The organism is Nocardia cyriacigeorgica (assembly GCF_029868385.1).
GTDB lineage: Bacteria > Actinomycetota > Actinomycetes > Mycobacteriales > Mycobacteriaceae > Nocardia > Nocardia cyriacigeorgica_F.
The window spans coordinates 1-45,334 of the sequence record NZ_JARWNX010000049.1; the positions used below are offsets into that span (position 1 = coordinate 1).

Annotated in this window: 33 protein-coding genes and 3 pseudogenes; 7 read left to right on the top strand and 29 right to left on the bottom strand. The window is 68.6% G+C overall.

What is annotated here, in order from left to right:
* Both QH168_RS15220 and QH168_RS15225 read left to right on the top strand, forming a co-directional pair.
* A partial coding sequence (locus tag QH168_RS15220; RefSeq protein ID WP_280235306.1) for an AMP-binding protein occupies window positions 1-1,066 on the top strand: 1,066 nt, incomplete at its 5' end.
* Between the two features lie 138 nt (window positions 1,067-1,204).
* Window positions 1,205-2,029 carry a PhzF family phenazine biosynthesis protein gene (locus QH168_RS15225; RefSeq protein WP_280235307.1) on the top strand — a complete coding sequence of 275 codons (825 nt, stop codon included), beginning with the start codon at window positions 1,205-1,207 and terminating at the stop codon, window positions 2,027-2,029.
* A gap of 257 nt (window positions 2,030-2,286) precedes the next feature.
* Here QH168_RS15225 and QH168_RS15230 read toward each other — a convergent pair whose 3' ends face one another.
* The 3 genes and pseudogenes from QH168_RS15230 to lspA form a co-directional block, all read right to left on the bottom strand.
* On the bottom strand, window positions 2,287-3,024 hold the full coding sequence (locus QH168_RS15230; RefSeq protein WP_280235308.1) for a hypothetical protein: 738 nt from the start codon (window positions 3,022-3,024) through the stop codon (window positions 2,287-2,289).
* Between the two features lie 51 nt (window positions 3,025-3,075).
* On the bottom strand, window positions 3,076-4,002 hold the full coding sequence (locus tag QH168_RS15235; protein WP_280235309.1) for an RluA family pseudouridine synthase: 927 nt from the start codon (window positions 4,000-4,002) through the stop codon (window positions 3,076-3,078).
* Window positions 4,003-4,346: 344 nt separating this feature from the next.
* Window positions 4,347-4,916, bottom strand: a pseudogene (lspA, locus tag QH168_RS15240) (signal peptidase II); the annotation flags it as partial.
* A gap of 207 nt (window positions 4,917-5,123) precedes the next feature.
* On the opposite strand from lspA, the gene QH168_RS15245 reads away from it, so the two are divergent.
* Window positions 5,124-6,014, top strand: coding sequence for a hypothetical protein (locus QH168_RS15245; RefSeq protein WP_432421103.1), 891 nt, complete (start codon window positions 5,124-5,126; stop codon window positions 6,012-6,014).
* Window positions 6,015-6,107: 93 nt separating this feature from the next.
* Window positions 6,108-6,575: a VOC family protein gene (locus QH168_RS15250; RefSeq protein WP_280235310.1), complete on the top strand. Its 468-nt coding sequence runs from the start codon at window positions 6,108-6,110 to the stop codon at window positions 6,573-6,575.
* A gap of 42 nt (window positions 6,576-6,617) precedes the next feature.
* Here QH168_RS15250 and QH168_RS15255 read toward each other — a convergent pair whose 3' ends face one another.
* Window positions 6,618-9,041, bottom strand: coding sequence for a cation-translocating P-type ATPase (locus QH168_RS15255; RefSeq protein WP_280235311.1), 2,424 nt, complete (start codon window positions 9,039-9,041; stop codon window positions 6,618-6,620).
* Between the two features lie 77 nt (window positions 9,042-9,118).
* Here QH168_RS15255 and rarD point away from each other — a divergent pair, with 77 nt between their 5' ends.
* Together rarD and QH168_RS15265 are read left to right on the top strand one after the other, a co-directional pair.
* Entirely contained in the window at window positions 9,119-10,060 is a 942-nt protein-coding gene (gene rarD, locus QH168_RS15260; RefSeq protein WP_280235312.1) for an EamA family transporter RarD, read from the top strand.
* Window positions 10,061-10,222: 162 nt separating this feature from the next.
* Entirely contained in the window at window positions 10,223-11,146 is a 924-nt protein-coding gene (locus tag QH168_RS15265) for an ADP-ribosylglycohydrolase family protein (RefSeq protein WP_280235313.1), read from the top strand.
* Window positions 11,147-11,201: 55 nt separating this feature from the next.
* Here the strand turns inward: QH168_RS15265 and QH168_RS15270 are convergent, their stop codons facing one another.
* From QH168_RS15270 to QH168_RS27585, 4 genes and pseudogenes are all read right to left on the bottom strand, one after another.
* Window positions 11,202-14,477, bottom strand: a complete 3,276-nt coding sequence (locus QH168_RS15270; RefSeq protein WP_280235332.1) for an arabinosyltransferase domain-containing protein — start codon at window positions 14,475-14,477, stop codon at window positions 11,202-11,204.
* A gap of 118 nt (window positions 14,478-14,595) precedes the next feature.
* Entirely contained in the window at window positions 14,596-15,096 is a 501-nt protein-coding gene (locus QH168_RS15275) for a hypothetical protein (RefSeq protein WP_280235314.1), read from the bottom strand.
* 117 nt (window positions 15,097-15,213) lie between these two features.
* A pseudogene (locus tag QH168_RS27580) lies at window positions 15,214-15,387 on the bottom strand (DUF3553 domain-containing protein); the annotation flags it as partial.
* Window positions 15,388-15,939: 552 nt separating this feature from the next.
* Window positions 15,940-16,980 (bottom strand): annotated as a pseudogene (locus tag QH168_RS27585) (DNA polymerase IV); the annotation flags it as partial.
* A gap of 844 nt (window positions 16,981-17,824) precedes the next feature.
* Here QH168_RS27585 and QH168_RS15285 point away from each other — a divergent pair.
* Window positions 17,825-18,700 (top strand): UTP--glucose-1-phosphate uridylyltransferase, encoded by an 876-nt coding sequence (locus QH168_RS15285; RefSeq protein ID WP_280235316.1) that lies wholly within the window; start codon window positions 17,825-17,827, stop codon window positions 18,698-18,700.
* A 1-nt stretch (window position 18,701) separates the two neighbouring features.
* Here QH168_RS15285 and QH168_RS15290 read toward each other — a convergent pair whose 3' ends face one another.
* From QH168_RS15290 to mraZ, 21 genes are all read right to left on the bottom strand, one after another.
* On the bottom strand, window positions 18,702-19,241 hold the full coding sequence (locus tag QH168_RS15290) for a C40 family peptidase (RefSeq protein ID WP_432421101.1): 540 nt from the start codon (window positions 19,239-19,241) through the stop codon (window positions 18,702-18,704).
* 416 nt (window positions 19,242-19,657) lie between these two features.
* A complete protein-coding gene (gene ileS / locus QH168_RS15295) occupies window positions 19,658-22,813 on the bottom strand; it encodes an isoleucine--tRNA ligase (RefSeq protein ID WP_280235317.1) in 3,156 nt (1,051 codons plus the stop codon).
* A 331-nt stretch (window positions 22,814-23,144) separates the two neighbouring features.
* The gene (locus tag QH168_RS15300; protein ID WP_280235318.1) at window positions 23,145-23,345 is read right to left on the bottom strand and encodes a hypothetical protein; all 201 of its coding nucleotides are present in this window, start codon (window positions 23,343-23,345) and stop codon (window positions 23,145-23,147) included.
* A 48-nt stretch (window positions 23,346-23,393) separates the two neighbouring features.
* Window positions 23,394-24,242, bottom strand: a complete 849-nt coding sequence (wag31, locus tag QH168_RS15305) for a DivIVA-like cell division protein Wag31 (RefSeq protein ID WP_280235319.1) — start codon at window positions 24,240-24,242, stop codon at window positions 23,394-23,396.
* A gap of 69 nt (window positions 24,243-24,311) precedes the next feature.
* Entirely contained in the window at window positions 24,312-24,614 is a 303-nt protein-coding gene (locus tag QH168_RS15310; protein WP_163825257.1) for a YggT family protein, read from the bottom strand.
* Window positions 24,615-24,703: 89 nt separating this feature from the next.
* The gene (locus QH168_RS15315; RefSeq protein WP_280235320.1) at window positions 24,704-25,468 is read right to left on the bottom strand and encodes a cell division protein SepF; all 765 of its coding nucleotides are present in this window, start codon (window positions 25,466-25,468) and stop codon (window positions 24,704-24,706) included.
* Between the two features lie 254 nt (window positions 25,469-25,722).
* Entirely contained in the window at window positions 25,723-26,460 is a 738-nt protein-coding gene (locus QH168_RS15320) for a YggS family pyridoxal phosphate-dependent enzyme (protein WP_280235321.1), read from the bottom strand.
* A 5-nt stretch (window positions 26,461-26,465) separates the two neighbouring features.
* Window positions 26,466-27,203, bottom strand: a complete 738-nt coding sequence (gene pgeF, locus QH168_RS15325) for a peptidoglycan editing factor PgeF (protein WP_280235322.1) — start codon at window positions 27,201-27,203, stop codon at window positions 26,466-26,468.
* Between the two features lie 58 nt (window positions 27,204-27,261).
* The gene (gene ftsZ, locus QH168_RS15330) at window positions 27,262-28,506 is read right to left on the bottom strand and encodes a cell division protein FtsZ (protein WP_280235323.1); all 1,245 of its coding nucleotides are present in this window, start codon (window positions 28,504-28,506) and stop codon (window positions 27,262-27,264) included.
* Window positions 28,507-28,870: 364 nt separating this feature from the next.
* Entirely contained in the window at window positions 28,871-29,563 is a 693-nt protein-coding gene (locus QH168_RS15335; protein WP_280235324.1) for a cell division protein FtsQ/DivIB, read from the bottom strand.
* Window positions 29,564-29,569: 6 nt separating this feature from the next.
* Window positions 29,570-31,072: a UDP-N-acetylmuramate--L-alanine ligase gene (gene murC, locus QH168_RS15340; protein WP_280235325.1), complete on the bottom strand. Its 1,503-nt coding sequence runs from the start codon at window positions 31,070-31,072 to the stop codon at window positions 29,570-29,572.
* Window positions 31,069-32,208, bottom strand: a complete 1,140-nt coding sequence (gene murG, locus QH168_RS15345) for an undecaprenyldiphospho-muramoylpentapeptide beta-N-acetylglucosaminyltransferase (RefSeq protein ID WP_280235334.1) — start codon at window positions 32,206-32,208, stop codon at window positions 31,069-31,071. The genes murC and murG overlap by 4 nt, the downstream gene beginning before the upstream one ends.
* Before the next feature lie 32 nt (window positions 32,209-32,240).
* Complete coding sequence (ftsW, locus tag QH168_RS15350) at window positions 32,241-33,686, bottom strand: putative lipid II flippase FtsW (RefSeq protein WP_280235326.1); 1,446 nt, start codon at window positions 33,684-33,686, stop codon at window positions 32,241-32,243.
* On the bottom strand, window positions 33,683-35,125 hold the full coding sequence (gene murD, locus QH168_RS15355; protein WP_280235335.1) for a UDP-N-acetylmuramoyl-L-alanine--D-glutamate ligase: 1,443 nt from the start codon (window positions 35,123-35,125) through the stop codon (window positions 33,683-33,685). The genes ftsW and murD overlap by 4 nt, the downstream gene beginning before the upstream one ends.
* 49 nt (window positions 35,126-35,174) lie before the next feature.
* Entirely contained in the window at window positions 35,175-36,251 is a 1,077-nt protein-coding gene (gene mraY, locus QH168_RS15360) for a phospho-N-acetylmuramoyl-pentapeptide-transferase (RefSeq protein ID WP_280235327.1), read from the bottom strand.
* Window positions 36,248-37,762, bottom strand: a complete 1,515-nt coding sequence (locus tag QH168_RS15365) for a UDP-N-acetylmuramoyl-tripeptide--D-alanyl-D-alanine ligase (RefSeq protein WP_280235328.1) — start codon at window positions 37,760-37,762, stop codon at window positions 36,248-36,250. The genes mraY and QH168_RS15365 overlap by 4 nt, the downstream gene beginning before the upstream one ends.
* The gene (locus tag QH168_RS15370; protein WP_280235329.1) at window positions 37,759-39,345 is read right to left on the bottom strand and encodes a UDP-N-acetylmuramoyl-L-alanyl-D-glutamate--2,6-diaminopimelate ligase; all 1,587 of its coding nucleotides are present in this window, start codon (window positions 39,343-39,345) and stop codon (window positions 37,759-37,761) included. Before QH168_RS15370 ends, QH168_RS15365 begins: the two co-directional genes overlap by 4 nt.
* 167 nt (window positions 39,346-39,512) lie before the next feature.
* Entirely contained in the window at window positions 39,513-41,387 is a 1,875-nt protein-coding gene (locus QH168_RS15375; protein WP_432421102.1) for a peptidoglycan D,D-transpeptidase FtsI family protein, read from the bottom strand.
* Window positions 41,384-42,844: a hypothetical protein gene (locus tag QH168_RS15380; protein WP_280235330.1), complete on the bottom strand. Its 1,461-nt coding sequence runs from the start codon at window positions 42,842-42,844 to the stop codon at window positions 41,384-41,386. The genes QH168_RS15375 and QH168_RS15380 overlap by 4 nt, the downstream gene beginning before the upstream one ends.
* Window positions 42,845-43,124: 280 nt before the next feature.
* Window positions 43,125-44,099, bottom strand: coding sequence for a 16S rRNA (cytosine(1402)-N(4))-methyltransferase RsmH (rsmH, locus tag QH168_RS15385; RefSeq protein ID WP_280235337.1), 975 nt, complete (start codon window positions 44,097-44,099; stop codon window positions 43,125-43,127).
* A gap of 266 nt (window positions 44,100-44,365) precedes the next feature.
* The gene (gene mraZ / locus QH168_RS15390; RefSeq protein WP_036535307.1) at window positions 44,366-44,797 is read right to left on the bottom strand and encodes a division/cell wall cluster transcriptional repressor MraZ; all 432 of its coding nucleotides are present in this window, start codon (window positions 44,795-44,797) and stop codon (window positions 44,366-44,368) included.
* Window positions 44,798-45,334: the final 537 nt, after the last annotated feature.

Here is a 45,334-nt window from a genome sequence, read left to right on the forward strand (position 1 = left end):
CAAACCCGACACCGACATCTACTGGTGCACCGCCGACATCGGCTGGGTCACCGGACACAGCTACATCGTCTACGGACCCCTCGCCAACCGCACCACCCAAATCGTCTACGAAGGCACCCCCAACCACCCCGACGAACACCGCCACTGGCAAATCATCGAAAAATACGGCGTCACCATCTACTACACCGCCCCCACCCTGATCCGCACCTTCATGAAATGGGGCCGCGACATCCCCGACGCCCACGACCTGTCCTCACTGCGCGTACTCGGCTCGGTCGGCGAACCCATCAACCCCGAAGCCTGGCGCTGGTACCGCGAGGTGATCGGGGCCGATTCGGCGCCGATCGTCGACACCTGGTGGCAAACCGAAACCGGCGCCATCATGATCTCCCCGCTACCGGGTGTCACCACCGCCAAACCCGGTGCGGCCATGACCCCACTGCCCGGCATCTCCGCACAGGTGGTCGACGACGACGGCGCCGAACTCGGGCACGGCGCATCGGGACTACTGGTGCTGGATCAACCGTGGCCGTCCATGCTGCGCGGCATCTGGAACGATCCACAGCGATTCCAGGAGACCTACTGGGACCGGTTCGGTGCGTCCGGATGGTATTTCGCGGGCGATGGCGCCCGGCTCGATGCCGACGGTGATCTCTGGGTGCTCGGCCGGGTCGACGACGTCATGAACGTCTCCGGGCACCGCATCTCCACCGCCGAAGTCGAATCCGCCCTGGTTACCCATAGCGCCGTGGCCGAAGCCGCCGTGGTGGGCGCGACCGATGCCACCACCGGTCAGGCCATCGTCGCCTTCGCCATTCTCACCGCCGAAGCTGCTGCGGCGGAGGAGGACCGAACCGCTCTGATCACCCGACTCAAAGCCGAAGTCGCCCAGCAGATCAGCCCGATCGCCCGCCCCCGCGATATCCATATCGTCCCGGAGCTGCCCAAGACCCGCAGCGGCAAGATCATGCGCAGGCTGCTGCGTGACGTCGCCGAAGGCCGCGAACTCGGCGACACCTCCACCCTGGTCGACCCGGCAGTGTTCGAGTCCATAACCCGCGGGTAACCCCCGAATAGGCGGCGAACCCGATCCGTGAGGGGGATCGGGTCCGCCGCCAGGTCACCCAAGTGGACGCATGACCTGGCGCACCTCCGAGATACCTTGCGCGAAGCGGTTATTCAGAGTTGGAGTAACTTCTTGCCCATGGAGGTTCTGCTGCATCAGATCGACGCGTTCGCCGACGCACCGTTCTCCGGCAACCCGGCCGCGGTGATGCCATTGCCGTCGTGGCTGCCCGATGCGCTGCTGCAACAACTGGCCGAGGAGAACAACCTCGCCGAAACGGCCTTCTACACTCCCGAGTTACCCGCGGAGGCCGGGCCGCCGCCCGGCGATCGGCCTGCCTTTCATCTGCGCTGGTTCACCCCTCGGGTGGAGGTGGAGATGTGCGGGCACGCGACGCTGGCGTGCGCGGCGCAGATCCTCACCGATATCCAGCCCGGCGCCGACCGGGTCTCCTTCTACACCCGCAGCGGATGGTTGCACGTCGACCGGACCGATGACGACGAGTATGTGCTCGACCTACCCGTGGTGCCGTCCATCGAGACCGACCCCGATCCGACGCTGGTCGCGGCACTGGGCGTGCGACCCGTGCGCGCCTACACCGGCGCCGACGCGGTGATCGTGGTGGCCACCGAACAGGAGGTGCGCGCCGCGCGGCCCGCACTGGACCGCTTCCCGCCGCTGCCCCGCGGCGCCGTGGTGACCGCGCGCGGCGACGAGGTGGACTTCGTATCCCGATTCTTCGGTCCCGGTGTCGGTGTCCCCGAAGATCCGGTGACCGGGTCGGCGCACGCCCAGTTGGTGCCGCTGTGGAGCCGCGAACTGGGCCGCAACCGACTCACGGCTCGTCAGCTGTCGCGGCGCGGCGGGCTGCTGCGCACCGAACTGATCGATGACCGGGTGCTGCTGATCGGACGGTGCCGTCGATATCTGGACGGTGTGGTCACGCTGCCGGACCAGCTGTGAGCAGGCGCCGGACTGCCGACGCGGCCATGGGTGCGCGCCACGCACTCTGACGTTCGGCTGCGTGTCGTCCCGCCGATCCGAGCCCCACACCAGAGGCAATGACCTGGTGTTCTACCGCGGCGGCGCGCGGGGATTCGGATTTCGCCATCCACCAACGCAGCCCGGACCGAGTGCACATGCTCACCGCGGGCGGTCGTCACACCGGACGACCGCCGCTGCGGCGTGGCTATCACCGTCGGCTGGCCCGATGATCCGGCTCAGAAATCAGGGACCGGGCCGTCGTCAGGACTCGGCGCCACGGTGCCGGTGGCGTCGGGCAGCAGTGGCACGATCGCGAATCCGCCCGCCACGGCGTCGGCCGGTAGGGCCTCGACGGCCCGGATCCCGTTCTGGGTGGCGAGGTTTCGCAGTTGGTCCGAGTTTCCGCGGACGATGAGGCCCACCGCGCACGCACATCCGGCGCGCAGACGGTCGACCGAGACGGTGGTGACCTTCTCGGTGCGTTCGTCGACATACACCGACCGGCTCAGCTGGTCCCGCAACTGCCACGCGGCGTCCTCGGCCGACCGCAGCACCACCTCGTCACCGGCCGGGACCTGCACCGTCACCAGTTGGGTCTGCACACGGGGCAGCGGCACCTGATACAGCACCCGGCCCACCCGGAGCCCACCCGCACGTCCGGGAAGTTGTTGCGGAGTCTGATATTCGGTGAACGACACCAGCGCCCACCGCTCGCCGGTATCGGTGCCGGTCAGCGAATCCCGCGCCCGCACCAGATAATCCGGGACCGTCTCGCCCTGCTCCGGGCCCAGCCGATCGGTGGACACACCATCCGAGCGCGGAGGTTGTCCCGCACCCACCACGATCAGGACGACCACGACCACCGCGACAGTCGCCGCGAATGCCGCACGCATGGCGCGCGTCGTCCGGAAACCGGACGGCGCGTCGTCCTCGGTTCGGGGGTCGAGCCGGACGGGCTCCGCCTCCTCGGGCACCGTCAGCACCCGCTCCGCGAAGACCGGGCGCCTCGGGTACCGAAGCGCCGCTCACGCATTGCGCAGAACGTCCAGCGCATTGGTCAGGTCCGCCGGGTACTCGCTGGTGATCTCCAGGTACCTGCCGTCGGCCGGATGCTGGAAGCCGAGTGAACGCGCGTGCAACCACTGCCGCTGCAAGCCGAGGCGTTCGGCCAGGCGCGGGTCGGCGCCGTAGGTGAGGTCACCGCAGCAGGGGTGTCGGATCGCGGAGAAGTGCACCCGGATCTGATGGGTGCGGCCGGTTTCCAGATGGATATCGAGCAGGCTCGCCGCCTGGAACGCCTCCACGGTGTCGTAATGGGTCACGCTCGGCCGTCCGTCGGCGGTCACCGCGAACTTCCAATCGTTGCCACGGGCCCGGCCGATCGGTGCGTCGATGGTGCCGCTGCTCGGATCGGGATGCCCCTGCACCAGTGCGTGATACCGCTTGTCGACGGTGCGTTGTTTGAACGCGCGTTTGAGCATCGTGTAGGCGTGCTCGGACTGCGCGACCACCATCACCCCTGAGGTGCCGACGTCGAGCCGGTGCACGATTCCCTGCCGTTCATGCGCACCGGAGGTGGAGATGCGGTAACCGGCCGCGGCCAGCCCGCCGACCACCGTCGGCCCGGACCAGCCGACACCGGTATGCGCGGCGACGCCGACCGGTTTGTCGACCGCGACGATATCGTCGTCGGCGTAGAGGATCTTCATGCCCTCCACCGGTTCGGCCTCGATGGTGAGTTCGCGCTTCGGTTCGGGGAACACCACCTCGAGCCAGGCGCCCGCGGTGAGCCGATCCGATTTACCGGCGGCCACACCGTCGAGCTGCACCGAGCCCTCTTCGGCCAGCGCCGCGACAGCCGTCCGCGACAGCCCGAGCAGCCGCGACAGACCCGCGTCGACCCGCATGCCGTCGAGCCCATCGGGCACCGGCATGGTCCTGGTTTCCCTCACGCCGCGCTCCCCTCGTCGGCCTTGGCCGAGGCATTGTCGGTGGTGGCGGGGTCGACTACATCGGTCGCGCCCGCCTGCTGCGCGGCGTCGCCGGACAGTCCCTGCACGCCCGCATTCGAATCTGCCTCACGATCCGGGCCGCTCGCGACCGCCCTCGAACCTGCGTCGCCGGACAACCCGTTCCGGCCCGCTTTCGCGGCTGTGTCACCGGCCGGACCGTTCGCATCCGCCTTCGGACCGGCGCCACCGTTCGGACCGCCAGCATCCGAATCGTCCTCGGGATCGCCATCGGCGGCCTCGGATTCGGCCGATCCGTTCCCGGCGCCCGCAGTCTCGGTCTCGGTCTCATCGTCACCACGCCCGATGCGATTGCCGTTCGGTTCGAATCCGAACACCGTCAGCACCACGAGCAGGATCGCACCGCACACGATGGCCGAATCGGCCACATTGAACACCGGCCACCAGCCGACGGCGACGAAATCGACCACATGTCCCTGGAGCGGGCCCGGCGAACGGAACAACCGGTCCACCAGGTTGCCGAGCGCGCCGCCGAGCACCATGCCGAGTCCGATGGCCCACCACGTCGACCGCAGCGTGCGCCCGATCCTGATGACACCGATCACCACGGCGGCCGCGACCAGCGTCAACAGCCAGGTCATCCCGGTCGCCATGGAGAACGCGGCGCCCGGATTGCGCACCAGGCTCAGCCGCGCGACATCGCCGATGAGATACACCGGCTCACCGGGGGTCAGCGTGGCGACCACGATGACCTTGGTGAGCAGGTCGAGCGCGAACAACACCGCCGCGATCACCAGCAACAGCCGCAGTCGCTGCGGTGGGCGTGCCGGACCCTCGGGGGACTGGTCGGCGGTGCTTGGCTCGGGTGGCCGGTCGTCACTCACGCCGACCATCATCTCTCGAGGCGCGAACGGCACTGTGCTGCGGTCTCCGCATGTCCCGGCCGATCCGCACCATGCGGACACCCGGATGTCGCGGCGGACACTCAGGAAGCGGGCGGCAGATGTCCCAGCTGACACTCAGGAATCGGTCGTACTCTGTTGCTCGTGACGGTGTTGTCTTCTCCCCACGCACCCCGGATCGCTCGTTCCGGCGTGCTGATCATGGTGCTCGCGGTCGGGTTGTCGGCGTTCGGTGTCGGTTGCAGCGACGGGGCCGAGCCGTCGTCGGAGTCGGAGGGCACCGAGCCGCTCGGCATCGGGCGTGAGGTGACGGTGCCGATCGCCGCGGCGGTGGCGACCGTCGACCAGCCGGGCAGCGAACCACGCGGCACATTGCGGGCCGGTTTCCCGGACGGCACCGTGCAGGAGGTGACGCTGCGCACCGATCACCGCATCCAGCAGCAGATCAACGATCAACCGCCACGCGATTTCTCCCATCCGGCGCTGACCATCCCGTTGACCGCGCGCACAAGTACCGCGGGCGTCGACCTCACCCTCGGCGCCGTCACCACCCCCGATCCGTCGTTATCGCAGGCGCTGACCGCCGCCGACGGTTCGCACGCGGGTCTGGACATGAGCGAGTTCGGCGCGATCACCGCCTTACGGCTCGCGCCCTCACCGGACACCTCCAATCCCGCGCGCGCGGCGATCGAGCAGGCGTTCTATCAGGCGGTGTACCAGTCGATCACGTTCCCGGACGAGCCGGTGGGCGTCGGCGCGGTGTGGAGCGTACGGCAGGAGGTGAGCGGCGGGGTGGCACTCGACCAGGTGACCACGGCGACCTTGACCGCACGCGAAGGCGACCGGCTGACCATTGATCTGACCGTCGCCCAGACGCCGAAATCGCGGACCTGGAATCTGCCCAACGACGCGGGCACCCTCCGGATCGAGGACTATGCGATGACGGGGGCGGGCACCATCATCGTCGATCTGGGTCTGCCACTGCCGGTGTCAGGGGCGATCGACCTCGGCGGGCAACAATCCTATGTGGACCCGCGTACCGACACGCTGCTGCGGCAGACGATCAGCACCAGGGTGTCCTGGGGCGAATAGGGCCGCCGGTTCGCGGGATCGGTGTCGATGTGTCGGTGCCCGGGCCTAGGCTCGGGACTGTCCGACAACCGATCGAGACCAGGAGGTCTTGCGATGTCCGATGTCTCCCCGATTCCCGAGGGCTATCCGAGTATCAGTCCCGGCCTCGCCGTGGACGGCGCCGCCGAGGCGATCGAGTTCTACAAACAGATCTTCGGCGCCACCGAACGTATGCGGATGCCGCGCCCCGACGGCAAGGTCGCCCACTGCGAGCTGCTGGTCGGCGACTGCGTGCTCATGCTCGGCGATCCCGCACCGGAGATGAACTTCCGCGATCCGAAGACGGTCGGCGGCACACCGGTCAACTTCAATATCTACGTACCCGACGCCGATGCCACCTACAACGCCGCCATCGCCGCGGGCGCCACGGCGATCACACCGGTGGAAACCCAGTTCTACGGTGACCGCTCGGGCAGTTTCACCGACCCGTGGGGCCATCAGTGGACCGTCGCCACCCACGTCGAGGACGTCGCACCCGACGAGATGCAACGGCGGATGGCGCAGTTCACCGGCACCTCCTGACGGCTACCGGCCCCGGCCGCGCCCCACCGCGGCCGGGGTCACTCAGGCCGCACCGCCGGGCGAGGCCGGGATGAGCTTGTGTTCCTCATGGCGCAGCGAGGCGGTGATCCACCAGGCCGCCTCGACCAGGACGATACCCACCGCACCGCAGATCAGCGCGGCCGTGGTGAGCGAGACATTGGAGGGATCGAGTTTGAAGAACTCCCGGGTGAACGGGAAGCTGAACAACAGCAGATAGGCCAGCACCGACCCTGCCAGCAGCACCACCTTCCACCACACGTACGGCCGCGCCACGATGGCCAGCACCCACACCGCGATCATGATCAGGGTGATGAGCGCGGTGGTGCCCGCCTGCACGGTCTGCTCGTCGGTGGCCTCCGGGCCCGCGTAGGCGATCAGGTAGGCGACGAAGGTGGCCACCCCGATCACCACACCGGACGGGATCGCCAGCCGCATCACCCGGCCCACGAAACCCGAGCGCGCCCGTTCGTTGTTCGGCGCCAGCGACAGGATGAACGCCGGGATGCCGATGGTGAACCAGGCCGCGATGGTGACATGGCGCGGCAGGAACGGATACCCGATCGGCTCGTAATCGAAGATCTGCGAACCCACACCCGCCAGACCGACCAGGAACGCCAGCAGCACCGAATACACGGTCTTGGTGAGGAACAGATTCGAGACCCGCTCGATATTGCCGATCACCCGGCGACCCTCCCCCACCACATACGGCAGGGTTGCGAACTTGTTGTCCAACAGCACGATCTGGGCCACCGCACGGGTCGCGGGACTGCCCGAACCCATGGCGACACCGATATCGGCGTCCTTGAGCGCGAGAACATCGTTCACCCCGTCACCGGTCATGGCGACGGTGTGTCCACGCGACTGCAACGCACCGACCATGGCGCGCTTCTGATCGGGCCGCACCCGACCGAAGGTGGTTTCCCGGTCGAGCACATCCGCTAGTTCGTCGCGCTGCTCGGGAAGCTCGCGCGCGTCGACGGCGTGATCGCCGCCGGGCAGCTCGAGCGAAGAGGCCACCGCACCGACCGACACCGCGTTATCGCCGGAGATGACCTTGATCGACACGTCCTGGCTGGCGAAATAGTCCAGGGTCTCGCGGGCGTCCGGGCGCACCTTCTGCTCCAGCACCACCAGCGCCGCCGGGGTCACCGTGCCGGGAGCGTCGGGCGCGTCGACCGGGCGGTCACCGCGGGCGAGCAACAGGATGCGCAATCCGGAGGACCCGAGTTCCTCGGCCATCCGCGCATCCGCCGAGCCCGGATCCAGCAGGACATCCGGCGCGCCGAGCAGCCAGTCGCCGTGCTCACCGTAGGAGAACCCGCTCCACTTCTTCGCCGAGGAGAACGGTGCGACCGCGGTGTAGCGCCAGTCGGGGCGCTCGGGCAGCCCCTCGGCGATGGCCTGCACGCTGGCATTGGGTCGTGGATCGTCACCGGCCATGGCGGCCAGCACCCGGCGTACCTCGGCGTCGTCGGCCGAACCGAGCACCTTGATATCGGCGAGCCGCATCCCGTTCTCGGTGAGGGTTCCGGTCTTGTCCGCGCACACCACATCGACGCGGGCCAGGCCCTCGATCGCGGGCAGCTCCTGCACCAGGCATTTGCGCCGCCCCAGCCGCACCACACCGACGGCGAACGCGATCGAGGTCATCAGCACCAGACCCTCGGGGACCATCGGCACCAGCGCCGCCACCATGCCGGTGACCGCGGGCCGCCAGGACTGGCCGCTGGAGAACAACTGGTTGTAGATGATCAACGCACCCGCCGGGATCAACAGGTAGGTGATGACCTTGAGAATGGTGTCGATGCCATTGCGCAGTTCGGAATTGACCAGCGTGAACTTACTGGCCTCTTCGGCCAGCTTGGCCGCATAGGCGTCGCGGCCCACCTTGGTGGCGCTGTAGGCGCCCGACCCCGACACCACATAGCTGCCCGAGAGCACCTGCGCACCCAGCTCCTTGTGCACCGGATCGGCTTCACCGGTGAGCAGCGATTCGTCGACTTCGAGCAGTTCGGATTCGACGACCTCGCCGTCGACCACGATCTGATCGCCAGGCCCCAGCTCGATCAGCTCGTCGAGCACCACATCCTTCGGCGCGATCTGCTCGGACCGGCCGTCGCGGCGCACGGTCGGCTTGGCCTGGCTGACGATGGCCAGCTGATCGAGGGTGCGTTTGGCGCGAATCTCCTGGATGATGCCGACCGCGCTGTTGGCGACGATGAGCAGCCCGAACATGCCATCGATCACCGACCCGGTGGCCATCACCAGGACGAACAGCACACCGAGGATGGCGTTGATCCTGGTGAAGACATTGGCGCGGACGATATCGCGCACCGAACGGCTGGCGCGGTCCGGCACATCGTTGGTGCGACCGTCCCGATGGCGATCGGCCACCTCGGCAGCGGTCAGCCCGGTCGAACGCGGCGCCTGCACGGATATCGACATGGCTGTCAGCCTAAGCGACGCCGTGCGGTGAAGCCGGTCTCCTGCCACCCGTGGGTGGTGCGAATGCGGCCACGCACATGATCGAGAAGTACCGTCGCCGAGTGCGGAGAACCGAATCGATCCCAGGTGTCGGCTTCGGTATCGGGGCGTATGCGGCGTGGGGCTCGTTCCCCGCGTTCTTCGGCCTGCTGGCCTTCGCCCCCGCCACCGAGGTGCTCGCGCAACGCATCCTGTGGACGTTGGTGGTGGTGCTGATCGTGCTGATCGCGGTGGGCAGGCTCGGTGAGCTGCGGCAGATCTCGGCGAGTACCTGGCGCTACGCGGCCGCGGCGTCGGCGGCGATCTCACTGAACTGGGGTGTCTACGTCTACGGGGTCACCTCCGAGCAGGTCGTGCAATGTGCGCTCGGATACTTCATCAATCCGCTGGTGACGGTGGCGTTCGGGGTGATCATCTTCCGGGAACGACTGGCCGTGGCGCAGTGGGTGGCGCTCGGGCTCGGCGCGTTCGCGGTCGTGGTGCTCACCATCGATTACGGCAGCCCGCCGCTCATCGCGATCACGCTCGCGTGTTCGTTCGCCGTCTACGGTCTGGTCAAGAAGGTGATCCCGTTGGACGCGCTGCGCGGGGTGGCCGCGGAGGGCCTGATCGCGGCGCCGTTCGCGCTGGCGTTCGTGATCGTGCTCGCCGTCACCGGACAGGGCACCTTCGGCGCCGACCCCGCCCATACCGCGCTGCTGATGTCGACCGGGCCGGTCACCCTGGTCCCGCTGCTGCTGTTCGCGGTTGCCGCACAACGGGTCCCGCTGTCGACGATGGGCATCCTGCAATACCTCACCCCCGCCCTCCAACTGGCGTGGGGTGTCGCGGTGGCCGGTGAACCGATGCCCGCCTCGCGGTGGGCCGGTTTCGCGCTCATCTGGGCGGCGCTGGCGGTGTTCACCGTGCACGCGCTGGCCCGCGGACGCGGACGAGCCGCCGAACCGGTCGATACCGACCTGGGCGAGAAGCCACGCTGAGGTCCGCACAGGGTAAGGATCGACCCGTCCGCGCGGCGCGCTGTGAAACCACACAGAAAAGGGGCGCGACAAACTCGTTTCGGTTAGATTCTGCGCGATTCGTTCCCGGCATCGACGGCGGGATCACCATGGAGCGCACTGATATCGGAGGTCGAGACGCCTGTGAACGACGAGATCCTGGACCGGGCCGCGGGAGCACTAGTGGGCAGCGCCGCCGGTGACGCGCTGGGTGCGGGCTACGAATTCACCCACCCCGGCCCGGACTCGGTGATCGGCATGGTCGGCGGCGGCGTCTTCGATTGGGCGCCGGGCCAATGGACCGACGACACCTCGATGGCCATGGCGATCGCGCTCGCGGCCGACACCTGTGCGGGCGGTATCGATCTGGACGAGGTGGCGGCGGGGTTCATGCGGTGGTGGGATTCGCAGCCGCCGGATGTGGGGGTGCAGACCTCGAAGGTGCTCGGCGCGGCACCGCGATCGGCGCGCGATATGCAGGCGGTCGCCATGTCCCTGCCCGGCCTGACCGGCGGTAACGGCTCCCTCATGCGCACCGGACCGGTCGCGCTCGCCTTCCTCACCCGACCGGACGAATGCATCCGGGTGGCCGGTGCCATCGGTCTGCTCACCCATCACGACCAGCAGGCCATCGAGGCCTGCAAGATGTGGAGCCACGCCATCCGGCACGCCATTCTGGAGGCGAACTTCGACGGTGTCCGCGATTACGCCGCCGCCTGCGCCGCCGCCGACTATTGGATACCGCTGCTCGATCAGGCCGAATCCGGTGCACCGCAGGACTTCCCGAAGAACGGCTGGGTGGTGCACGCCTTGCAGACCGCGTGGTGGGCGATCACCACCACTGAACAGTCGGGACCCGAACACCTGCCACGCGCGCTGGAACAGTGTGTGCGCGCCGGTGGCGATACCGATACCACCGCCGCCATCGCGGGCGCCCTGCTCGGTGCGCGCTGGGGCGCGTCGGCGGTGCCGTCCGGATGGCGCGAGATCCTGCACGGCTACCCGGGGTTGACCGGCGACGATCTGATCCCGCTCGCCCACCGGATCGTCGAGAAGAACACGGGATAGCCGACCGGTTCGACTGTGTCCGAGGTGGGCGGTGACGCACCCACCTCGGACGACCTCAGTACGACGTGATGATGTGCCCCGGTGTCCACATGCCCGAACGCCGGACCTGTTCGACGGAGACCCGCGCGGCTTCGGCCTCCGGGTCGATCGGGATGAACTGTTCGATCGACCCCCAGTCCTTGTCCCAGTCGTGGTTCAGATAGGCGGGCAGGGTGCGGGCGGTGAACAGCAGCTGGGTCCAACCGAGCGGACCACCACCGTCGTGGGCCTGCCACATATTGGTGATGGAGGCACCGCCGCGGTCGGGCAGGATCCGGTACCGCGGCAGTTCGGCGACGCCGTAACGGGTGGGCATATGGTTCTGGCAGGGGAAGTTCAGCCCGACCAACCAATCGAGCAGCACCGGCGTCTGTGTACCGAGCAGTTCGTTGAGCGTCGTCGTCTGCGGCACCCGCGGTGGGGTGACGGCCAGCCACTGGTCGCCGCCGAGATCCTTGTCCTCGGCGACCAGACGCACCACATCGGCCTCGCCGGGCAGTTGGTCCAGCGGGACGCGCACATTGCGCCACACCGGCGCCGGGCCGATATCCAGCGGAAGGATCGTGCCCAGCGGCGCGACACTGCCGTCGGGCCCGGTGGTGCCGTATTCGACCTCGAGTCGCTGCCCCTGGCGCTCCACACCATCGGCATCCACCGAACGGATCCGGCCCGCGACCGCGATGGCGATGATGTCGCCGCGGTTGCCGTCGACCGCCTCCGGCAGCTGATACCAGCCGGTGGTCAGCGTGGCCGGAGCCTGGTCGCCGGGACTGTAGGTGCCGAGCACCGGGGTGGTGGCCGGTTCGAGTCCGAACGGCAACGGCACGCTGCTGCCGTTCACGCCGCTACCGGACGAGGTGTCCGAGGTCGAACCCGCCGACGCTTCCGCATCACGGATCTCATCGGGATCCGATGAGACCGTATTGGCTCGGCCGGTATCGGTTTCGACCTCGTCGGACACCAGCACCGGGGCGACACCGTTCGGGGTGAATCCGACCGATTCCGTACCGGCGAGGGCGGCGGCGGGATCACCGGACAGCGGAGGCAGCATCGATGCGTTCGGGTTCGGCTCCACGAGCACATCGTCGGCGAGCCCGCAGCCATCGGAGAACGTCGCGGCCAGATTCGATTTCGCCAGCGAGTACGCCGGGTACTGGGATACTGCCGCCTTGGCGAAGGAGGCCACCTCGAACACCACCATGGCGGCGGCCACGATCATCAGCACCGGTACCCGGGCGACACGTCCGGTCACCGAACCGGGCTCCGGTTCGGCGCCCGGTCGGATGTGGAACCAGGCGGCCACGGCCAGCGCGAGCACCGTCAGACCCATCAGGAACGTCGAGAAACCGAAGCCGGCGACCGAAGGCGGTTTGTCCCACCACGGGACACCCCAGGACGACACGTACCAGTAGCCGTTGGCGGCGACGAAACTCATGGCGAGGGTGAACAAGACCGCGGCCGCGAACAGCGCCCGATTGCGCACCGGGCGCATCACCTGCGCACTCACCGCCACGGCGGCGAGCGCGGCGGCGCAGGTCGCCAGCCCGGCGAACACACCGAACTGGTGATTCCACTTCGTCGGCGCGAACATCATCAGCAGCATGGCCCCGAAGGTGATGCCGATGATGCGACGCGACGGCCCGGCCGCGGTGCCGGGGATGTGCCCGCCACGGCGCAGCATGGTGACCACACAGACCAGCAGACACAACAGCATCAGGAACATGCCGAAGCGGCGCGTCAGCCAGCCGTCACCGCTGGGCTGGATCAGGTACTGGTAACGCAGATATTCGAAGAACCAGGATTCGCCGGGACCGATCCGATCGTGCACGTACAGCATCTCGGTGAACGCGGTGAAGGTCCGGTCGGCGAAGATCACCGGCAGCACCACCACACCCACCGCGAGCAATGGCAGCAGCTGCGCCAGATAGCCGACGGTCTGCGCGCGGTGCACGATCACCGCTGTCATCGCGCGCGCACCGGCGATCAGCGCGGCCACACAGATCACACCGGAGGGGGCGGCGGTCAAGGTCATCGCGGCGATGAGAATCGCCAGCGCCGCGGGCAGCAGCCGCCGGGTGGCGATGGCGCGTTCGACCGACACCCAGGTGAGGATCACCCCGGTCGCCACCACGAACTCCGCGCGCAGACCGTTGTTGTAGGGCAGCCAGAAGGCGAGGAACACCAGCGCCGCGGTCCACACCGCGATCTTGCTGCCCCGCACCGCGACGCCGAGCCGCGGCAGCACCTCACGGCTGATCACCCACCAGCACACCAGTGCCGACAACAGCACCGGCAGCCGCACCCAGGTGCTGGCGATCGACACCTGCGTCATCCAGCCGATCACATCGGTGTACGGCGTGTAGAAGGGCGCCTCGTCGACGGAGAACCAGCGGTAGTAGTTCGACATGTAGCCCGAACTCTGCGCACCGCGCGCCATACCGAGGATGTAGCCGTCGTCGGAGGTGTTGGCGCCGATGAAATGCCACACCAGCAGCGTCGCGAACACGACCCAGTCGACCGGCTTCAGCCGCCACCAGCGCGAGGGCAGGAACCGCCGCGACGAGCGGCCGTCGGTCCGGTCGAGGCGGTACAACGCCACCAGCGAGACCAGTGTGGCCAGTACGGCGAGCGCGATGACGACGAGCTTGAGCGGGGTCGGTGAGGTGGAGTACCGCGAGTCGACCTCGATATCGATGCGCATACCGTCGGGGGCGGCGCCCGCCAGATCGCTGAACACCCCGACCACCTGCGGTCGGACATCGCGTTCGACGACCGCGCCCGCCGGGCCCGCACCGGTCACCGCGATCTCGGACCGCGCCGTCGAGATGTCGATCGACAGCGCACACCCCTGGTCGCGGATATCGGCCAGCGGCGACGACCACAGCAGCGTGTTACGCGAGACCGCGTCGACGCGCCCCGGCCGCTCCGGTGTATCGGCGACGACCTTGAGGACGAACCCGTAGCGCTCCATATCCGCCGACTGCCGCGGAATGGTCGAGGCCACGACGCCACCGGAATCGGCGAGCCGCGTGATCGCGGCGCACGGGACCTCGGCGGTCAGTCCGATCGGCGCATAGGACACCAGCGGAGCCTCGATACTGCGGGCCGCGTCGTCCTGCGGCCAGCTGACCGTGGCCGCGTCCATGCGCACGGGCAGGAAGGGGACGGCGAGCGCGCAGAGCGCACCGATGAGTGCGGCGACGATGGCGACCATCCGGGCCCGGCCACCGCGATCGGGTTGCGCCGGACGGGGATCGGTCGTCTCGCCGGGCCGTTCGCCCGCCCACACCATCGTGTCAGCCACGGGGCCCGATACTAGCGTGGGCGATCCCGGGCACGGCCGGACAGCACAGTGGCCGATGCCCGACCAGGGGCACCGGCCACTGCGGTACTCGGAAGCGGTGACCCGATCAGGCCGGGCAGGCCGCCGATTGCAGGTTGGCCAGCTTCAGCATGTCGCAGGCCCACTGCTGCTGGACCTTCCACTTGCCGTCCTCGGCGACGAACGGCACCTGGACCGGGTTGGTCTGGCCGTTGATCACGAAGTTCGCGTCGGCGCTCACCGTATCGCCCAACGCGGTCACCCTCGTCACCTCGATGCTGGCGCCGGACTGCTGGTAGGCCTGGGTCAGGGTGCCCGGCAGGTTCGGATCCGCTTCGGCGCCCTGGATGCCGTCCAGCTTCTCTTCGTTCGGCACGTTCGGGTCGAGTGCGCGCTGCAACTGAACGTTCAGCTCTTCGGCGGTGGGAACCGGCGGCAGGTCGGCGGCAGGAGCGGCCGACTGGCTGGTGGTGGTCGACTTGGCCGGCTTGTCCGAATCCTTGTCGTCGCTACCACACGCGGTCATGGTCAGCGCGGCGGCGACGGCCAGGCCCGCGATGGCGATGCGTCCGGTCTTACGAAGCTTCAACTGCTCGTCCTTTGTGTGTGAGTGGGGTTGTGTCGTTGGCACGATGGCAGCCCCGCCCGACCGGCGACGCTGCACGAGGTACCAAGGCTACCCGCCGGTCCCACCGGCGAGCATCCGTCAGTCCAGACTTGCCAACGGGTCGGCCCGGGACAGATCGGGATCCTCTGCCGCGAACGTACGCGCCGGACCCGGCCCCGTCGAGCGCGTCTCGAACCGAACCGTCACCCGACCATGCCCGGCACCCTGCACCCAACCGTGCCCGAACTCCGCGTGCCGCACATCGGTCCCCGGCTGCCATGCCAGGTGTTGTTCCTCCGGTCGGAGCCCGGCCTCACGGGCTCCACCCACCGCCGCACCGGCACCACCGGCATACCCCGACCGAGCCGACGATCGGCGCGCCCCGAACTCACGCACCGCCGCGCTGGATGCTGCGGCAACCGGTTCGCCGGCTTGTCCGGCATCCGCCGCGGAAGGTTCGCCACCCGATACCGTTCCGAGGGCATCGACCTGCGCATTCTCGGATCTCCCGTGGGGTGATGGGCCGACCGGGTACACGGCACGCGCGTCGGGCACATCAGGTCTCGTATGAACCGGCGACACAGCGCCCGCACCCGGCAGGCCGGGCTGCCCGCCGACAGCACCCACCTCCGACTGATCGCGCGGCGCACCGACCGGCGACACCGCACGCTCATCGGGCGAACTCGGGCGCGAGTGCACCGGTGACGCCATCCCCATGTCGGCGGACGGCGCCCCCGGATGAGCATCGTGTCCAGCGGCCGGGATGAGTGCGGGCTCGTCGACGACGATCGGCTCGTCACGTATGGCGGGGCCGAGGTCGGGCATCCGGTCCAGTTCCGGGAACAGTGATTCCTGGCGGACGTCGGACAGGCCCGCGTAGCCGACGCCGACCAGGCGGATGGGGCCGAGTTCCTGTGGGTCGATGGCGGAGCGTTGAGCGGCGGCCGTGAGGGTGGCGAGGTCCTCGGTGGCGTAGGGCAGGGTGAACGACCGGGTGACGATGCTCATATCGGATTTCTTGAGTTTGAGGACCACGGTGCGGGCGGCGCGCCCGTCGCGGCCGAGGCGGCGGTGCGCGGATGCGGCCATCTCCTCGATCGCCAGACGCAGATGGTCGAGAGTGACGATGTCGTGTTCGAGGGTGGTTTCGGCGCTGATCTGTTTGGCCTCGGCCCGTTCGGTGACGGGCCGGTCATCGATCCCGCGCGCCAGCCGGTGCAGCGCGGCGCCGATGCTGCTACCGAGGATCGACACCGCCTCCGATTCCGGTAGCGCCGCGAACGCACCGACGGTCTCGATGCCGAGCGACCGCAGTCGACCGTCGGCGACCGGCCCGATCCCCCATAACTTGCGCACCGGCAGCGCGGCGAGCATCGCCTGCTGTTCGGCGGGCGACACCACCCGGATGCCATCGGGTTTGGCCAGCCCGGAGGCGATCTTGGCCAGCTGCTTGCCGGTGCCGGCGCCGACCGAGGCGACCAGTCCGGTGCGTTCGCGTACCAGCGCCCGGAGCTCGGCACAGAACTCGTATACCCGCGCGACGGTCGCGCCGACGAGTTCGGCGGGTTCGGCGAACGCCTCATCGAACGACAACGTCTCCAGCACCGGGATGCGGCTGCGCAGCGCGTCGAACACCCGCCCGCTCATCACCCCGTAGACGGCGCCGCGCGGCGGCACCACCACCGCCGTCACCCCGACCAGCCGCCGAGCCTGATGCATCGGCATCGCCGAACGCGCCCCGTACACCCGCGCCTCATAGCTGGCCCCGGCAACCACACCCCGTCCCCCGGTGCCGCCCACGAGCACCGGCCTGCCGCGCAGCGTCGGCCGGGTGAGCTGCTCACACGAGGCGAAGAAGGCGTCCATATCGATATGCAGTACCCACCGCCGGGAAGTGACGTCCCCGGCATCGCCCGCACCCCCGGTGAACGCCGCCGAATGCTGCACGCTCACCAACTCTTCGCCGATCGTTGGCTGAGACGCGGCCTCGACCCCCTTATCGACCATCACACCTCACCCGAACCGAACACCGACATGGGCCTCCGAGCCCAGCCGCAGACTGCCCTTTCAGCACTGAGCCATCCCGCTCCCCGCGTCGACACACACGCCGACCGTCGCACCTCACCCCGACCGGACACAGACGCGCACCCTCGCACCCGGCAACGAACGTCTTCCTCACCCGAGAGTCGTTCCGTACCCCGCGTCAGCACACGCACCAGGGGCGCACCGCCCGAACCGGGTATCGATGCGCACCCTCGCACCCGGTCACCGGGTGGCCGTCCCGGTCTCCGGCCGCGAACAACAGCACGCAGGTCCTCGGCGCCGCCGAGACCAGCGCCTGCGGCGGTCCGAGCCCGACGCGTTGTCTCACGGCCGACGCACACTGTGAGCGGCGCCGCTCGGGCAATCCGCCGCCGGTTTTCGACGCTCTCCGCCGCCGGACGCGACATTCCGCACTCGGTGATGGTCCCCGGACAGGCGCGCATGGGCGGGAATCTACGCGTGGCCACCGACAGATCTCGTCCGGTGTGTGCCGGTCACGGGTGATGCCGGTTCGTCGCTACCGGATTGCCCATCGATTTCTGGCCACGCCGGAGGCGGTGCCACCGACCGTGACCAGCGGGGATCGCGGCGGCGGGAGAGCTGAGAAACCGCTGAGCCGACACGGGGATCGGACTCGGCGCCCGGCCGGATATGTGATGATCGGTCCATGATGATCCGCAAGGCTGTGATTCCCGCCGCCGGTATCGGTTCCCGCCTGCTACCGCTGACCAAGGCGATCCCCAAGGAGATGCTGCCGGTCGGCGACAAGCCGGTGATCGAGCACACCGTGCGCGAACTGGTCGCTTCCGGGATCACCGATATCACCATCGTGGTCAGCGGCGGTAAATCGCTGATCCAGGACCACTTCCGGCCCAATCCGGCGCTGGTGGCGCAGTTGCGCGCCGACGGCAAGACCGCGTACGCCGATGCGGTCGAGGAGGTGGGCGAGCTCTCGCGGGCCGGGCACATCACCTATCTGGACCAGCACGGGCCTTATGGCAACGGCACACCCGTGCTCAATGCCGCCCGCGCGCTCGGCGATGAGCCCATGCTGGTGCTGTGGCCCGACGACGTCTTCGTCGCCGATGTGCCGCGTGCCCAGCAATTGATCACCGCCTACGAGACCACCGGATGCCCGGTGCTGGCGCTGATGCCGATGGATCCGAACGAATCGCAGCGCTACGGCGTGCCGATGGTGCACGAGGATCTCGACAACGGCCTGTTGCGGATCTCCGGGCTGATGGAGAAGCCGAAGCCGGAGGACGCACCCTCGGCGTACGCGGCGATCGGTGGGTACGTGGTGACCCCGGGCATCATCGAGGAGCTGCGTCAGCAGACCGAACGCTGGTACACCCACCGCACCGGCGAGGTGTACCTCACCGATGCCATCAATGCCTTCGCCACCGCGCACGCCGTCTACGGGCAGGTCATCCAGGGCCGCTGGTACGACACCGGCAATCCGGCCGACTACCTGGTGGCCCAGTTCGCTTCGGCGCTGGCCCATCCGGATTACGGCCCGCGGCTGCGCCAGCTGATCGACTGATTCAGAAGCGCCGGATGGAGTAGATCTCGAACTGGCTCAACGGGGCGAGTCCGACCGGGACGCCGCGCCCGTAGGCGTTGAAGATCTGGCCGAATCCGGCGTAGATGCCGACGTGGGAGGCATCGGCGTTGAGGATCACCACATCGCCGGGCGAGAGCGCGTACCGCGGGACCGACGCACCCACCTCGGCCTGTTCCCAGGTGGTGCGCGGCAGTCGCACGCCGACCTGCCCGTACGCCCATTGCACCAGGGCCGAGCAGTCCCAGGAATGCGGGCCTTCGCTGCCCCATTCGTAGGGTTTGCCGGTCTGGGTGACGGCCGCCGCCAGTGCGCCGAGCCCGGCCGCGCTCGGCAGCGGCAATGCGGCCGAACCGCTGGAACTGCCGGAGCCGGAACCGGATCCCGAGCCCGACGACGAGCCGGAGCCGCCGCTTCCCGAGGCGCTACCGGTATCGGCCACGGCGGGCGCGGCCAGGGTGGATGCCGTGAGGACGGCGAAGCAGAAGCCGGTGATGATCCGGCGGAGCGGGGTTCTCGTCACGTGCTCGCCCTTCGGTCGGCCCGGCCGACGAGCCGCCCACCGGGACGCGTATCAGGTAGAACAATCCGTACCGATAGTCACTGCGGCACCAGCAGGATCATGTGCCCCAGCAGCAACAGCCCGATTGTGCCGCGCCGGAAATGCACACACCACGGGTTCAGCAACTATTCAGTGTGTGATTTACATCACTCACACCGCCTGTGAGTGCGGACCGAACGCAGCCCCCAGAAGATCACGCACACCACCGGGCGGCCTGCACCATCAGATCGCCGACCGCATCCGAACACGGCAGCACCGATCCGCGATGCGCACGGCATCGACGACTCCGAGACCACGACCAGCACAGATGACAGCCCTGACCGGTGCACGACCCGGTGTGAGCGAGGAGCCGGTCTCCTCGCCCACACCGGGCAGCGTCACACCTTCGCGACCGCGGCGCGGACCCCGCCGACCAATTCGGCCGCAGCGGCACCCGCCGCACCGAACGTCAGCTCGGTAGCCAGGATTTCGCCTGCGATCAGCTCCCGATGGGTCGCGGCCCACTCCTGCCGATCCGCTGGCACCTCCAGCACCACCGTGATCCGGTCGGAGACGTCGAGACCGAGCGATTTACGCGTCTCCTGGAGATCGCGGATCAGATCGCGAGCCCAACCCTCGGCCTCCAGTTCCTCGGTGACCACCGAGTTCAGCACGACCAGGCCCGCATTGCCCGGCAGCGCCGCGGTGGACTCCGGTTCGGCCGCCACCAGACGCTGCGTGTACTCCTCGGGCAGCAGGTCGATCCCGGCCGCGCTCACCACACCGTCGGCGGTCTCCGACCATTCACCGGCCTTGACCGCCCTGATCACCGTCTGCACGTCCTTGCCGAGGCGCGGACCGGCGGCGCGGGCGTTGACGACCAGCTCGAACCGGCCGTGCGCGGCGACGTCGGTGGTCAGATCCACCTTCTTGACGTTCACCTCGTCGGCGATGATGTCGGCGTAGGGCGCCAGCCGCTCGGCGTCACCGGCGGCGATGGTCACCTCCGCCAGCGGCAGCCGCACCCGCAGGTTCTGCGCCTTGCGCAGGCTCAGCACCGTCGAACACACCGTGCGTGCCTCATCCATCGCCGCCACCAGCTCGGGATCGTGCGGCAGCTCACCGGCGGTGGGCCAATCGGTCAGATGTACCGAACGGCCACCGGTCAGACCACGCCAGATCACCTCGGTCACCAGTGGCAGCAGCGGCGCCGCCAACCTGCTGGTCACCTCGAGCACCGTATGCAGGGTGTCGACGGCGTCGCGGTCTTCTTCCCAGAATCGCGACCGCGACCGGCGCACATACCAGTTGGTGAGCGCGTCGGCGAAGGTGCGCAGCTCATCGCAGGCGCCGGCGATGTCGTAGACCTCGAGCGCCTCGGTGACCACATCCCTGGTCGCGGCGAGCTTGGCCAGGATGTAGCGGTCGAGCACATGCGGCGAATCCGTGCGCCACTCACCCGGCTTCGAGGCGTACAGCTGCAAGAACGTCCACGCGTTCCACAGCGGCCGCAGCGCATGGCTCACACCCTCGCGAATACCACGCTCGGTGACGATGAGGTTGCCGCCGCGCAGGATCGGCGAACTCATCAGGAACCAGCGCATCGCATCGGAGCCGTCGCGGTCGAACACCTCCTTCACGTCCGGGTAGTTGCCCTTGGACTTGCTCATCTTCAGCCCGTCGTCGCCAAGCACGATGCCGTGCGCGGCAACGGTTTTGAAGGCCGGACTGTCGAACAGCGCGGTGGACAGCACATGCAGCGTGTAGAACCAGCCGCGGGTCTGGCCGTTGTACTCGACGATGAAATCGCCGGGGAAGTGGCTGTCGAACCAGTCTTTGTTCTCGAACGGGTAGTGCACCTGCGCATAGGGCATCGAGCCCGATTCGAACCAGCAGTCGAGCACCTCCGGCACCCGGCGCATGGTGGATGCGCCGGTCGGATCGTCCGGGTTCGGGCGGGTGAGCTCATCGATCATCGGCCGGTGCAGATCGGTCGGGCGCACGCCGAAATCGCGTTCGAGTTCGTCGAGCGATCCGTAGACGTCCACGCGCGGATACGCCGGATCGTCGGACACCCACACCGGGATCGGGCTGCCCCAGTACCGGTTCCGGCTGATGTTCCAGTCGCGCGCACCTTCGAGCCATTTGCCGAACTGGCCGTCACGGATGTGCTCGGGCACCCAGGTGATCTGCTTGTTCAGCTCGACCATCCGGTCACGGAACCGGGTGACAGCCACGAACCAGGACGGCACCGCCATGTAGATCAGCGGCTGACCGGAACGCCAGCTGTGCGGATAGGAGTGCTCGATGGTCTCGTGCCGCAGCAGCTTTCCGGACGCCTTGAGGTCTTTGATGATCACCGGGTTGGCGTCGAAGACCATCAGGCCCTCGTACGGCGGCACCATCGAGGTGAACTTGCCACCCGGATCCAGCGGCTGCACGATCTGGATGCCGTTGGCCGTGGCGACGTCCATGTCCTCCTCACCGAAGGCGGGTGCCAGATGCACCACACCGGTGCCCGAGTCGGTGGTGACGTAATCGGCCGAGAGCACCCGGTGCGCGTTCGGGTGACCGAGGAAGAAATCGAACGGCGGCGCATAGGACAGCCCCACCAGAGCGGCGCCGTCGTACTCGGCGAGCACCTCCGGCTCCGCACCGAACTCACGGGTGTAGTGCGAAACCCGTTCGGCGGCGAGCAGATAGCGCTTGCCATCGGCCACCCGCAGGTGCACGTACCGCACATCGGGGTGCACCGCGATCGCCAGGTTCGACGGCAGCGTCCACGGCGTGGTGGTCCAGATCAGGGCGTTGGCGCCGTCCAACTCGTGCAGCGGATGCTCGGCGGGTACCCGCAACACCATGTCCACGGTGACCGCCGGGTCCTGACGCATCTTGTAGGCGTCGTCGAGGCGGGTCTCCTGGTTCGACAGCGGGGTCTGCTCGTACCAGCTGTAGGGCAGCACCCGGAAACCCTGGTAGATCAAACCCTTGTCGTAGAGCGACTTGAACGCCCACATGACCGACTCCATGAAGTCGAGATCGAGGGTCTTGTAGTCGTTGTCGAAGTCGACCCAGCGCGCCTGACGGGTGACATAGTCGCGCCATTCCCCGGTATACCGAAGTACCGATGTTTTACAGGCCGCATTGAATTCCGCGAGCCCCATCGCGTCGATCTGTGATTTGTCCGTGATACCGAGCTGCTTTTCCGCCTCGATTTCCGCGGGAAGTCCATGACAGTCCCAACCGAATCGCCGATCGACCCGCTTACCGCGCATCGTCTGGAAACGCGGGATCAGATCCTTCACATATCCGGTGAGCAAATGACCGTAATGTGGCAGACCGTTGGCAAACGGCGGACCGTCGTAGAAGACGAACTCGTCGTCGGCGGTGGGAGCATCGCCCGCCTGCGTGCGGTTGTCGATGCTGGCGCGGAAGGTGTCGTCGGCGGCCCAGGCGTCGAGCACGGCGCGTTCCAGGTCGGGGAACGACGCACCCGGCCCGGCGCCGAGGTCGACGCGCGGATATGCGCTGCTACTGGATGTTTCGTCCGCCATCGCGGTGCGTCTCCTCGTGCCCGTGCGCCGTAGCGCAATCTCCTCGGCACGGGGACGACTCCGGCGCCCGATGCGCCGCAACCGCGGTACCACCCCGCTTGTCCTGGCGTCCCTACCGGCGCCGGACCTCTCGTAATGAGCTGTAACGGGCTCTCCCGTTCGGTTCTAATGAGTGCGCCACCGCCCCGATCAGGACCGACACACCGTTCTTCCGAAGGCTCCCCGGTGATGGCCGGATCGACGCCGTATTCATGTTTGATTCTAACCAGTTCGGTCAAACCAGTATTTCGAGCGCCGCGATGGGGCGGGCGTCGAAGGAACCGGCAAACGCTCAGCGCTTGGCATGCCTGCCCTGCGGGGGTTGGTCGTCACCCTCGGGTTTGCGCATCGACAGTGCGCTCACCAGCAACAACACCGCACCGACCACACACACCACGATGCAACCCCACGCCCAGACCACCGAACCGGTGGTCAGTGCTGCTACCAGCAGGGCGAAGCCGATCGCGGCGAGGACAAGCGTCAAGACGAGCATGGTGACCCCCAGGGGATGCCAGGCGGCCCGACTGCGTCTGGGGTGTGGCTATTTGCCACCCTTGGCGAACGACGCGGGCGCGAGGTTGTTCGAAGCGGTGTCGAAGGCCTCGCCGCCATCGACAGGCACCGCGGAACCGCGGTTCTCCAGCTCCTCGAGCTGCGATTCCAGATAGGACTTCAGCCGCACGCGGTACTCGCGCTCGAAGGTCTTGAGCTGCTCGATCCGGCTCTCCAGCACGCTGCGCTGCTGGGTGATGGTCGCCATGATCTCGGTGTGCTTGCGCTCGGCATCGGCTTGCAGCGCGTCGGCCTTCTCCTTGGCCTGGCGCAGCTGGTTGTCCGAACGGGTCTGCGCGTCCGAGAGCATCGCGTCCGACTTCTGACGCGCGTCGGCGATCATCGCCTCGGAGCGGGTGCGGGCATCGCCGACGAGTCGCTCGGAATTTGCCCGCGCGTTCGACAGCAAACTCTCGGACTCGCTCTTGGCATCGCTGGTGAGGCGGTCGGCCATCTCCTGGGCGAGGCTGAGCACCTTGGCGGCTTGCAGATTGGAGTCGGCGCCCGCGGGATCCTTGGCGGCCGGTGCCGGTGCGGGGATCGGCGCGGGCGGCGCCGCTGGCACCGGTGGTTTCACCGGTTCCGGCGGAGGTGCCTGCTGGACCGGCTGTTTCGCCGTGGCGACCGCCGCGTTACCGCGATTCTTCTTCGCATCGGCCAGCTCGGAATCGAGTTCGGCAACCCGCTGGCGCAGATCCGCGTTCTCCTCGATCAGGCGCGAGAGCTCCTGCTCCACAAGATCCAGGAAGGCGTCTACTTCGTCTTCGTTGTAGCCGCGCTTCCCGATCGGCGGTTTGCTGAACGCGACGTTGTGCACATCGGCTGGGGTCAGCGGCATGGAAGGATCCCTTCACGCGTCTTTTGGAGATCTAGCAGATCTGGCGAGCTGTGTCCTCGGCCCATTCTGTCACACCGGGGCTACCGGCTGCCCGAGCCTGCTCACGATCGACATCAGGATGAAGACGATGAATAGCAGGACCATTATCGACAGATCGAGCCGAATTCCCCCCAATGACACCGGTGGTATCAACCGCCTCAGGAGTTTCACCGGAGGGTCGGTGATCGTGAAGATCACTTCGAGGATGATGACCACGATGCCACTGGGGCGCCAGTCACGGGCAAAGCTACGGATGAACTCGACGATCACCCGGCTGATCAGCAACAGCCAGAAGATGAACAGCACGAAGTACAGCACCGCGAACAAGGCCACGACCTCACTCTGCCGCAAAATCGGCGTCGCGCAAAATGACCGCGCCGCCCCGTTCGACCCGCATCCGGCTCTCCCCCCGGTTCATCGTCCTATTTCTGGTTGTAGAAGCCTGTTTCGGCGATCCGACGACGCTCCTCGGCCGATACGTCGACATCGGCAGGTGAGAGCAGGAACACCTTGGTCGCCACCTTGTCGAACGAGCCACGCAGCGCGAATGCCAGCCCGGCGGCGAAGTCGACCAGCCGTTTCGCATCGGCATTGCTCAGATCGACCAGGTCCATGATCACCGGGTTGCCCTCGCGGAACCGCTCGCCGATGATCCGGGCCTCACTGTAGTCACGCGGGCGCAGCGTCGTGATCTTGGACAAGGGACCTCCGTCCTCGAAGATCGCAGGACGGCGGGCAGCGACCGGCTCGGGACGCATCCGCTCTTCCAGTCGCCGTTCCTCGGCCTCGGGGTCGACGGCGAGCGCGCCACGGGTGGCGCCACGCATCATCGGCGCGCTGCCGCCTGCACGGAAGCGACCGGCACCCGCGGCGTCGATGCGCGTGGGGCGACGCGGCGCCTCGTAGCGATCCTCGCCGTAGCTGTCGGGCGTGTAGTCGTCGCGACGCGCGGCGGGGTAGCCGGCCTGGTACGGCGACTTGTAGGCCGGTTCCTCGAACTCCGCGTCGTCGTACCGGTCGTCGGCGTAACGGTCGCCGCCGTAACCGGGGCGGTCGGAGTAGTCACGGGGGCGGCGCGGACCGCGCTCGTCCATGGGGCGAGGGCCACGATCGTCGACGTAGTCGTCTTCGTAATCCTCGAGCGGAACCATGCCGAAATAGGCCTTGAACTTGTGCAGAGTACTCATGCTTCCACCTCGCTAACGCTCGCCCCGGGCATGGCCACAACGGCCTTGGTCCCACGCTCGCTCATGTCCTCCCCCTTGCCGACACCCGACTCCGCCGTGACCACGATGGTGGCGGTGTGTATCGCTCGCTCACTTCGCTCGCTCATCCTGGTCGACCTTCCTTCGGCCCCGGTGACCCACCGGGTGTTGAAGTCTTGCGCAGCCCCTCGTCGGTCCCAGCATATGTGTCGAATGTGACTGATGAGGTTTCTTTGCTACGCCGAGGTTATCGGTCGAGCGCCCATGAGGGCGGTACCGACACGCACACACGTGGATCCGTGTGCGATCGCCGATTCCAGATCTCCCGACATTCCGGCGGACAATTCCGACGCGCCGGGGTGAGCCTCGGTCAGCTCGGCGTGTATGGCTGCCAGGCGGGCGAAGGCCGCGGCCGGTTCGACCTCGAGCGGCGGCACCGCCATCAGCCCGGACAGCCGCAGCGCGGGCGCCTCGGCGATCCGATCGGCAAGTGCCGCAACGGCATCCGGCGCAACCCCGCCGCGCGCCGGGTCTTCGTCCAGGCTCACCTGGATGAGGACCTCCAGCGCACTGTCGCGCTCACCCGCGTCCAGTGCGGCGGCCGCCCCGGCGTCAAGGGCCGTTGCCAGTCGTTCGCTGTCCACCGAGTGCACCGCATGCGCCCAGCGGGCCACCGATTTGGCCTTGTTGCGTTGGAGCCGACCGATCATGTGCCAGCGCACATCCGGGTACGACGTGAGTTCGGACACCTTCGCCGCGGCTTCCTGTTCCCGTGATTCACCGAACTCGCGGCGGCCGAGGCTATGAAGAATCCGCACGTCCGCGGCGGGAAAGAATTTGGTCACCGGCAGCAGGCGGACTCGCGCCGGATCGCGACCGGCCGCCGCGCAGGCGAGGTCGATGCGGTCGAGCAGTCCGGCCAGATTGGTGGCCAGTTCGGTGGTGCGGCGATCGAGGGTCTGAGCAGTGCTCATCGGGCTCACGCGCGCGGTTCCCCTTCCTCCATCCAGATCGCCCCGCCGAGTCGGCCGGTCGGCGCGCCTCGGCGGTGGCTGAACAATGCCTTGTCTTCGATCGTGCAGCGCGGGTCGACAGCGACGGCGCCGACGCCCGCGGTGGTGAGCTGACGACGCAGCCCGGCCCGCAGGTCGAGTCCCGGGGTGCCGCGTTCGGTGGTGGTTGCGCTGCCGGGCAGATGCCGTTCCACATCGGCACGCATCTCGGCGGGCACCTCGTACTGGCGTCCGCTCGCGGCGGGTCCGAGGAAGGCGCCGATGCGGTCGATGCGGGCGCCGACCGACACCATGGCGTCGAGGACGCGTGGCACGATGCCGATCCGGGCGCCGATGCGTCCGGCGTGGACGGCGGCGATCACGCCGGCCTCGTCGTCGGAGAGCAGGATCGGCACACAGTCGGCGGTGACCACCACCAGTGCGAGTCCGGTAACCGTGGTGACCAGTGCGTCGGTGGCCGGTACCGGTTCGGCGCGCGGCCCGTCGACGATCTCGACGGTACGGCCGTGGATCTGTTCCATCCAGACCAGCCGCTGCGGCGGCAGTCCGATGGTCTCGGCCAGCCGTTCCCGATTGCGGCGCACGGCGTCCGGATCGTCACCGACGTGGTCGCCGAGATTGAACGAATCGTAGGGCGCGGCGGAGAAGCCTCCGGCCCGCGTCGTCACCACCCGCCGGACTGTGCGAACCGATACCGATGTCATGCCGACGAGCGTAGTCGGCCCGACCTCATGCCCTGGTCAGCGCAGTCCCCGCGGGTGATCAGCGCCGCATGAACGAGGGCACGTCCACATCGTCGTCGTCATCGTCGCCGGTGTCGGGCGGCGGGGTGTGCGAGCGGGTGCCGTGGGTGGCGATCGGATCGGCCGCCGGACGCGGCCGTTCGACATCGCGGTAGCTGGGCGCCGGTCCCCGGCTGACGCTTCCGGTGGACGCGGTCGAGGTGCTCTCGACCGGCCGCGCGCTCGACTCGCTACCCCGACTCTGACCGATCTCACCGGCCCGGCCCGCGCCGATGGTGCCACGGGTGGTCGCCGCGTCGAAGGTGCGTCTGGCCGGTCCGCCGCCGTCGAAGCCCGCCGCGATGACGGTGACGCGCACCTCGTCGCCGAGCGAATCGTCGATGACGGTACCGAAGATGATGTTGGCCTCGATATGGGCGGCTTCCTGCACCAGCGAGGCCGCCTCGTTGATCTCGAACAGACCGAGATCCGATCCGCCCGCGATCGACAGCAGCACACCGTGCGCACCATCCATCGATGCTTCCAGCAGCGGCGAGTTGATCGCCGCTTCGGCCGCCTTCACCGATCTGCCCTCACCGCGCGAGGAACCGATACCCATGAGCGCGCTGCCCGCACCGGACATGACGCTCTTGACGTCGGCGAAGTCGACGTTGATCAGACCGGGGGTGGTGATCAGATCGGTGATGCCCTGAACACCGTTGAGCAGCACCTCGTCGGCGGAGCGGAAGGCGTCCATCAGGCTCACCGCCGCGTCGCCGAGCTGGAGCAGCCGGTCGTTCGGGATGACGATCAGGGTGTCGCAGGATTCGCGCAGCATATTGATGCCGACCTCGGCCTGATTACCGCGCCGTTTGCCCTCGAAGGAGAACGGGCGGGTGACCACACCGATGGTCAGCGCACCGAGCTTGCGCGCGATGCTGGCGACCACGGGGGCGCCACCGGTGCCGGTGCCGCCGCCCTCACCCGCGGTGACGAAGACCATGTCGGCGCCCTTGAGCACCTCTTCGATCTCATCCTTGTGATCCTCGGCGGCTTTGCGGCCGACCTCGGGATCGGCTCCGGCGCCGAGGCCGCGGGTGAGTTCGCGGCCGACGTCGAGCTTGACGTCGGCATCACTCATCAGCAGCGCCTGGGCGTCGGTGTTGACCGCGATGAACTCGACTCCCTTGAGTCCCTGTTCGATCATCCGGTTGACGGCGTTCACGCCGCCGCCGCCGATACCGACGACCTTGATCACGGCAAGGTAGTTGTGCGGGGGCGTCATGGGCTCTCGCCTTCCTTAGATCCAAAGCCTGTCGTTTTCGGATGCTCGGCACCGATCCGCAGCGGCCGGGCCGTGTCTCCCAGCGGTCCGCGATTCGAGCAAACCCTAAACCTCAACCATAGGGTTGGCGTTATGTCAAGTATCCGACTGGTGCCGAACGCTATTCGCAGCCGACGCGATCCGCGCGCAGGCGCGCCGAGACGAGAATCAGAATCTTGTGTGATCCCGCTCGTGCCGACGCGCTGGACGTCGTATCGTAGTCGGTTGCCCCCCGGCGGGAATCCCGTTGCGGGGAGACCTCCCGGATGTCCACCGAAAACTCGCCGGACACAAGCGCTATCGCGCCGAGTTCGAGGTAGATCGATCACTTTACCGTCACCAGATTCGGGCTCGACACGTCGAACACCGTTCCGGGACGGGTGAGCAGCGGCTGTACCACCGCCACCTTGCGTTCGACGTCGTCCGCCCCGCCCCACAGTACCGTGCGACCATCGCGCAGGCGCAGCGCGATATCCGAAATCGACCGCACCGCAACCTCGCCCACCTGCGAACTCAGCACCGGTGGCAGCACCGAGATCACGGCGACCGCGGCCCGGGTGGCCGGGTCGGCGCCGCCGGGATGTTCGGCCTTCAATTCCGGTACGCCGATGGGCGGCGGCTCGATCGCGTACTCGACGCCCTCGGCATCGAGCAGATGGGCGCCCTGCTCGCTGGTGAAGAACAGCACCGGCGTTCGTTCGGTGACCGTCACCGACACCGTCGACGGGAACGAGCGCTGTACCCGCACCGAGCGCACCTTCGGGATGCCCGCCACCCGTGCGGCCATCGCTGCGGTATCGATGCGCAGCATCGACCGACCGTCCGGAATCTCGAGTAACTCCCGCACCCGATCCTCGGGCACCGCCGACAGACCGTCGACCTGCACGGTCCGCACCGACAGCAGCGGCGTGAACCATGCCGCCACGAACAACGTCACCAGCAGGCACACCACGGGCAAGCCCCACAACCGGATCCGGCGCCAGCCACGCGCACCGAACAGCTCGGCTACGGATCGCACCCGTGCTCACCGCCCGAACTGCGGACGCGCGCGTAGTCCGTCGAGGATCTGGGTGCCGAGCATGGTCACATCGCCCGCGCCCATGGTGATGACCACATCACCGGGCAGCGCCAGACCGGCGACCTGCCGCCCCACCCTGGACATATCGGGTTGGTAGTGCACCGGTTTGGTGACCGATTGGGCGACCAGCGCACCGTTGACGCCGGGCAGCGGCTCCTCGCGGGCGCCGTAGACATCGAGCACCACCACCTCGTCGGCCAGGCCGAGGGCGGCGCCGAACTCACCAGCGAACGTGGCCGTGCGGCTGTACAGATGCGGCTGGAACACCACGATCACCCGGCCGCGCCGCGATCGCGCGCCATCGGCGGCTTCCTGTTCGACCAGGGCGGCCGCCGCGCCGAGCACCGCGCGCACCTCGGTCGGATGGTGGGCGTAGTCGTCGAAGACTCGGACGCCGTTCTCCCGGCCGACGAACTGGAACCGGCGATGCACACCGCCGAATCCCTCCAGGCCCTGGATGATCTCGTCCACATCGGCGCCAGCGGCGCGAGCCGCCAGCAGCGCCGCCAGGGCGTTGAGCGCCATATGCCTACCCGGCACCGACAGCCGCAGAGTGCGCGGCGCGGTCTCGCCCTCGAGCTGGAACTGCGCGAGTCCACCGACGTCGCGGGGCTCCCAGCTGTGCAGACGCACGCCGACCGGTACCGGCGCGTCATCGAGAGCGCCGGAGCCGTAGCCGAGTACCCGGACCCCCTTGTCGGCCAGCCGATCGCCGATGCGTCCGGCCAGCGCCAGCGAACCCGGATCGTCCAGACACACCACCAGCAGCCCGCCGGGGGCGAGGCGGTCGGCGAAATCGTCGAAGACCTGGATGTAGGCCTCATCGGAGCCGAAGTAGTCGAGATGGTCGGATTCGATATTGGTGACCACGGCGACGTCGGGGTCGTATTGCAGCAGCGAACCATCGCTTTCGTCGGCCTCGGCGACGAAGATGTCCCCGCTGCCGTGATGGGCGTTGGTGCCCGCCTCGTTGAGTTCGCCGCCGACCGCGAAGGACGGATCGACACCGCAGTGCTGCAATGCCACGATCAGCATCGATGTGGTGGAGGTCTTACCGTGGGTGCCCGACACCAGCAGCGTGCGATGCCCGCTCATCAGCGAGGCGAGCACGGCGGGGCGCAGCAGTACCGGGATATCGCGCCGATTCGCTTCGACCAGTTCGGGGTTGGTCTTGGGGATGGCCGCATAGGTGGTGACGACGACGGTCGGGCCGCCGGGCAGCAGATCCAACGCGCTGGCGTCGTGGCCGATGCGCACCTGGGCGCCGCGGGCGCGCAGCGCCAGCACACCACGGCTCTCCTTGGCATCCGATCCCGATACCGCGCCGCCGCGCGAGAGCAGGATCCGGGCGATCCCGGACATACCGGCCCCGCCGATTCCGACCATGTGCACCCGCTCCAGCGAGGGCGGCAACGTCGAACGCGCCTCCATGCTCGGATCCCCGGTCATCGGCCCGCCACCCGGACGGCGATGCGGGCAACCTCGTCGGCGGCGTCACGGTGTCCGGCGCCTGCGGCGGCGCGGCCCATCCCGGTCAGCCGTGCGGGGTCCATGAGCAGGGGAATCACCTCATCGATCAGATAGGTCGGCGTCAGCTCGGAGTCGGCCACAATTGTGCCACCACCGGCGGCGACGACGGGCCGGGCGTTGAGCTCCTGCTCACCGTTGCCGTGGGGCAGCGGTACGTACACCGCGGGCAGTCCGACCGCGGACACCTCGGCGACCGTCATCGCGCCGGAGCGGCAGACCACCGCGTCGGCGGCGGCGTAGGCCAGATCCATCCGGGAAAGATACGGCACCGCCACATAGGGCGCCGATGGTGTGCCCGGCGGCAGGTCGAGGGTGTTCTTCGGCCCGTGCGCGTGCAGCACCGAGATACCGGCGTCGGCCAGTTCCTTCGCCGCGCCCGATACCGCGTCGTTGAGGGTGCGCGCGCCCTGGGAACCGCCGAATACCAGCAGTACCGGGCCCTCGGCGGGTAGGCCGAAGTGTTCGCGGGCCTGTGCGCGCAGTGCGGCGCGGTCGAGTGAGGTGATGGCCGAGCGCACCGGGATGCCGATGACCTCGGCGCCCGCCAGCCCGGAATCCGGGACGGCGGCCAAGACCTTCGCGGCCACCCGCGCGCCGACCTTGTTCGCGATCCCGGCCTTGGCGTTGGCCTCGTGCACCAGCACCGGCACCGCCCGCCTGCGCCGCAATGCGCCGCGGCCGGCGGCCAGGTAGGCCGGAAGGGACACGTAGCCGCCGAACCCGATGATCACATCGGCGTCGACGGCGTCGATGACGGCGCGCGCCGCGGCCACCGAGGCACGCACCCGGCCCGGCAGCCGCAGCAGATCGGCGCTGGGCTTACGCGGCAGCGGTACGGGCGGGATGAGTTCCAGCGGATAGCCGCGATCGGGCACCAGCGTGGTCTCCAGCCCGCGTGCGGTGCCGAGCGCGGTCACCCGGATCGAGGGGTCGAGGCGGCGCAGGGCGTCCGCGACGGCCATGGCCGGTTCGATATGTCCTGCGGTGCCACCGCCAGCCACGATCACCGAGAGTGCTGATCCCGTCGCGCCCGCTGTGCTGTTCGCCCCGCTCACCGCGGAGTTCTCGTTCGCGGACTGGCTTGCACTCACCTGGATCTTCCTCGTTCTCTCGCGTGTGTGACCGGATAGTTCGGTTCCCAGGCGCGGGTCGCGCGCGCCGAGCTGGTGCCACGGCTCTGTGCCGCGCGGCGGCGCGGTTCGGCGCCGCGCTGCCCACCCGAGCGTGGTCTGCGCGCGGGCGGCTGGCCACCGCGCTGCCCGGGTTTGCCCCGAGCCGCCGATCTGGCGCGGGCCGCCTCGGCCTTGGCCGGTGCGTACACCTCGGGTTTGGGTAGTCGTAGCAATCTACTGAATCGGCCGTCCTGGCCCGCGTGCAAGGCCGCCACGGCCTCGGGTTCGTGCCGGGCGGCATTGGCGATGATGCCGAACATCAGCAGGGTGATCGCCAGTGACGAACCGCCCGCCGACACCAGCGGCAGCTGGAGGCCGGTCACCGGGAGCAGTCCGACAACGTAGCCGATATTGATCAGGGCCTGTCCGGTGATCCAGGTGGTCGCCGTGGCGGTCAGCAGCCGCAGGAACGGATCGGCGGAGCGGGCGGCGATGCGCAGTCCGGTGTAGACGAACAGTGCGAACAGCCCGAGCACCAGCGCGCAGCCGAGGAATCCGAGTTCCTCGCCGATGATGGCGAAGATGAAGTCGTTGTGCGAGTTGGGCAGATAGTTCCATTTGGCCCGGCTCTGGCCGAGGCCGCGGCCCCAGATACCGCCGTCGGCGAGGGAGAACTTCGCCTGCATGGCCTGATAGTTGATGCCCTGCGGATCGTCGCCCGGATTGAAGAAGGCGCGCATGCGGTCGGAGCGATAACCCGCCGACAGCGCGAGCACACCGGCCGCGATCACGCCAGAGATCGCGATCGTCACGAACAGTCGCACCGGCAGCCCACCGAACCACAGCAGCGCGGCCAGCACGATGCCGACGGCGATGGTGGTGGACAGATTGGGCTGCAACACGATCAGCAGGCACACCACCAGACCCGCCGGCACCAGCGGCACCAGGATGTCCTTGAGCGAGGCATGCTCGGAGCGGCGTGAGGCCAGCAGATGCGCACCCCACACCACCAGCGTCACCTTGACGATCTCCGACGGCTGCACCGAGAACGGCCCGAGATCGATCCAGCGTCGCGCGCCGTTGACCTCCGAACCGATACCGGGGATCAGCACCAGCACCAGTCCGACCACCGACAGCGCGAACAGCGGGAACGACAACTGCCGCATCCGCCGCAGCGGTATCCGCAATGCCAGATAGAACAGCACCGCGCCCAGCGCGGCGTAGACCGCCTGCTGCACGAACAGCGAATACGCCGAACCACCGTCGGCGTAGGCCTCCACGCTCGACGCGGACAGCACCATCACCAGCCCGAGCACGGTGAGCAGGGTGGCGATGGTGACGATCAGATGGAACGAGGCCAGCGGGCGCGCCAGCCACGCGCCGAACCGGGTGCCCGGCCGCGGAGCCCGCGCCGGGGTCACAGCCGCCGCCCGATGTCCCCGTCCTCCAGGGCGTGCACCGCGGCGGCGAAGCTACGGCCACGATGGGTGTAATCGGCGAACATGTCCAATGAGGCCGCGGCAGGTGCGAGCAGCACGGTGTCACCGCTGGTGGCCAATCCGGCCGCCGCGCGCACCGCCCGTGCCATCACCTCATCGGCACCGGCTCTGCCCGAATCATCGTCACCCATGCCTGCATAGTCTCCCGAGGCCAGCTCGACCACGGGGACTTCGGGCGCGTGTCGCGCCAACGCGGCCGCGATGACTTCGGCGTCGGTACCGATCAGCACCGCGGCGACGAGCCGGTCGGCGACCTCTTCGATGAGGTCCTCGACACTCGCGCCTTTGAGCTGACCGCCCGCCACCCACACCACCTGCGGATGCGCCAGGATCGAGGAACGTGCGGCATGCGGGTTGGTCGCCTTGGAGTCGTCGATGAACTCGACACCGCCGAGTTCACGGACGAACGCGGCCCGATGCGGGCCGACCTTGTGCTCGACCAGACCCTCACGCACGAACTGCGGCGCCACATCGATGGCCCTGGTCAGCGCGGCCGCGGCGAGGGCGTCGGCGACACCGGCCGGGCCCGGCGGGCTGATCTCCTTGGTCTCGGCGAGGATCGCGGCCTTGGTGAACGCGCGGTCGAGCAGTTTGCCGTCGACGACGCCCAGCTCACCGTCGGCGGGTACACCGATCCGGAAACCGACCGTGCGCCTGGCCTTGGACTTACGGGCCAACGAGGCCGCCACCGGATCGTCCAGGCCGACCACGCCGACCCGGCCGACCAGCGCCCGCGATTTGGCGGCGGCGTAGGCGTCGAGGCCGCCGTGCCAGTCGAGATGATCCTCGGCGACATTGAGCACCACACCGGCCTCCGGCCGCACCGACGGCGCCCAATGCAATTGGAACGACGACAGTTCCACCGCGAGCACCTGCGGACCCGGATTGCGGCGCAACGCGTCCAGGATCGGCAGCCCGATATTGCCGCAGGCCACGCTGGCGATGCCCGCGGCGCGCAGGATCGAATGCACCATCGAGGTGGTGGTGGTCTTGCCGTTGGTGCCGGTCACCACCAGCCATTTACGGACCTCGCCGTAGATGCGGGCCTGATCGACCCACCAGGCGAACTCCACATCGCCCCAGACCGGAATGCCCTCCGATACCGCCGAGACCAGGACCGGCGAGTCGGGTCGCCAGCCGGGGCTGGTGATCACCAGCGCGAACCGGCTCCAGTCGGTGTGTTCGAGTTCGGCGCAGGTGGCGACCTCGAGTCCGAGTTCGGCGGCCTCGGCCAGCGCCTTCGCGCCGCCGTCGGTGACGACCGGTTTGGCGCCGATGTCCTGGAGCGGCTCGATCAGCGAACGCCCGGACACCCCCCAACCGGCCACGAGCACCTCACGGCCACGCAGGAATTCGAGCATGGGACCCGGCGAGCGCAGTGCCCGCGGAGAATGTTCGACCATTATCAGCTCACCCGACCGCGGAAAGATATTCGCTGTAGAACAGGCCGAGTCCGACCGCGGATGCCATCGCGGCCAGCAGCCAGAACCGGATGATCACCGTCGTCTCGGCCCATTTGCTCAGCTCGAAGTGATGATGGAACGGCGCCATCTTGAACAAACGGTTGCGCGTGGTGCGGAACACCGCGACCTGCAACACCACCGACGCCGCCTCGGCGACGAACAGCGCGCCGATGACCACCATCAGCAGTTCGGTGCGGGTCGTGATGGACAGACCGGCCAGCAGACCACCGAGGGCCAGCGATCCGGTATCGCCCATGAAGATCTTCGCCGGCGCCGCGTTCCACCACAGGAAACCCATGCACGCGGCTGCGCCCGCGGCGCACACCAGAGCCAGATCCAGCGGGTCACGCACGTTGTAGCAGCCGGCCTCCGGCTTGGTCTCGCATGCGTGGTAGTACTGCCAGAACGTGATGATCACGTACCCGCCCAGCACCAGGCTCATCGATCCGGCGGCAAGGCCGTCGAGGCCGTCGGTGAGGTTCACCGCGTTCGACCAGGCCACCACCAGCAGGCAGACGAAGGCGAGGAAGACGATCACGCCCATCGACACCGTGGTGATATCGCGAACATAGGACAGATGGCGGCTGGCCGGGGTGAGCCCACTCTCGCCGCGGAACTGCAAGGCCAGCACACCGAACACCACGGCGGCGGTGAGCTGACCGATGTACTTGCCCGCGGCCGTCAGACCGAGATTGCGCCCTTTGCGGAGCTTGATGAAGTCGTCGACGAAGCCGACGGCGCCGAGTGCGGTCGTCAGCCCGAGGACCAGCAGCGCCGACGCCGACGGACCCTCGGCGTCGTATCCGATACCGATCAGATGCGAACCCAGATACCCGGCCCACATACCGATGATGATGGCGACGCCACCCATGGTCGGCGTACCGCGCTTGGCCTGATGGCTGGCCGGGCCGTCGACCCGGATCTCCTGGCCGAAGCCCTGTTTGGCGAACATCTTGATCAGCAAGGGCGTCAATAGGATCGACACCGCCAGCGCGATACCCGCCGCGAACAGAATCTGTCTCATCGCACTGCCTCCGCGCTACCCCTGCGTCCATCCGGCCGAGTATCGCCGGTCAAATGCTCGGCGACGGCCCACAGGCCGACCGATTGCGACGCCTTGACCAGCACCACATCACCCGGCTCGACCGCATCGTCGAGCAGCGCGATCGCCGCGCCGATATCGGGAACGAGGACCGATTCCTCGCCCCATGAGCCTTCCATCACCGCGCCCTGGTGCATCGCCCGGGAGGGCCGTCCGGTGCCGATCACGATGAGCCGGTCCACATCCAGGCGAACCGCCAGCCGTCCGATCGCATCGTGTTCGATCACCGACTCCGCACCGAGTTCGGCCATCTCACCGAGCACCGCCCAGCTGCGCCGCGGCTTGTCACCAGCCTTGGACATGGTGACCAGCGCCTTGAGCGCGGCCCGCACCGAATCCGGGTTGGCGTTGTAGGAGTCGTTGACGACGGTCACGCCGTCGGCGGTGGTCCGCACGTCCATCCGGCGGGCCGAGGCCGCCCGCGCATCCGACAGCGCCGCCACGATGGTGTCGAGATCCGCACCGCATTCCAGTGCGACGGCCACCGCCGAGAGCGCATTACCGACCTGATGTTCGCCGTGCACCGACAGCCGCAGCTGCGCGGTGCCCACCGGAGTGTGCAGGGTGAACCCGGCCTTGGCCTCGTCGTCGAGCACGATGTCGGTGGCGCGGATATCGGCGCGTTCGGACTGCCCGACCGTCACCACCCGTGCCGAGGTGCGCGAGGCCATCGCGGCCACCTGCTGATCGTCGGCATTGAGGACGGCGAGACCGGCCGACGGCAGCGCCTCGACCAGCTCGCCCTTGGTCTGCGCGATCGCCTCGCGGCTGCCGAACTCGCCGAGGTGGGCGGTGCCGACATTGAGCACCACACCGATATTCGGCGGGGCGACCTCGGTGAGCGCGGCGATATGGCCCGGACCGCGCGCCGACAGCTCCAGCACCAGGAAGCGCGTTGTGGCATCGGCGCGCAATGCCGTCCACGGATGCCCGAGTTCGTTGTTGAACGATCCGGGCGGCGCCACCACCGGGCCCAGCGGCGCGAGCACCGCGGCCAGCAGGTCCTTGGTCGAGGTCTTACCGGAGGATCCGGTCACGCCGACCACGGTCAGACCACCCGCGCGGACCAGTCCCTCGACGCTCGCGCGTGCCAGCTTCGCCAGCGCCGAGAGCACCGCGGCACCCGAACCGTCGGGATCATTGGCCACCACCGCCGAATTCGCGGGCACGGTGCCGGGGCTCGGCGCGACCACGATCGCGGGCACACCCACCGGGCGCGCGGCGAGCACCGCGACTGCACCGGCCTCGACCGCCGTGGCCGCATAATCGTGACCGTCGGCGCGTTCACCGGGCAGCGCGAGGAAAATATCGCCGGAACCGATACGGCGCGAGTCGAATTCGACCGCACCAGTCACCGTCGCCTCCGGGTCCGCGACGTCGTGCAGCGTGCCGCCGACGACGTCCGCGATATCCCGCAGTGTCATCTCGATCATGAAACCGTCAAGTCCTCCGCGTCCGAACCAAGCGGACTTCGCTGCTGTATCGCCGCCGCGAGCACCTCGCGGTCGTCGAACGGGTATTTCACCCCGTGGATCTCCTGCCCTGCCTCGTGTCCCTTGCCCGCGACCAGCACCACGTCACCCGCGCGGGCCCACGCCACCGCCGCCTCGATCGCCGCGGCCCGATCGCCGATCTCCCTGACCTCACCGCGTTCGGATTCCGGCACCTCGGCCGCGCCCGCGCGCAGGGCGGCACGGATGGCCGCCGGGTCCTCGGTGCGCGGATTGTCGTCGGTGATGATCAGCAGATCGGCGCCGCGTGCACCGGCGGCGCCCATCAACGCGCGTTTGCCGGCGTCGCGGTCGCCGCCCGCACCCACCACCACCGCGAGCCTGCCGCCCGCGGCGGATTCGGTGAGATGGGTCCGCAGGGTGGCGATGACCGACTCCACCGCCGCGGGTTTGTGCGCGTAGTCGACCAGCGCGAGGAAGTCCTGGCCGCGTTCGACCCGCTGCATGCGGCCCGGCACGTCGACGGTCGCCAGTGCGGGCGCCGCGACCGCGGGGTCGACGCCCGCTGCCGCGCACACCGCCACCGCCAGCAGTCCGTTGGCGACGTTGTAGCGGCCCGGAAGACGCAGCCGCACATCGGTTTCGCCGTGCGGACCGGCAGCGGTGAACTCCTGCTCGCCGCCGTGCGTGCGCACCGCACCGGCGATGTGCCATTCGGCCGGGCCGTTCGTGGCGACGGTGACCGGCGCGGCCAGTCCGTCGGCCAAACGCCTGCCCCATTCGTCGTCGACGCAGATCACCTGGGTGCGCGCGGCCACCGGCGACTGCGGTTCGAACAGCCTGCGCTTGGCGGCGAAATAGTCTTCGAAGTCGGCGTGGAAATCCAGATGGTCCTGGGACAGATTGGTGAACGCGCCCACCGCGAAACGCACACCGTCGACCCGGCCGAGGGCCAACGCGTGACTCGACACCTCCATCACCACCGCATCCACGCCCTGTTCCACCATCAGCGCGAACATCGCGTGCAGCTGCGGCGCCTCCGGCGTGGTGAGCGCGCTCGGCACCCGGCGACCGCCGATACGGGTCTCGATGGTGCCGATCAGCGCGGTGGACAATCCGGCGGCGGCCAGTCCCGCCTCCACCAGATAGGAGGTGGTGGTCTTACCGGAGGTGCCGGTGATACCGACGATGCGCAGCCGATCCGAGGGCTGGCCGTAGATCGCCGCCGACAGCTCACCGAGCACCGCGCGCGGCTGTTCCCGCACGAGCACCGGCACACCCAGATCACCGGCGAGTTCGGCGCCCGCCGCATCGGTGAACACGGCCACCGCACCACGGTCGACGGCGGCGCGGGCGAACCGTGCGCCATGCGCGCGTGAACCGGGTAGGGCGGCGAAGAGATCACCGGGGACAACGGCGTCGGAACGCTGTTCGATACCGGTGATCACCACACCCGACGGCAGGTCCGAGCGCGGCTCGGCGCCGGTCAGATCCAGCAGGTCGGGCAGCGGCGTCGACTTCGGCTCGGCCGGTCGTAGCGCGTGCTGGCTGGACTGCGCGGGCACAAGGTTCCTCTCTGCGATTTATGGTGCGTACACCGACGACGAGTCAGGTTACCGACGCCCGCTTCCGGGCGGGCAACGCGGTTCACGGATTCGCGTCCGCCGCGCCGATACCACCCACCCTGCGGTGGGTCACAGCTGGTCCAACGGTTGTCGGTAGTGGCACGAGCTCACGAGGCCTGGAGCACGAAGCGCCTGGTGGGCTCGATGGAGGGTGGGATACGGTCGCGCTGCAACGCCCAGGAGGCGATGTTGTGGAACAGTGGCGCGGCCGACTGGCCGCCGGTGCCGTCAGCGCTGCGGACCGGCGCGTCGAGCATCATGCCGATGACATAGCGTGGGTCGTCGGCCGGGGCCATACCGGCGAAGGTGATCCAGTACGACGAGGTGGAATAGCAGTTGCAGGCGGGATCCACCTTCTGCGCGGTGCCGGTCTTGCCCGCGATCTGATAGCCCTCGATCGCGGCAGGTACCCCGGTGCCCATCTGGACGCCCATGGGGTCGCGTTGTACCACCGCCTGGAACATGGTGCGCAGGGTCTGCGCGGTCTGCGGGCTCACCACCCGCACGCCCTCCGGTGTCGGTTCCTCGGTCCTGGTGCCGTCCGGTGCGATCTTGGCCCGCAGGATGCGCGGCGGGATACGCAGGCCGTCATTGGCGATGGCCTGGTACATACCGGTCATTTGCAGGGTCGTCATCGAAAGGCCCTGGCCGATCGGCAGGTTCGCGAACGTACCGCCCGACCACTGGTCGCGGGCGGGCAGCAGGCCGGGGCTCTCGCCCGGCAGGCCGACGCCGGTGCGCTGGCCGAGGCCGAACCGGGTGAGCATATCGGCGAACCGGTCCTCCCCGACGCGCTGGGCCAGCATCAATGTGCCGACGTTGGAGGACTTTCCGAAGATTCCGGTGGTGGTGTAGGGCGCGACGCCGTGTTCCCAGGCATCACCGACGGTGACACCCGACATGTGGATCCGGCCCGGAACCTGATGCACCTCGTCCGGATCGGTGAGCCCGTATTCGAGGGCGGCGGCGGCGGTGACGATCTTGTTCACGGAACCGGGTTCGAACGCGTGGGTCACCGACGGATTGTCCAGTTCCTCCGGTTTCCAGTGTTCGGGTTCCAGCGACGGATTGAAGGTGCCGTCATTGGCCATCGCCAGCACCTGGCCGGTCTTGGCGTCGAGGACCACCGCGGACGCCGATTTCGCGCCGGACAGATCCTTGGCCTGCTGCACCTGCTGCTGGACGTAGTACTGGAGATCCGAATCGAGGGTCAGCTCGACGCCGTAACCGTTCACGGCGGGCACGCGATCGCGCCAGCTGCCGGGGATCACGGCGCCGTCGGCGCCACGGTCGTAGGTGTGTGAGCCGTCGGCGCCCGCGAGCACCGAATCCATCGACGATTCCAACCCGATCTGGCCGTGCCCGTCCCAGCCGGTGGCGCCGATGACATTGGCCGCCAGCGATCCGCCCGGATACTCCCGCGGATTCTGCGAGTCGGCGCCCACTTCGCTGAATTCGACGACGATCTCGGCGGCGATGCGCGGATCGACGTTGCGGGCCAGGTAGACGAACTGTTGATCGCTGTTGAGCAGTTCCAGCAGCTTCTTCTCGCTCGGGCCCTTGTCGCGGAGCTTGTCGTGGATGGTGGCGGCGATATCGCGCAGGCGCTGTTCGGGATCGGGTGCGGAGTCGTCCTTCGCCTTCGCCTCCGCCAGATCCTTGCGCACCTTGATCGGCTGGAAGTGCAGCTCCTTCGCGGTGACGGTGAAGGCGAGCGCCTTACCGTTGCGGTCGGTGATCGGCCCGCGCATGGCCTCGTCCACCCAGTGCGCGGTGCGTTGACTCGCCGCCTGCGCCGACAGTCCCGGCGCGGAAATGCTCTGCACCCACAACAATTGGATCGCGACGACGGCGAGTGCGCCGAGCATCGCGATCCGTCCCGCCCCCAACCGCATCCGCACCGGCCGGTCCAGCTGCGCCGCCGCCCCGCGTCTTCTCACCGGCCCGCGACGCGAACGCTTCGCGGGTCCGGGCCGCCTCATCGTGCCGCCTCCCCCGAGGTCGGCCGCACCGTCGGCGCCGCATCGGGCTGCCCGGGCGCGTTGTCGATGAGCGCCGGTGCGGCAGGCGCGGATTCAGCCGCGACCGGCGCGGGCGCCGTGTCCGAACCAGCCGCCCCGGTCGCGGGAACCGGAACCTCCACCGCGGATTGCCGCTCGCCCCCGGCCGGGGTCGCGATCTGGCCCGGCGCGGGCACAGAGGCCGCGACCTGACCCGGCATCGGCGCCGGAGCCGAGTCGGGAGCGGAGGCGGGAGCTGCGGCCGATGTCGGCGCACCGGCCTCGGCACCAGCCGGTGCCGAGGCCCCCTCCACCACTGCCGCCGGAACCGGTGCTGGCGCCTCGGGTCCGGGAGCGGAAGCAGGCGCATCCGCTGGCACCGCCGCAGTCGGAACCGCGGCCGGATCGGCGATAGGAGCCGGTGCCGCAACATCCGGTACCGGTGCCGCGGCAGGTCCGGGAGCAGCGGGGGCGGGGCCCGCTGCGGCCGGTGCTTGGGCCCCTTCCACCGGAACCGCGGGAACCGGTGCGGGCGCGGGACCCGCGGCCGGATCGGCGGGAACAGAGCCTGGTGCCGCCGGGTCTGCGGGCGCGGGGCCAGGTGCGGGAGCATCCGCCGCCGGTGCGGGGGCCGGGGCCGCGGGTGCCGGGGCCGCGGCAGGCGCGGGTGCACCGTCGGCGGGGACCGGTGCAGGTGCACCAGCCGGAGCGGGGGCCACACCCGCGGCGGGAGCGGGGACACCTTGGGCCGGTGTGGTGCCGTTCGGCGAGACCGGGTTCGGTGCGCCGGGCACCGGTGTCGTTCCCGCGCCGACGGGCGGGGCGGCGTTGATCTCGGCGCCACCCGGGCGTCCGGCGGGACGCGGCGCGGCCGTGACCGGGACGACCCGCTCTCCCTGGTTCTGCGGCGTGCCCGGGCGGTCCGATGCCCGGGTGGGCGGCGGGTTCAGCGGTGGCACGGGCGCGCCCTCGGCGGGCTTCGGGTCGCCGATCACGACCACGGTGCCGTCGGGGGCGACCACCAGGCGGGCGGGGTCCTTGGCGGGGATCATGCCGAGTTCCCTGGCGCGCGAGGCGAGTTCGGGCGCCGAGTCGGCGGCCTCCACTTCCCGTTGCAGGGCAGCCCGCTCATCGGCCAGGGTCTGGTTCATCTTCCTGGCGTCGCTGAGCAGGTAGCTGTCCTCGGCGGCGCGGGTGGTGAGCAGCAGGGTGAGTGCGAGTCCGCAGGCGAGCATGGCGAGGATCGCCGCCACGAACGGGATCCTGGTGGCCATCATCGAGCCGCGCGGCAGAACCGATTCGGGCCCGGTGGCACCCTCGGCGCGCAGCCTGCGGCGAGCATAAGCGCGCTGCGCCGCACCCGATTTCACCCGCTCGGCGGCCTGCACCCGACGGGCGACCCGCCCGGGCTCGGCAACGGTTCGTGTCCGCACGCTCACGCTGTACCCTCCTTCACCTGGCCGGGGCGCCCGCCGTGATGAGGCGAGCCACCGCCTGTGGGCACCGCACCGGCCACGCGGGCGCCCTCACACACCTGATCCGAACGCCCACCGTGCAGCCGCAAGCCATTGCCCTTGGGCTCCGATCCGGCGCGCAAGCTTTCCTGCACCCGACCCGGCCGCTGTCGACGCTCAGGTGAGCCGACGCCTCCGGATGCCGATCCACTGCCGCGCTCGGCCGCCCCCGTGGAAGGCTGCCCGAGCGTCGTAGTCGTCGTGCTCATGCAACCTCCTGAATCCGTTCTGCCGCACGCATCCGTACCGGGGCCGCGCGCGGGTTGTCCTCGATCTCCTGTTCGGTGGCCTGTTCGGCGCCGCGGGTGAGCAACCGGAATTCCGGTCCCATGCCCGGCAGCTCGACCGGAAGGCCCACGGGTGTGCGCGAGGCCGCGCGTTGCGCCAGTTCGTGTTTGACGACCCGGTCCTCGAGCGACTGATAGGACATGACGACGATGCGCCCGCCGACGCGCAGCGCGTTCAGCGCGGCTGGCAGCGCCGCGCGCAGCGATTCCAGTTCACCGTTGACCTCGATCCGCAGCGCCTGGAAGGTGCGTTTGGCCGGATGGCCGCCGGTGCGTCTGGTCGCGGCGGGAATGGCGTCGTAGAGCAGTTCCACCAGCTGCGCGCTGGTGGTGAACGGCCGCTGCTGCCTGCGCCGCACGATCTCGCTCGCGATGCGGCCCGCGAAGCGTTCCTCCCCATAGGTTTTCAGGATCCGGGCCAGATCGCCATGGCTGTAGGTGTTGAGCACATCGGCGGCGGTGAGACCGGTGGTCGGGTCCATCCGCATGTCCAGCGGGGCGTCCACCGAGTAGGCGAAGCCGCGGTCGGTCTCGTCGAGTTGCATGGACGAGACGCCGAGGTCCATCAGGATGGCGCTGACCGAGCCGATCGTGGGCAGACCCGCTTCGGTGAGCGCGTCGGCGATGCCGTCGTATCGGGTGTGCACCAGCGTGATTCGGTCGGCGAAGGGCCGCAACCGCTCCCCCGCCAGTTCGAGCGCGGCGGTATCGCGGTCGAGGCCGACGAGGCGGATGTCCGGGTAGGTGCGCAGGAAATGTTCGGCGTGACCGCCCAATCCGAGCGTGGCGTCGAGGTAGACGGCGCCGGGGGCGCCGAGCGCGGGCCCGAGGAGTTCGTCGGCGCGCTCGAGCAGAACGGGAACATGGCGCGGGCCGTGTGGTTCACGGTTCACCTCGACCTCCCGGATCTTGCCTCGTTTCGTCACGCACCGATATCGGGTCGCCTTGTTCCGCAGTGTTTTCGGCGCACACTGCGGGTAGATGGGTAGTGCTGTCCTGAGCGATTGCTCGGGGGATTGCGGTGGCAGCGAATGCTGCGGGATTCGGACCAGATGTCGGTGACGAATGCCCCGTGGTCTCTGACCGAAGCGGCACCTGGCGTCGGGGAAGTACGTCAGGGTCCGCGTCCGGGCAGAGGCCGCGTGGCACTCGTTCGGGGCTAGAAGATCCCGCCCAGCGACTCGTCTCTCGCTTGTGCGTAGTCCTCCTCGTGTTCGGCGAGGTAGGACTCCCACGCCTGCTTGTCCCATATTTCGAGGAAGTCGACCGAACCGATGACCACGCAATCCCGTGACAGGTTCGCGTAGCGACGATGGTCGGCCGACAGCACGATCCGGCCCTGGGCGTCTGGACGTTGTTCGTCCGTGCCCGCCGCGAGAGCCCGGACGAAAGCCCGTGCCTGCGGATTGCTTCGAGACGCCGCCGCGGCTCGCCGCGCGAGCGCGGTGAACTCCTCTTTGGGATACACGGCAAGGCTGTGGTCCTGCCCCTTCGTGACCATCAACCCTCCCGCCAGATCGTCTCGAAACTTCGCAGGCAACGTGAGTCGCCCTTTGTCGTCCAATCGAGGTGTGTAGGTACCGAGAAACAATCTCGACACCTCCCTACCGGACCACCTCGATCACGCATGGCCGGAACTCGCTCCGGCCGAGCGCCTTACGGCCTCTCCTGTAGTGCGCGCTCCACATTACCCCACTTTCCCCCACTTTCAATCGAAACGCGGGGTGATCTGGCTCCCCGCTTCGGCGATTCCGCAGGTCATCCCAGCTATCACTGGGTGGAAGAACTTTTCGGGTGCTCCGACCTCCCGCGCGCGTCAGCTGCGACCGGGCCCGACAACAACCAGCAAACACCCAGGTGCACCCCATGAGCCCGGCCGGTGGGGGAAGGTGGGGCAGCGCCGTGGGGCGATGTGGGGGTTCAGTGCCGCGGTGTGGCTCGTGCCGACCGGTCGGCACGACACGCCGGCGGCGGCACGGGGTATGGACAGCACGAACGAACGGCGGTGGGGGCCCCGGGATACGATGCCCCACCGCCGGTGGTGGAAAACCCGGGGGAGGGGGGTGCCCACAACGGTTGGAACCGTATTCGGAAACGGTGTGACAAACGCACGGTGAAACCCCCGGGC

Bases quoted from the DNA above. Each gene is read 5' to 3' on its own strand.
- ftsZ (WP_280235323.1), bottom strand. From the start codon at position 28,506: ATGACGCCCCCGCACAACTACCTTGCCGTGATCAAGGTCGTCGGTATC.
- ileS (WP_280235317.1), bottom strand. From the start codon at position 22,813: ATGGCGGACGAAACATCCAGTAGCAGCGCATATCCGCGCGTCGACCTC.
- QH168_RS15245 (WP_432421103.1), top strand. From the start codon at position 5,124: ATGGTGCTCGCGGTCGGGTTGTCGGCGTTCGGTGTCGGTTGCAGCGAC.
- mraY (WP_280235327.1), bottom strand. From the start codon at position 36,251: ATGAGACAGATTCTGTTCGCGGCGGGTATCGCGCTGGCGGTGTCGATC.
- QH168_RS15300 (WP_280235318.1), bottom strand. From the start codon at position 23,345: ATGCTCGTCTTGACGCTTGTCCTCGCCGCGATCGGCTTCGCCCTGCTG.
- QH168_RS15270 (WP_280235332.1), bottom strand. From the start codon at position 14,477: ATGGTGTGGGCGGGCGAACGGCCCGGCGAGACGACCGATCCCCGTCCG.
- QH168_RS15255 (WP_280235311.1), bottom strand. From the start codon at position 9,041: ATGTCGATATCCGTGCAGGCGCCGCGTTCGACCGGGCTGACCGCTGCC.
- wag31 (WP_280235319.1), bottom strand. From the start codon at position 24,242: ATGCCGCTGACCCCAGCCGATGTGCACAACGTCGCGTTCAGCAAACCG.
- QH168_RS15320 (WP_280235321.1), bottom strand. From the start codon at position 26,460: ATGAGCACTGCTCAGACCCTCGATCGCCGCACCACCGAACTGGCCACC.
- rarD (WP_280235312.1), top strand. From the start codon at position 9,119: ATGATCGAGAAGTACCGTCGCCGAGTGCGGAGAACCGAATCGATCCCA.
- QH168_RS15285 (WP_280235316.1), top strand. From the start codon at position 17,825: ATGATGATCCGCAAGGCTGTGATTCCCGCCGCCGGTATCGGTTCCCGC.
- pgeF (WP_280235322.1), bottom strand. From the start codon at position 27,203: ATGACATCGGTATCGGTTCGCACAGTCCGGCGGGTGGTGACGACGCGG.
- murC (WP_280235325.1), bottom strand. From the start codon at position 31,072: ATGACCGGGGATCCGAGCATGGAGGCGCGTTCGACGTTGCCGCCCTCG.
- QH168_RS15315 (WP_280235320.1), bottom strand. From the start codon at position 25,468: ATGAGTACTCTGCACAAGTTCAAGGCCTATTTCGGCATGGTTCCGCTC.
- QH168_RS15365 (WP_280235328.1), bottom strand. From the start codon at position 37,762: ATGATCGAGATGACACTGCGGGATATCGCGGACGTCGTCGGCGGCACG.
- QH168_RS15375 (WP_432421102.1), bottom strand. From the start codon at position 41,387: ATGAGGCGGCCCGGACCCGCGAAGCGTTCGCGTCGCGGGCCGGTGAGA.
- QH168_RS15250 (WP_280235310.1), top strand. From the start codon at position 6,108: ATGTCCGATGTCTCCCCGATTCCCGAGGGCTATCCGAGTATCAGTCCC.
- QH168_RS15225 (WP_280235307.1), top strand. From the start codon at position 1,205: ATGGAGGTTCTGCTGCATCAGATCGACGCGTTCGCCGACGCACCGTTC.
- murD (WP_280235335.1), bottom strand. From the start codon at position 35,125: ATGCTCGAATTCCTGCGTGGCCGTGAGGTGCTCGTGGCCGGTTGGGGG.